Annotated in this window: 42 protein-coding genes, 6 tRNA genes and 1 pseudogene (1 of these 49 running past the window's edge); 43 read left to right on the top strand and 6 right to left on the bottom strand. The window is 41.7% G+C overall.

Annotation, left to right across the window (positions count from 1 at the left end; genetic code table 11):
* From galT to GT508_RS08275, 8 genes are all read left to right on the top strand, one after another.
* Nucleotides 1-1,327: the 3' portion of a UDP-glucose--hexose-1-phosphate uridylyltransferase gene (gene galT / locus GT508_RS08310; protein ID WP_055284885.1), read on the top strand. Its footprint begins 164 nt before the window's first position; only the last 1,327 of its 1,491 coding nucleotides appear in the window; its start codon lies beyond the left edge, outside the window; it ends in the stop codon at nucleotides 1,325-1,327.
* Between the two features lie 215 nt (nucleotides 1,328-1,542).
* Entirely contained in the window at nucleotides 1,543-2,226 is a 684-nt protein-coding gene (locus GT508_RS08305; protein ID WP_055284883.1) for a TIGR00266 family protein, read from the top strand.
* A gap of 18 nt (nucleotides 2,227-2,244) precedes the next feature.
* Nucleotides 2,245-4,797, top strand: a complete 2,553-nt coding sequence (locus GT508_RS08300; RefSeq protein WP_161143999.1) for a glycoside hydrolase family 3 protein — start codon at nucleotides 2,245-2,247, stop codon at nucleotides 4,795-4,797.
* 220 nt (nucleotides 4,798-5,017) lie between these two features.
* Nucleotides 5,018-5,977, top strand: coding sequence for an ABC transporter ATP-binding protein (locus tag GT508_RS08295; RefSeq protein WP_161143998.1), 960 nt, complete (start codon nucleotides 5,018-5,020; stop codon nucleotides 5,975-5,977).
* Nucleotide 5,978: 1 nt separating this feature from the next.
* Nucleotides 5,979-6,845 (top strand): ABC transporter permease subunit, encoded by an 867-nt coding sequence (locus tag GT508_RS08290; protein WP_138376033.1) that lies wholly within the window; start codon nucleotides 5,979-5,981, stop codon nucleotides 6,843-6,845.
* Nucleotides 6,846-6,855: 10 nt separating this feature from the next.
* Complete coding sequence (locus GT508_RS08285; protein WP_161143997.1) at nucleotides 6,856-8,301, top strand: GldG family protein; 1,446 nt, start codon at nucleotides 6,856-6,858, stop codon at nucleotides 8,299-8,301.
* Nucleotides 8,302-8,337: 36 nt separating this feature from the next.
* On the top strand, nucleotides 8,338-9,225 hold the full coding sequence (locus tag GT508_RS08280) for a DUF4340 domain-containing protein (protein WP_161143996.1): 888 nt from the start codon (nucleotides 8,338-8,340) through the stop codon (nucleotides 9,223-9,225).
* Nucleotides 9,226-9,448: 223 nt separating this feature from the next.
* Nucleotides 9,449-11,131, top strand: coding sequence for a phospho-sugar mutase (locus tag GT508_RS08275; RefSeq protein WP_161143995.1), 1,683 nt, complete (start codon nucleotides 9,449-9,451; stop codon nucleotides 11,129-11,131).
* Between the two features lie 218 nt (nucleotides 11,132-11,349).
* Here the strand turns inward: GT508_RS08275 and GT508_RS08270 are convergent, their stop codons facing one another.
* Nucleotides 11,350-12,654: a chloride channel protein gene (locus tag GT508_RS08270; RefSeq protein WP_161143994.1), complete on the bottom strand. Its 1,305-nt coding sequence runs from the start codon at nucleotides 12,652-12,654 to the stop codon at nucleotides 11,350-11,352.
* Between the two features lie 373 nt (nucleotides 12,655-13,027).
* On the opposite strand from GT508_RS08270, the gene GT508_RS08265 reads away from it, so the two are divergent.
* The 10 genes from GT508_RS08265 (at nucleotide 13,028) to GT508_RS08220 (ending at nucleotide 25,517) form a co-directional block, all read left to right on the top strand.
* Complete coding sequence (locus GT508_RS08265; protein ID WP_161143993.1) at nucleotides 13,028-13,594, top strand: chorismate mutase; 567 nt, start codon at nucleotides 13,028-13,030, stop codon at nucleotides 13,592-13,594.
* Between the two features lie 1,104 nt (nucleotides 13,595-14,698).
* Nucleotides 14,699-16,033, top strand: coding sequence for an aspartate--tRNA(Asn) ligase (gene aspS / locus GT508_RS08260; RefSeq protein WP_161143992.1), 1,335 nt, complete (start codon nucleotides 14,699-14,701; stop codon nucleotides 16,031-16,033).
* A 60-nt stretch (nucleotides 16,034-16,093) separates the two neighbouring features.
* Nucleotides 16,094-17,221: a hypothetical protein gene (locus tag GT508_RS08255; protein WP_161143991.1), complete on the top strand. Its 1,128-nt coding sequence runs from the start codon at nucleotides 16,094-16,096 to the stop codon at nucleotides 17,219-17,221.
* Nucleotides 17,222-17,295: 74 nt separating this feature from the next.
* On the top strand, nucleotides 17,296-17,589 hold the full coding sequence (gene gatC, locus GT508_RS08250; protein ID WP_028087248.1) for an Asp-tRNA(Asn)/Glu-tRNA(Gln) amidotransferase subunit GatC: 294 nt from the start codon (nucleotides 17,296-17,298) through the stop codon (nucleotides 17,587-17,589).
* A 13-nt stretch (nucleotides 17,590-17,602) separates the two neighbouring features.
* Complete coding sequence (gene gatA / locus GT508_RS08245) at nucleotides 17,603-19,072, top strand: Asp-tRNA(Asn)/Glu-tRNA(Gln) amidotransferase subunit GatA (protein WP_055284863.1); 1,470 nt, start codon at nucleotides 17,603-17,605, stop codon at nucleotides 19,070-19,072.
* Between the two features lie 2 nt (nucleotides 19,073-19,074).
* Nucleotides 19,075-20,508, top strand: coding sequence for an Asp-tRNA(Asn)/Glu-tRNA(Gln) amidotransferase subunit GatB (gene gatB / locus GT508_RS08240; RefSeq protein ID WP_055284861.1), 1,434 nt, complete (start codon nucleotides 19,075-19,077; stop codon nucleotides 20,506-20,508).
* A gap of 721 nt (nucleotides 20,509-21,229) precedes the next feature.
* Complete coding sequence (locus GT508_RS08235; protein WP_006427889.1) at nucleotides 21,230-21,448, top strand: cation transporter; 219 nt, start codon at nucleotides 21,230-21,232, stop codon at nucleotides 21,446-21,448.
* A gap of 15 nt (nucleotides 21,449-21,463) precedes the next feature.
* Complete coding sequence (locus GT508_RS08230) at nucleotides 21,464-23,332, top strand: heavy metal translocating P-type ATPase (protein WP_161143990.1); 1,869 nt, start codon at nucleotides 21,464-21,466, stop codon at nucleotides 23,330-23,332.
* Between the two features lie 17 nt (nucleotides 23,333-23,349).
* A complete protein-coding gene (locus tag GT508_RS08225) occupies nucleotides 23,350-23,724 on the top strand; it encodes an ArsR/SmtB family transcription factor (RefSeq protein ID WP_161143989.1) in 375 nt (124 codons plus the stop codon).
* Nucleotides 23,725-24,023: 299 nt separating this feature from the next.
* Entirely contained in the window at nucleotides 24,024-25,517 is a 1,494-nt protein-coding gene (locus GT508_RS08220) for a sodium-dependent transporter (RefSeq protein ID WP_161143988.1), read from the top strand.
* 356 nt (nucleotides 25,518-25,873) lie between these two features.
* On the opposite strand, the gene GT508_RS08215 is transcribed toward GT508_RS08220, so the two are convergent.
* Entirely contained in the window at nucleotides 25,874-27,037 is a 1,164-nt protein-coding gene (locus tag GT508_RS08215) for an SAM-dependent methyltransferase (RefSeq protein WP_161143987.1), read from the bottom strand.
* A gap of 214 nt (nucleotides 27,038-27,251) precedes the next feature.
* Between GT508_RS08215 and GT508_RS08210 the strand changes: the two genes are divergently transcribed.
* From GT508_RS08210 to GT508_RS08165, 10 genes are all read left to right on the top strand, one after another.
* Nucleotides 27,252-27,593, top strand: coding sequence for a metal-sensing transcriptional repressor (locus tag GT508_RS08210; protein WP_371278613.1), 342 nt, complete (start codon nucleotides 27,252-27,254; stop codon nucleotides 27,591-27,593).
* Between the two features lie 97 nt (nucleotides 27,594-27,690).
* A complete protein-coding gene (locus GT508_RS08205; RefSeq protein WP_161143986.1) occupies nucleotides 27,691-30,228 on the top strand; it encodes a heavy metal translocating P-type ATPase in 2,538 nt (845 codons plus the stop codon).
* A gap of 102 nt (nucleotides 30,229-30,330) precedes the next feature.
* Entirely contained in the window at nucleotides 30,331-31,818 is a 1,488-nt protein-coding gene (gene malQ, locus GT508_RS08200; RefSeq protein WP_161143985.1) for a 4-alpha-glucanotransferase, read from the top strand.
* A gap of 262 nt (nucleotides 31,819-32,080) precedes the next feature.
* Entirely contained in the window at nucleotides 32,081-33,673 is a 1,593-nt protein-coding gene (locus tag GT508_RS08195; RefSeq protein ID WP_117598442.1) for a response regulator transcription factor, read from the top strand.
* A complete protein-coding gene (locus GT508_RS08190) occupies nucleotides 33,670-35,448 on the top strand; it encodes a sensor histidine kinase (RefSeq protein WP_161143984.1) in 1,779 nt (592 codons plus the stop codon). The genes GT508_RS08195 and GT508_RS08190 overlap by 4 nt, the downstream gene beginning before the upstream one ends.
* Nucleotides 35,438-36,718, top strand: coding sequence for an ABC transporter substrate-binding protein (locus GT508_RS08185; protein ID WP_242998915.1), 1,281 nt, complete (start codon nucleotides 35,438-35,440; stop codon nucleotides 36,716-36,718). The genes GT508_RS08190 and GT508_RS08185 overlap by 11 nt, the downstream gene beginning before the upstream one ends.
* 118 nt (nucleotides 36,719-36,836) lie before the next feature.
* Complete coding sequence (locus tag GT508_RS08180) at nucleotides 36,837-38,135, top strand: ABC transporter substrate-binding protein (RefSeq protein ID WP_055282244.1); 1,299 nt, start codon at nucleotides 36,837-36,839, stop codon at nucleotides 38,133-38,135.
* A gap of 134 nt (nucleotides 38,136-38,269) precedes the next feature.
* Entirely contained in the window at nucleotides 38,270-39,112 is an 843-nt protein-coding gene (locus GT508_RS08175; RefSeq protein WP_044920163.1) for a carbohydrate ABC transporter permease, read from the top strand.
* Nucleotides 39,112-39,951, top strand: a complete 840-nt coding sequence (locus GT508_RS08170; RefSeq protein WP_055282246.1) for a carbohydrate ABC transporter permease — start codon at nucleotides 39,112-39,114, stop codon at nucleotides 39,949-39,951. The genes GT508_RS08175 and GT508_RS08170 overlap by 1 nt, the downstream gene beginning before the upstream one ends.
* A gap of 163 nt (nucleotides 39,952-40,114) precedes the next feature.
* Entirely contained in the window at nucleotides 40,115-41,014 is a 900-nt protein-coding gene (locus GT508_RS08165) for a LysR family transcriptional regulator (RefSeq protein WP_055282248.1), read from the top strand.
* 159 nt (nucleotides 41,015-41,173) lie between these two features.
* Here GT508_RS08165 and GT508_RS08160 read toward each other — a convergent pair whose 3' ends face one another.
* Nucleotides 41,174-43,549 (bottom strand): phosphoketolase family protein, encoded by a 2,376-nt coding sequence (locus GT508_RS08160; protein WP_022415816.1) that lies wholly within the window; start codon nucleotides 43,547-43,549, stop codon nucleotides 41,174-41,176.
* Between the two features lie 132 nt (nucleotides 43,550-43,681).
* On the opposite strand from GT508_RS08160, the pseudogene GT508_RS08155 reads away from it, so the two are divergent.
* The 14 genes and pseudogenes from GT508_RS08155 to GT508_RS08090 form a co-directional block, all read left to right on the top strand.
* Nucleotides 43,682-43,852: pseudogene (locus tag GT508_RS08155) on the top strand (family 1 glycosylhydrolase); the annotation flags it as partial.
* A gap of 325 nt (nucleotides 43,853-44,177) precedes the next feature.
* Nucleotides 44,178-45,341, top strand: a complete 1,164-nt coding sequence (locus GT508_RS08150) for a sugar ABC transporter substrate-binding protein (RefSeq protein ID WP_055282250.1) — start codon at nucleotides 44,178-44,180, stop codon at nucleotides 45,339-45,341.
* A gap of 101 nt (nucleotides 45,342-45,442) precedes the next feature.
* Nucleotides 45,443-46,393 carry an ABC transporter permease gene (locus GT508_RS08145; protein ID WP_022415810.1) on the top strand — a complete coding sequence of 317 codons (951 nt, stop codon included), beginning with the start codon at nucleotides 45,443-45,445 and terminating at the stop codon, nucleotides 46,391-46,393.
* Nucleotides 46,394-46,412: 19 nt separating this feature from the next.
* Nucleotides 46,413-47,912 (top strand): sugar ABC transporter ATP-binding protein, encoded by a 1,500-nt coding sequence (locus tag GT508_RS08140; RefSeq protein WP_055282252.1) that lies wholly within the window; start codon nucleotides 46,413-46,415, stop codon nucleotides 47,910-47,912.
* A gap of 10 nt (nucleotides 47,913-47,922) precedes the next feature.
* A complete protein-coding gene (locus tag GT508_RS08135) occupies nucleotides 47,923-48,894 on the top strand; it encodes an ABC transporter permease (protein WP_081021001.1) in 972 nt (323 codons plus the stop codon).
* A 72-nt stretch (nucleotides 48,895-48,966) separates the two neighbouring features.
* Nucleotides 48,967-50,067, top strand: coding sequence for a GntR family transcriptional regulator (locus tag GT508_RS08130; protein ID WP_055195268.1), 1,101 nt, complete (start codon nucleotides 48,967-48,969; stop codon nucleotides 50,065-50,067).
* A gap of 199 nt (nucleotides 50,068-50,266) precedes the next feature.
* Nucleotides 50,267-52,459 carry a PTS transporter subunit IIABC gene (locus GT508_RS08125; protein WP_055195266.1) on the top strand — a complete coding sequence of 731 codons (2,193 nt, stop codon included), beginning with the start codon at nucleotides 50,267-50,269 and terminating at the stop codon, nucleotides 52,457-52,459.
* Between the two features lie 31 nt (nucleotides 52,460-52,490).
* Nucleotides 52,491-53,336 (top strand): PRD domain-containing protein, encoded by an 846-nt coding sequence (locus tag GT508_RS08120; protein ID WP_161143983.1) that lies wholly within the window; start codon nucleotides 52,491-52,493, stop codon nucleotides 53,334-53,336.
* A 156-nt stretch (nucleotides 53,337-53,492) separates the two neighbouring features.
* Nucleotides 53,493-53,564: transfer RNA gene (locus GT508_RS08115), tRNA-Glu, on the top strand.
* A 23-nt stretch (nucleotides 53,565-53,587) separates the two neighbouring features.
* Nucleotides 53,588-53,660, top strand: a tRNA-Thr gene (locus GT508_RS08110).
* A 26-nt stretch (nucleotides 53,661-53,686) separates the two neighbouring features.
* Nucleotides 53,687-53,760: transfer RNA gene (locus GT508_RS08105), tRNA-Ile, on the top strand.
* A gap of 6 nt (nucleotides 53,761-53,766) precedes the next feature.
* A tRNA-Asp gene (locus GT508_RS08100) sits at nucleotides 53,767-53,840 on the top strand.
* A gap of 44 nt (nucleotides 53,841-53,884) precedes the next feature.
* Nucleotides 53,885-53,957 (top strand) — tRNA-Val (locus tag GT508_RS08095).
* A 67-nt stretch (nucleotides 53,958-54,024) separates the two neighbouring features.
* Nucleotides 54,025-54,110 (top strand) — tRNA-Leu (locus GT508_RS08090).
* An 83-nt stretch (nucleotides 54,111-54,193) separates the two neighbouring features.
* On the opposite strand, the gene GT508_RS08085 is transcribed toward GT508_RS08090, so the two are convergent.
* The 3 genes from GT508_RS08085 to GT508_RS08075 form a co-directional block, all read right to left on the bottom strand.
* Nucleotides 54,194-55,450 carry a tyrosine-type recombinase/integrase gene (locus GT508_RS08085; protein WP_008373044.1) on the bottom strand — a complete coding sequence of 419 codons (1,257 nt, stop codon included), beginning with the start codon at nucleotides 55,448-55,450 and terminating at the stop codon, nucleotides 54,194-54,196.
* Entirely contained in the window at nucleotides 55,443-56,276 is an 834-nt protein-coding gene (locus GT508_RS08080; protein ID WP_181969616.1) for a rolling circle replication-associated protein, read from the bottom strand. Before GT508_RS08080 ends, GT508_RS08085 begins: the two co-directional genes overlap by 8 nt.
* 143 nt (nucleotides 56,277-56,419) lie before the next feature.
* Nucleotides 56,420-56,740 carry a hypothetical protein gene (locus GT508_RS08075; RefSeq protein ID WP_005330993.1) on the bottom strand — a complete coding sequence of 107 codons (321 nt, stop codon included), beginning with the start codon at nucleotides 56,738-56,740 and terminating at the stop codon, nucleotides 56,420-56,422.
* Nucleotides 56,741-56,902: 162 nt separating this feature from the next.
* On the opposite strand from GT508_RS08075, the gene GT508_RS08070 reads away from it, so the two are divergent.
* On the top strand, nucleotides 56,903-57,319 hold the full coding sequence (locus tag GT508_RS08070; protein ID WP_055150624.1) for a helix-turn-helix domain-containing protein: 417 nt from the start codon (nucleotides 56,903-56,905) through the stop codon (nucleotides 57,317-57,319).
* Nucleotides 57,320-57,671 lie beyond the last annotated feature (352 nt).

Here is a 57,671-nt window from a genome sequence, read left to right as displayed (position 1 = left end):
TCTGGAAGGATTACTGGATGAGGCAGTAAAAAGAGGAATCATTGAAGACAGCATCGGATTCCGTGATCTTTTTGATACAAAGATCATGAATTGCCTGGTGCCAAGGCCGGCCCAGGTACAGAAGACATTTGCAGAAAAATACGAAGAATCGCCGGAAACTGCAACAGAATATTTCTATAAATTAAGTCAGGACAGTAATTATATCCGCAGATACCGTGTGAAGAAAGATATGAAGTGGAAAGTAGATTCCCCATATGGAGAGATTGACATTACAATCAATCTTTCTAAGCCGGAAAAGGATCCAAAGGCGATCGCAGCGGCAAGAAATGCAAAGAATACAGCATATCCGAAATGTCAGCTTTGTATGGAAAATGAAGGATATGCAGGACGGCTGGATCATCCGGCAAGAGAAAACCACAGAATCATTCCGATTGAGATTGCGGGAGGAAAATGGGGATTCCAGTATTCACCCTATGTGTACTATAACGAGCATTGTATTGTATTTAACGGACAGCATATTCCGATGAAGATTGATAAGAAAGCGTTTGAGAAATTATTTGATTTCGTAAAGTTATTCCCACACTATTTTCTGGGATCCAATGCAGATCTTCCGATCGTTGGAGGTTCTATCTTAAGTCATGATCACTTCCAGGGGGGACATTATACATTTGCAATGGCAAAAGCACCGATTGAGATTCCAGTAGAGATTCCTGGATATGAGGATGTGGAAGCTGGAATTGTAAAATGGCCATTGTCTGTAATCCGTATCCGTCATAAAGATGAAAAACGTCTGATCGAACTGGCAGATCACATTCTCGGATGCTGGAGAGGCTATACCGATGAAGAGGCCTTCATCTATGCAAATACAGACGGGGAACCACACAATACCATTACACCGATTGCAAGAAAACGTGATGGATTGTTTGAACTGGATCTGACTCTTCGGAATAATATCACAACCGAAGAACATCCACTTGGCGTTTATCATCCACATGCAGAGTATCATCATATTAAAAAGGAAAATATCGGACTGATCGAAGTTATGGGACTTGCGGTGCTTCCATCCAGATTAAAAGAAGAGCTGGAGATTCTTGCGGATTATCTGGTTCAGAAAAAAGATATCAGAAGTAATGAAAAGATTGCAAAGCATGCGGACTGGGCAGATACATTTTGTAAAAAATATGATGGGATTACAGAAGAAAATGTAATGGATATATTGAAAAAAGAAGTCGGTGAAGTATTTGTACATGTACTTGAGGATGCCGGAGTGTATAAATGTACAGAAAAGGGAAGAGAAGCATTTTTAAGATTTGTAAAAACATTATAAGATGTTAGAAAAACGTCAAAAATCAGAAGGGATGAAAAGCCCGGAAGATTTTTGGCGTTTTGTCATGTTTGAGTTGTTATGGTGAAAATGTAATAAAATTTTACGTAAATATAAAGTGCTGATTGTGAATAGAGATAGTAGATGCTATAATATAAATATAGTTTTTCGGGAAAAAGTATATTAAAAGAAAAATAAAATTTCAGGAGGAAACTTATATGAGATATGAAATCAAAGGAGACACATTACCGGTAGTTATCTGCTATCTGGAGGGCGGAGAGAAGATGATCACAGAAGGAGGCGGAATGTCTTGGATGTCACCGAATATGAAGATGGAGACGACCACGAATGGAGGAATCGGCAAGGCATTTGGAAGAATGTTTTCCGGTGAGCATATATTCCAGAATATTTATACCGCACAAGCTGGCAAGGGGATGATTGCATTTGCATCGTGCTTTCCTGGATCCATCAAAGCATTTGAAATCGGACCGGGGCGTGAGATGGTATTCCAGAAAAGTGCATTCCTTGCAAGCGAAGCAGGGGTAGAATTGTCTGTGTTCTTTAATAAGAAGTTCAGCTCTGGATTATTTGGCGGAGAGGGATTTATCATGCAGAAGGTATCTGGTCAGGGAACTGTATTTGCTGAGTTTGACGGACATGTAGTGGAGTATGAATTGAACGCCGGACAGGAAATTGTCGTAGATACTGGACATCTGGCTGCAATGGATGCTTCATGCCAGATAGAGATTAAGAGCGTACCGGGTGTGAAGAATATGTTATTTGGCGGAGAAGGAATCTTTAATACAATAATTCACGGACCTGGAAAAGTGTGGCTTCAGACAATGCCGATCAGTAATGTGGCAGGAGCATTGCGCCCATATATGCCATCATCTGGAAAATAGAAAGGATGCATAATTACAATGAGAACAAGAAACATTCATAAAGCCGCACTAACAGATGCAGTCACACCGTTGGAGGAAGCCGGAAAGGAAATTGCATATCAGGCAGCAGTGGAAGGGATCGTGCTTCTGGAGAATGACGGATGTCTTCCGTTAAATCCGGGAAAAATTGCACTATACGGAGCCGGTGCCAAAATGACGATCAAAGGAGGAACCGGTTCAGGAGAGGTCAATGAGCGGCATACAGTATCGATCCTGGAAGGAATGGAAGATGCGGGATTCAAGATTACAACGATGAACTGGATTGATGATTATGATCAGAGTTTTCAAGAAGGAGAGCATGCATACGCAGAAGAATTCCGAAAGAAACTAAGTCCGAAGAATCTGTCGGATTTTATGAATCTGATGAGCAGTCCATACCGCTATCCATATGGAAGAGCAGTGCTGCAGGAAGATGTAGAAAAATCAGAGACCGATACCTGCATTTACGTCATTTCGAGACAGGCAGGAGAAGGTGCTGACCGTAAACTCAGTGAGAATGAATACGGTCTGGCAGAGATAGAACGAGTAAATCTGACATTTTGTGCGGAACAATATGAGCATATGATCGTAGTGATCAATGTAGGAGGGCAGTTTGACCTGAATTTTCTGCATGAGATTCCGAACATCAATGCGGTGATCTTCATGGGACAGCTTGGAACGATGGGCGGGCAGGCAGTTGCGGATATAGTCTGCGGAAAGCATACACCGTCCGGGAAACTTACAGATACATGGGCAAAGCATTACCGGGACTATCCGGCGTCAGATGATTACAGTTATCTGAATGGGAATCTCGATGAAGAGTATTACCGGGAAGGGATCTATGTCGGATATCGGTATTTTGATACATTTCATGTAGCACCAAGATATCCGTTTGGATATGGACTATCGTATACAGAGTTCGAAATGCATCTTGCAGGTATGAGGCTGGAAAGAACTACCGTCGAGATATCCGTAGATGTAAAGAATAAAGGCGAAGTATACAACGGAAAAGAAGTGGTACAGATCTATGTAAGCTGTCCGGATGGTGAACTGAAAAAAGAAGCACAGCGATTAACTTCATTTGCCAAGACAAAGAACCTGAAACCGGGAGAGGAAGAACGGACTGTATTACAATTTGATCTGCGTGATCTTACAAGTTACAGGGAAAAAGATGCTGCCACTGTTCTGGAACCGGGCGAATATGTCGTGCGAGTCGGTAATTCCAGCAGGAATACAAGAGTATGTGGAATATTAAAACTGGAAACGGAAATAATTACAGAGAAACATTCTCATATCTGTAAGGCACCGTTAAGGGTGACAGAACTGGAATGGCAGGAAGAAAAGGAACTTCTTCATGCAACCGGTGACTGCAGACAGAACTGGGGAAGAACCTGTGAAATAATCATCGACGATGTGGAAAAAATTCAGAGCTTTCAGATCGAACCGGGGATTATTCCGGAAACGGATCATAAGTATGGCCCGGTGGAGATCTATTCTTCGGAAGAGACTGACAGGATCTTAGAGTCATTAACGCTAAGAGATATGGCGGAGCTGGTTGTGGGCGGAGGCATGTCCGGACATCGGTTCTTTGAAGCACCGGGAGCAGCAGGCGTGACGACTGGAAATCTGACTGCAAAGGGAATTCCAAATGTCGTTATGGCGGATGGACCTGCGGGACTCAGGCTTCATAAGATATCGTCTGTATCTATAACGGGTAAAGTAAAAGGAGTAGAACCAAATATCTCTTTTATGAAATATCTTCCCGAACCGGTAAAGAAAGTAATGCTTGGCAATCCGGACAGCAAGAATCTTCTGTATCAGTTTACAACGGCATTTCCGGTGGGAATCTCTCTGGCATCGAGCTGGAATCTGCAGCTTGCAGAAGAGGTCGGGAATGCAGTGGGAAAAGAGATGGAAGCTTATGGTGTAACTTACTGGCTGGCACCGGGCATGAATATACACCGCAACCCTTTATGTGGACGTAACTTTGAATATTTCTCTGAAGATCCATTACTTACGGGTAAATTTGCGGCAGCAATTACAAAAGGAGTTCAGAAGAACCGTGGATGTTATGTTACATTAAAGCATTATTGCTGTAATAATCAGGAAGACAACCGTAATAAGACGAATGCTAACGTAAATGAAAGAGCACTTAGGGAAATCTATCTGAAAGGATTTGAAATTGCGGTGAAAGAATCGCATCCGGGAGCTGTGATGAGCAGCTATAATAAGGTAAACGGCAAATACGTCAACAACAGCTATCGTCTGCTGACACAGGTACTGAGGAATGAATGGGGATTTGATGGTTTCGTTATGACTGACTGGTTCGCAACCGGAAGAAAATACGGTGATCCGGCACATGCGATTGCATCAGGCAACGACCTGATTATGCCAGGCAGTTCCGGAACCGTAGATGACATCGTAAAAGCAGTTTCCAAAGGTATTATTCTGGAAGAAGATGTAAAAAGGAGTGCGGCCAACGTGTTGAAAGGAATCATCAGCAGCCGTATCTACCAGGGGTATTTAAGGAAGCAGAGAGAAAGCGGAGTATAATCAGTAAACAGATACACACTATATTCACAAAAGTTGACTTCGAACGAAGTGAGAGGAGAAACTTGGGAATATAGTGTGTATCTGTTTGCGTCCGGGGAAAAACAATATTTTTGTTCAACAGTTAAACTTTAATTCATCAAATAAACATATTTTTTCCACATACTTTTCAAACATCCCCCTTATATTGTTAACAGATTGAGTTTAACAGGAGGAAGGAAATTTGATAGAAGTAAAGAATCTTACCAAACGTTATGGTAACCATCTGGCGGTAGATCATCTGAACTTCACCGTAGAATCCGGTAAAATCTATGGATTCTTAGGACCAAACGGTGCAGGAAAATCTACGACCATGAACATTATGACCGGTTACCTGGGAGCTACAGAGGGACAGGTGCTGATCGATGGACACGACATTTTAAAGGAGCCGGAAGAAGCTAAGAAGAATATCGGTTATCTACCGGAAATTCCGCCGTTATATATGGAAATGACGGTGCGGGAATATCTGGAATTCGCTGCAGAATTAAAAGGAATTAAAAAAGACAAAAGAGAGCCGCAGATAGAAGAAGTTATAAGACTTGCAAAGCTGAGAGACGTAGAAAACCGGCTGATCCAGAACCTGTCAAAAGGTTATAAGCAGAGAGTCGGACTTGCACAGGCAGTTCTGGGATTCCCGGAGATCATTATCCTGGATGAGCCGACAGTAGGCCTTGACCCGAAGCAGATCATCGAAATCCGTGAACTGATCAGGAAGCTTGCGAAGAAACATACCGTGATCTTAAGTTCTCACATTCTTGCGGAAGTAAGGGAAGTCTGTGATTATATAATGATCATATCCGGAGGGAAGCTGGTCGCCAGTGATACGACCGAGAATCTGGAGAATATGATGAGTGGCAAAGGTCAGATCGAGGTGGAAGCAAAGGCTTCCAGGGATGAGATGGATCATATTATCCGCCGGACAGGAAAGATCAAAGAAGTAAAATACCGCACCAGTGCGAGCGACATTACAACTGCGCAGATTATAGCAAAAGGCGGGGAAGATATCAGGGAAGAGTTATTCCTCGCATTTTCTCATGCAGATGTACCGATGCTTACCCTGAATCAGAGTAAGACAACACTGGAAGAGATATTCCTGGAGTTGACACAAGGGTCAGGCAATAGAATGATAAAGGAGGAGAAGTAAGATGAGAGCCATCTATAAAAGAGAGTTAAGATCCTATTTTCATTCTATGATAGGATATGTATTTATCGCTTTCCTGGTAGCTTATACGGGAATCTATTTCCTGGCGTATAACCTGAACTATGGATATCCGTATTTTTCATATGTATTGTCAGGGATTCTGTTCGTATACCTGGTAGCAATTCCGATCCTGACGATGCGTTGCTTTGCAGAAGATAAGAAGAATAAGACGGATCAGATGTTACTGACAGCACCGGTCAGCCTGTTCGAGATCGTGCTTGGAAAATATCTTGCAATGGTAACGATCACGGCTGTACCGTGTGTGATCTATCTGATCTTTCCACTGATCATTAAAGCGCAGGGGACGGCATACATTAAGGTAGACTATTTGGCAATCCTTGTGTTCTTCTTACTCGGATGCGTATATATTTCCATTGGAATGTTTGTCTCTTCATTGACAGAAAGTGTGATCATTGCGGCAATCGGCGCATTCGGTATCCTGCTTCTGACTTATCTCTGGAGCGGCATCCTGAACTTTATCCCTTCGGCAGCATGGGCAAATGCAGTGGCAGTTGCGGTGTTGTTGACGCTGGTCGTACTTGCAGTCTGGAATATGACGAAAAATGTCGTGATTAGCGGGGTACTGGAGCTGATCGTACTGGCAGGAACACTGATTACTTACTTTGTAAAGAAAACAGTGTTTGAAAGTCTGCTTTCCACAGTACTTGGCAAACTGGAACTGACAGAAGTATTTTCCAATATTGCCGATAACCATCTTCTGGATGTGAGCGGGATTATATTGTACCTGTCACTGATCGTCTTGTTCTTCTTTTTGACGATGCAGATGATTCAGAAGAGACGTTGGAGTTAGGAGGAGCATAATGTTAGAAAAAATCAAGAAGTCATTCCGGAGTGCATCATCGAAAAACGGAAGTTACAGTGTGGGAATGATCGCACTTGTGATCTGCATGGTGATTGTTGTCAATCTGATCGCAGGTCAGCTTCCGGAGAATGTTAAGAGCATAGATATCAGTGATAACAACATTTACGGAGTATCAAAGACCAGTAAAAAGGTATTGAACAAACTGGATAAAAAAGTAACATTTAAAATCTATGCAGAAAAAGATTCGACAGATACAAGGATCAAATCATTCATCAAGAAATATACGGCATTGTCTGATAAGATCAGTGTAACATGGATCGATCCGGTCCTGCATCCGGCAGCACTTACAAAAGCAGGAGTAGAGAAAGATACGATCGTAATCTCCTGCAAAGATACCGGAAAAACGAAATCTGTTTCTTTTGATGATATTTTAGTTTCGGATTCTTATTCCTACTATACGACAGGAAGCAGTTCTGTATCTGAATTCGACGGAGAAGGCCAGTTTACAAGTGCGATCAATTCGGTTACAAGTGAACAGACAGAGAAGATGTATTATACAACAGGACACGGAGAAGCAGCATTTTCAGATTCTGTGACAAAACTGTTCACTAAGAATAATCTGACGACAGATGAAGTGAATCTGATGATGACAGGTGAAATTCCTGATGATTGTGATATGTTATTCATGGATGCTCCATCAAAAGACATTTCCGATGATGAGAAAACATTACTTCTGAATTACATGAAAAAGGGCGGAAAGGTATTTATCATTCTTGGAGATCCTGAGGATGAGACACCGAATCTGGATGAAGTGCTGAAAGAATATGGTATGCAGGAAGCGGACGGTTACATTGCAGATATGCAGAGAAGCTACCAGGGCAACTATTATTATATCTTCCCGGAGATCACAGCAACAGACAATCTGGCCAATAATCTGGAATCAGAGATGGTTCTGATGATCAATGCACATGGTCTGACTACAACAGATCCGGCAAGAGATACGATCACAACAACGGCGTTTATGCAGACATCAGATAATTCCTATGCAGTGACAGAGGATAAGCAGGAAGAAGGAACCTATACACTGGGAGCAGTCGCAACCGAGCAGATCACATCCAACGATTCGTCCGACAGCAGTTCTTCCAAAGACAGCTCGTCTGATGTGACAAAGACCAGCCGTCTGACAGTGATTTCTTCTGAAAGCATGATCGATTCGCAGATTACAGATACGTATACAACACTGGAGAACCTGGACCTGTTCATGAACGCGGTGACAGCGAACTTTGACAAGACAAAGAACGTAGCAATCAAGGCAAAGAGCCTGGAAGTAAGTAACAACACGATGCAGCATGCGGGAATCATCAGCATCCTGACAATCTTCGGAATTCCGCTTGTAATTCTGATCTATGGATTCATGCGCTGGTGGAAGAGAAGAAAAGCGTAAATTAAGAATATTTATGGACAGAAAAGGGGAAATTTGATGAAACAGAAAAAGACAATGCTCATCATGGTGATTGTGCTTGCGGTCTTGCTTGCGCTGTACGGAGGATTAAAAGCCTGGAACAGTCACAGCGAGAAGCAGAAGAAGGCAAAAGAGGACAAAGAAAAAGTCAGCCTGGTAGATGTAAAGAGTCTGAAGTCATTTGCCTATGAAAGCGGCGGAAGCAAGATGAGCTTTACCAAAGATGATGGCGAATGGGTATACGATGAGGATGACGGGGTACGTCTGAATCAGAGTACGATCAGGAGCACGGCAAAAGAGATTACTGGACTGACAGCGGTCCGCAAGCTGAGTGATCCGGATGAGAAAGCAGATTATGGACTGGACAGTTCGGATTACACCGTTACCTACACGGCAAAGGATGGAACCAAAGGAACGATTGAAATCGGCGATGCAGCCGGAGACAATTATTATGCGATGATCCAGGATTCGGATGCAGTATATACCATTTCAAGTACGCTGGTATCGGATCTGGTATTCGATCTGTCATCCCTGACGGAGAACGACACACTGCCATCGATCAGCAGTGGTAATCTGAAGAAGGTCGAAGTTACACAAAATGGTGAGACCACGACTTATAAGAAAAAGAAGCAACGCAGTGAACTTGCCGGTGGCTGGGGAACCATCTCACTTACCCAGTGTGCAGATTATAATGTAAAAGATCTTGCAAAATATGGTCTGGATGAAGCAAACCGGATTACGGTAACGACAACTTATAAGGATAGTACTTCAGGGGATAAGAAGACGTGTACTGTCTATGTTGGAAATGTAAATGGTGATAACCGTTATGTACAGCTTAAAGATTCCAATATGGTATATGAGGTCGGAAGTTCAATCGTAGAAAATATGATGTCGGTAGATAAATAAAACATATCAATAGAAAGAATTTGGAATTTCAGAAAAAAGACGGAAACAGCACAGAAAATGTGCCCTCCGTCTTTTTCTGATTTTTGAGAAAAATGACGAAAAGTTTTCACATAATTTACAGTACATTTATTGCCTGAAAGTATAAAAAATGGTATATTATTAATAGGTTTGTTGTGAAAATATACAAAAAACCCGGAAAAGAAATAAGTAGGAGTGATAAAAAATGTATCAGGAAGAATACAAACGCTGGCTTGCAGCAGATCTTGAAGATGCAGATCTGAAGCCGGAATTGTCAAAAATTGAGGGTAACGATGATGAGATCAAGGAACGTTTTGCGGTAGCACTGAAATTCGGAACAGCCGGACTTCGCGGAGTGCTCGGCGCAGGAACGAACCGTATGAATATTTATGTAGTACGTCAGGCAACACAGGGACTGGCTAACTGGGTAAAGACACAGGGTGGAACACAGACTGTAGCAATCAGTTATGACAGCCGTTTAAAGAGTGATGTATTTGCCAAGACAGCAGCAGGTGTACTTGCAGCAAATGGGATCAAAGTAAGAATCTATGATGCACTGATGCCTGTACCGGCGCTTTCATTTGCAACACGTTATTATAACTGTAATGCAGGTGTTATGGTAACAGCTTCTCATAACCCGGCAAAATACAACGGATATAAAGCATACGGACCGGACGGATGTCAGATGACAGACGATGCGGCTGCAATCGTATACGAAGAGATCCAGAAGACAGACGTTCTGACCGGAGCAAAATATATGTCATTTGCAGAAGGTGTAGAAGAAGGACTGATTAGATTTGTAGGCGATGACTGCAAGAGAGCACTCTATGATGCGATCGAATCCCGTCAGGTTCGTCCGGGACTGTGTAAGACAGCCGGATTAAAACTGGTATACAGCCCATTAAATGGATCAGGTCTTGTTCCTGTAACACAGGTATTAAAAGATATCGGAATCACAGATATCACAATCGTTCCGGAGCAGGAATATCCAAATGGATACTTTACAACATGCAGCTATCCAAACCCAGAGATCTTTGAGGCACTGGAGCTTGGACTGAACCTTGCAAAAGAGTCAGATGCAGACCTTATGCTTGCAACTGACCCAGATGCAGACCGTGTAGGTATCGCTATGAAGTGCCCGGATGGATCTTATGAATTAGTAAGCGGTAACGAAGTCGGAGTACTTCTTCTGGATTACATATGTGCAGGACGTATCGAGAAAGGTACAATGCCTGAAAAAGCAGTAGCAGTCAAATCTCTCGTATCTACACCACTTGCTGATGCAGTAGCAGCTCATTACGGAGTAGAATTAAGAAACGTACTGACAGGATTCAAATGGATCGGAGACCAGATCGCACAGTTAGAGGCAGCAGGCGAAGTAGACAGATTCATCTTTGGATTTGAGGAAAGCTACGGATACCTTGCAGGACCATATGTACGTGACAAAGATGCCGTTATCGCATCTATGCTGATCTGTGAGATGGCAGCTTACTACAGAAGTATCGGCAGCTCTCTGAAACAGAGACTGGAAGAAATCTATGCAGAGTACGGACGTTACCTCAACAAGATCGACAGCTTTGAATTCCCTGGACTCAGTGGAATGGACAAGATGTCTGGAATCATGCAGAACCTGCGTGAGAATGCACCGGCAGAGATTGCTGGATACAAGGTAACAGAAGTAACAGATTATACTAAGACAGAAGAAACAGGACTTCCTGTAGCAAATGTATTAGTTTACAAGCTTGAGAACAATGAGACAGTTATCGTACGTCCTTCAGGAACAGAGCCTAAGATTAAGATTTACTACACAACACTTGGTAAAGATCTTGCTGAGGCACAGGCTGAGAAGGACAAACTTGCTGAGGCACTGAAACCAATCATGGCATAGGAGTCTGAGGCAGGTTCTGGAAGACTTGGAAATTGTGTTATAGGAATTTAAGATTGAAATAAGAGAATAAAAATAAGTGTACAATTCTTCGGTGGAAGAATGTACACTTATTTTTTATTGCCATGCATTCGTAAAGAGCTGCCAGTGTTAAGTCCTGTAGATACAAAGTATGTAAGATACATTGCTGCTTGCAGGACTACTATGTATATGCTAATACGTTAATTTCCCTTTGGTGCAATCTGCTGTTTCAACCGCTGACGCCGTACAGGATGCGTAAATGCAACTCTCTGTGCTGTAAAGATCGAATTATTAAAGTTAAAGATAAACGATACAAAACATACAACCGAAAAGAATGGGAGCATATTATATCCGAAACTTTCCACGCCGACCAGGATAGCTGCGAGCAAAGTATTTGATCCACTGCAGAACACGGAAGCGAATCCAAGAGCTGCACCGAACATCGGATCAAATCCGAATACCGGTCCAAGTACATATCCTAAGCAGGAACCGATGGAAAACAGAGGTGCAACTTCACCGCCGATGAATCCGGAGGAAAGTGTCAGAATCGTAAGAGCCATCTTAAGAATCCAGTCATAAGCATATATATCGTCTGTAATACCGTCAAAGCACAGAGCAACCAGGTTAGAGCCGGTTCCGGAGTATCTTCCCTGATGAAAGATCATCATAAGAACTGCGATAACAGCCCCCATGATCAGAACCTTTTTTACAGGCGAAGAAAAACGGAAGGCGAATTTCAAACGCAGATATCGGAGAATCAGTGCAAATAAAGAACCAACGATACCGAAGCACAGTCCCATAGCTGCCAGTTTTAAAAGAAAAACGGCGTTGTACGTAGAAGGATGATAGTTCAGGGTTTCCAGTATATTAATATGAAATTTCCGAAGTCCGAGCGCCCGTGATGTAAATGCTGCACTGATGGAAGCTACTGTTGCTGGAATCAAAGCATGATATTCCAGCTTTCCGGCAACCAATACCTCCAGTGCAAAAAAGATTGCAGCAAGCGGAGTACAGAAAAGTCCGGAAAATCCGGCAGCCATACCAGTGATCAGGAACATCTTCCGGCTGTTTTCGATATCAATAGTCTTATCGACCAGACGCCCAACGTTGTTGGAAACAGCCGCACCAATCTGAACAGCAACACCTTCTCGTCCGGCACTTCCTCCAAACAGGTGTGTTGTCCAGGTTCCGATGACGGATAGTGGCACCATACGGATTGGAAGTTTGGTGTTTTTACCAAGGCCGACGTGAAAGACCATCTTCATACCATTGGCGACAGATTTGCCAAACTGGTGATAGATGAACCAGATGAAGACGCCGCCAAGAGGCAGGAACCAGATCAGATACCAGAAGTATTTCGTCCGGATAGCGGTACAGGCATTAAGTCCCAGCCCGAATGCTGCATCGATGATTCCGACGAGAACACCGATGACTACTCCGGCAATAGCCAGGATAAAAGTATCTTTATAGTATTTGTAAATGTGTTTGAACAAAGCTTTAATCATAATAACCCCCAAAGATAAATTCTCTCGTATTTATTATAACTTGTATGGCGGAATCTGCAAGCAAATATATTTTTTACTCGACAATTTATATACTATGTGATACAATCGGGTTAAGCATTATAATTCTATATTTTCATTGGCATATACGCCCTATCAAGAACTTATGCATTTCGCATTCTATGAATTTTCAATGCTTGTAACCCAGAGAGATTTTATACAGGCAGAGAGGAATTGTAGATTCATGCTAATGTACAGATAATAAAGGATAGTGCTGAAATGGAGGCAGAGTTTATGAAAGCAGAGGAAAGGAAATCATATTGTCAGCAGCTATTTGAAAAATATAATATAGTATAAATTTTACGAGGAAACTAAGATGACATTAGAAGAAGTAAGAAATGAAATTGATGAAATAGATACAAATATGAAGCCATTGTTTTTAAGAAGAATGAAATGTGGAAAATATGTAGCAGAAGTAAAAGCTCAGACCGGAGGAGATGTATTTGTTCTCGAAAGAGAACTTGAAATCATTGAAAAAAGAGCCACGGATGTGGATCCGGAGATTCAGGAAGAATATAAAACATTCCTGAGACACTTAATGAGCCTTTGCAGAAAATATGAATATGAATTATTACCAGAGATGCAAGAAAAAGTTATGACGGCAGCTCTGGCGGCAGCAGGACTGACAGCTGAGACCGAACATACACAGGTAAAGATTGGATTTACCTGCCCAAAAGAGACAAGTGATCTGAACCTGTTCGTGAACATGACAAAGTTAAATGGAATCCAGATTGATGCTATGAATCTGATGACAGAAAATGAAATTCAGAAAGTAACCATGACACTGGATGGCAAGATCACGGATGCGGGAATGCGGTGCCTGTTGTGCCAGATAGGGAAAGAGGCAGAGGAGTTCCGGATTTTAGAATTGATTTCTATTTAATGCATTATGGCGGCTGTCACCGATCGGAATAAACTTACAAGGTCCTATCCTGTGCTGACTCCAACATGGGGAAATTCTAAAGCAAAAAAGTTGACCTAAAAACGAGCTCACAAAAAATCCAAACTCGACATTCGTCTCAGACAGTGGATTTTTTGTGAGCAAACGGTCAACTTTTTTACTTAAGAATTACCAACCATGAGTCCGTATGCACAGGATAGGACCTTGTAATTTTATTCCTGCGGTTTCGCATGCCATAATAATTAAATGGAGAACTGTAATCTTTTATTACGGTTCGGGAATCTGGCTTAGTGAATTAAATAGAAAAAGAAAACAAAAATAAAAATGTATTTCGCGCAAGTAGGAAAAGAAACAAACTTCCTGTAATAATCAGCGTTCCAACATGATTCAAACACTTGCGGTTAAATATATTCACTGCGATCATACATACATTCACGAGCATAAAAAGCTCCAATATACCAAGTATCGGTAAAGAATACAACTGAAATACCTGAATCAGCACGGTCATACAGATGGATATGGCAAGTGCAAAACAAAAGTAATACTTCTTTTTCTGAGTCATAATATATCCTCCTTGCGTGGAATGATCGGGTTACATTCAAAAATAGAGTTGCATTAATTTAGTAAATAATACCATAACAAGTCATAAATGAAAAGCCAGGAAGACATTTTACATAAAATTCAGAATACCCTCTTGCAATCTGAAAAAACATGTGCTAACATTTAAAACAAATTTTAGTATAGTAAAGCGATGAAAGAGACTCTGGACTCTGGAACCTGACAGGAATGTGGTGTCACCGACTGAGAGCACTGCTTGGGGAATGAGGACAATAGGGAACACTCTGGAGCAGACCAGCTGAACAAGTAAATATGGTAAAGTTGAATGAAAAGTAGGTTGGTACGTAGACTGCACGTTACGCACGAAAAGAGGAATCTTAGAAAGCACTATACAGCTTTGAGATTCAATGCGGGTGGTACCGCGGATAACGATGATGATATCCGTCCCGGGATACAAGTATGTATTCCAGGGCGGATTTTTATGTTTATAACCGTTATTCGTCCCGGGAAGAAAAGGAGGAAAAGAACATGGAGTATTTAACAGGTGTAAAGCCAAAAGAGACAAAAGAAATCAGTGAATTACTGGAACAGACAGAAGCAGGCACAAAGGTAAAAGTCAACGGAGCAGTGCATACGATCCGTGATATGGGAACTGTTGCATTTGTGATCTTAAGAAAAAGAGAAGGTCTGCTTCAGTGTGTCTATGAAGAAGGCAGTGCTGATTTTGAATTGAAAGACATGAAAGAAGCAGCAACAGTCGAAGTTGAAGGCATCTTGGAAGAGAATGAAAAAGCACCGAACGGAATTGAGATCCGTATGGAGAGTGTAAAAATCTTAAGTGAGCCGGAAGACGAGATGATGCCGCTTGCAATTTCCAAATGGAAACTGAACACATCTCTGGAAGCAAAACTGAACTATCGTTCCATTTCCCTTAGAAATATCCGGGAGCGTGCCAAATTCAGAATTCAGGAAGGACTTACAAGAGCATTCAGAGATTTCCTTTACAGCCAGGAATTTACAGAGATCCATACACCGAAGATCGGAGCGAAAGGAGCCGAGGGAGGAGCCAACATTTTCAAACTGGAATATTTCCACAGACCGGCAGTGCTGGCGCAGAGTCCACAGTTCTATAAGCAGATGATGGTCGGCGTATTTGACAGAGTATTCGAGACAGCGCCGGTATTCAGAGCAGAGAAACATAACACAAAGCGTCACCTGAACGAATATACCAGTCTTGATTTTGAAATGGGATATATTGATGGATTTGAAGACATCATGGCAATGGAGACGGGATTCCTCCAGTATGCGATGGAATTGCTGAAAAAAGATTATGCAAGAGAGTTAAAAGTATTGGGTGTTGAACTTCCTGATGTGAGTCAGATTCCGGCAGTGAAATTTGCAGATATCAAAGAAATCGTTGCAGAGAAATACAATCACAAGATGAGAAATCCATTCGACCTTGAGCCGGAAGAAGAAGTACTGATCGGACGTTATGCGAAAGAAGAGTGGGAAAGTGATTTTGTATTTGTCACACATTATCCTTCTAAGAAACGTCCGTTTTATGCAATGGATGATCCGGAAGATCCAAGATATACACTAAGCTTTGACCTTCTGTTCAGAGGATTGGAAATCACGACAGGCGGACAGCGTATTCATGATTACAAGATGCTGACAGATAAGATTACTGCAAGAGGAATGACAGAAGAAGGAATGGAACAGTATCTTGCAACATTTAAGCATGGAATGCCGCCACACGGAGGACTTGGAATCGGACTGGAACGTCTGACGATGCAGTTATTAGGAGAAGATAACGTAAGAGAGACTACATTATTCCCAAGAGATTTAAGCAGACTGGAACCATAGTGGGAAGTAAGGTATAATAGATATGATACTGGTGATAACATGTCATGAGAGGGAAATCATATGTTTGGAAAAAGATGTAGTTTATGCGGAGGAAAGTTAAACAGTAGTGGAATCTGTACGGAATGTGGGCTTGATAACAGCAAGTCGGATAAGAATTACCGGATCAACCGGAGTGACTGTGACGGAATGCCGCTTACACATGTACATGAGGAGAAAGAAAAATACAGACCGGACAGGAAAGCAGATCACAGGGAAATAAATCACAAAGAGATAAATCATAAAAAAAGAGATTACGGAAAACAAGGCTATCGTATGAATGAGTCTGATATGACCGGGAAAAAACGGAGAAAGCATGTGCAGACTCCGGATATTACAAACCGGAGAAGACCATTGAAAATAGTGATTCTGGCAATTATCGTGATTGCAGTTTTGGGTAATCTCTATGAGGAACATAAGTACGATATAGAATATGCAATTGGAGATGCAGTTCAAGGTGTATTTCAGGATACGGGGGATCAAAAGACAAATGATACGGATGAAACAGACTATGATCATTATCAGTATGTGACTCGGGAAATCCCGAAAGAGGGAGAACGTGCAGACTATGAACTTTCTTCCGGCAATTATGTGGCAGGTGTGGAGATCCCGGAGGGAATCTATACAGTGACACCGAAAGATGATTATGACACCGTGCAGATCGATGATTCAGAGAACAGTATCTATCTGTATGAATACACCGAAGGAAAGAAAGACAAGATCGAAGATGTCCGCCTCTATAAAGGCGCAGTACTGACGTTAAGATGTAAGACAACGGAAAAACTGCACACAGACAATGCACAGGATATAGATACACTGGAAACAGCCGGACAAAGCAATCCGCTCGCAGAACCGGTAGAGATCAAAGGACAGAAAGTTTTGACTGCCGGAAAGGATTTTGAACCGGGAATTTATGATCTGGATCGTATATCAGGTGATGGGGACGTGAAGATAACCATTTATTCTGAAGAGCAGGAAGAGATGAATTCCTGGAGCCAGTATCTGTCGGAAGATGGAATAGATGGAGAGACGTTCCATTATTTGGTGATTCCGGAAAATGCGGTAGTGGAAGTGTCAGAAGATTTAAGGATAAAACTTACACCGACAGAAATGATTGCATCAACAGATTATTATAGCTTTTATAACAGATAAGTTTACTGATTGCATAGCGAAGAAAAATCGTATGTAAGAAGATAGAGAAGGATCAGGAAAGAAGGAGCAGGAAGATGGCAAATAAAATATCAGATGAAACCATTGAATATGTTGGTATTCTTGCAAAGCTGGAATTATCTGGTCAGGAAAAAGAAGATGCCAAAGCAGATATGGAAAAAATGTTAGATTATATAGATACATTAAATGAACTGGACACAGACGGAATTGAACCAATGTCACATGTATTTCCGGTAAAGAATGTATTCCGCGAAGATATTGTGACAAATGGAGACGGCAGTAAGGAGACACTGGCGAATGCACCGCTGGAAAAAGACCAGAGCTTCAAAGTACCAAAGACGATCGGATAGGAGGAAAACGGTTATGGATATCACAAGTCTTACAGCAGTAGAGCTTGGAAAGAAGATTAAGGCAAAAGAAATATCTGTTGTGGAAGCCGTGAAAGCCTCCATTGCACAGATTGAAAAAGTAGAAAAAGATGTAAACAGTTTTGTGACGTTGGATAAAGAGGGTGCATTAAAACGTGCAGAAGAAGTACAGAAATTAATTGATGACGGAAAACTGACAGGGCCACTGGCAGGTGTGCCGGTAGCAATTAAAGATAACATGTGTACGCAAGGAATGCTCACAACCTGCAGTTCGAAGATCCTTGGAAACTTCCGGCCAATGTTCACGGCAGAGGCAGTCAAGAATCTGGAAGAAGCAGGAGCTGTGATTCTGGGTAAGACAAACATGGATGAATTTGCCATGGGAAGTACAACCGAGACTTCTTATTACGGACCGACAAAGAATCCATGGAACTTAGAGCATGTTCCGGGAGGATCTTCAGGAGGAAGTTGTGCAGCGGTTGCAGCAGAAGAAGCACCATATGCACTTGGATCTGACACGGGTGGATCCATCCGTCAGCCGAGTTCATTCTGTGGTGTGGTCGGAATCAAACCAACATATGGAACGGTATCCCGTTACGGACTGATCGCTTATGGTTCTTCCCTGGATCAGATCGGACCTGTTGCGAAAGATGTGACAGACTGCGCAACGGTTCTGGAGACCATTGCATCTTATGATCCGAAAGACAGCACATCAATCAGACGTGACAGTTATGATTTTACATCTGCACTGGTAGATGATGTGAAGGGCATGAGAATCGGTATTCCAAAAGATTATTTTGGAGATGGTCTGGATGCTGAGGTGAAAGAAAATATTCTTCGGGCAGTAAAAGTTCTAGAAGAAAAAGGCGCAGTTGTAGAAGAATTCGACTTAAGCCTTGTAAAATATGCGATTCCTGCATATTATGTCATTGCATCAGCTGAGGCAAGCTCCAACCTTGCCAGATTCGATGGTGTAAAATACGGTTATCGTACCGAGGAATACGAAGGACTTCATAATATGTACAAAAAATCCCGTTCCGAAGGTTTCGGACCGGAAGTAAAGAGAAGAATTATGCTTGGTTCATTTGTTTTGAGTTCCGGATATTATGATGCGTATTATCTGAAAGCATTGAAAACAAAAGCGTTAATTAAGAAAGCATTTGATAAAGCGTTTGAAAAATATGATGTGATCGTGGCTCCGGCGGCTCCGACAACGGCACCGGAACTTGGAAAGAGCTTAAGTGATCCGATCAAGATGTATCTGGGAGATATTTACACGATTTCCGTCAACCTGGCAGGACTTCCGGGAATCACAATCCCGGTAGGAAAGGATTCCAAAGGACTTCCGGTAGGTATGCAGCTGATTGGAAATTGTTTCGAAGAAAATAAAATCATTCAGACCGCATATACATTTGAACAGACGAAAGTATATGAAGCACCAGAACTTGCAAAGGAGGACAGATAGTCATGGCAAAACAATATGAGACAGTCATTGGACTTGAGGTCCATGTAGAGCTTGCAACAAAGACGAAGATCTTCTGCGGATGCAGCACTGCATTCGGAGGAGCACCGAATACACATACATGCCCGGTTTGTACCGGTATGCCTGGATCACTTCCGGTATTAAATAAACAAGTTGTAGAATATGCAATGGGAATCGGCCTTGCAACACATTGTGATATTACAAGAGTGTGCAAATTCGACCGTAAGAACTATTTTTATCCGGATAATCCGCAGAACTACCAGATTTCACAGCTTTATCAGCCAATCGCCAGAAATGGCTATGTGGAGATTGCAGTAGGAGATACAAAGAAAAAAGTCCGTATCCATGAAATGCATATGGAGGAAGATGCCGGAAAGCTGGTACATGATGAATGGGATGACACATCTCTGGTAGACTTTAACCGAAGCGGTGTGCCGCTTGTAGAGATCGTATCCGAGCCGGATATGCGTTCATCGGAAGAGGTCATAGCATATCTGGAGAAATTAAGAACGATTATCCAGTATCTGGGAGCATCTGATTGTAAGCTCCAGGAAGGTTCGATGAGAGCGGATGTCAACTTATCCGTAAGAGAAGTGGGAACCCAGGAGTTCGGAACCAGAACAGAGATGAAGAACCTGAACTCATTCAAGGCAATCGCAAGAGCCATTGAAGGAGAGAGAGAACGTCAGATCGAACTCATCGAAGAGGGAAAATCCGTTATCCAGGAGACGAGACGATGGGATGACAATAAAGAATCATCTCATGCCATGCGTTCCAAAGAAGATGCTCAGGATTATCGTTATTTCCCGGAACCGGATCTTGTACCAATCGTGATCGATGATGAGTGGATCGAAAAGATCAAAGAAAAACAGCCGGAATTCCGCGATGAAAAACTGGAACGTTATAAAAAAGAATTCGATATCCCGCAGTATGATGCAGAAATACTCACAGAATCCAAACACATGGCGGATATCTTTGAAGAGACGACGGCAATCTGTGGGAAACCGAAGAAAGTATCCAACTGGCTGATGGTAGAAACCATGCGTCTGTTAAAAGAACACAGCATGGAACCGGAAGATATCAGCTTCTCACCGGCTAATCTTGCAAAACTGATCGGGCTTACAGAGGACGGAACCATTAACAGTTCCGTTGCAAAAGAAGTATTCGAACAGGTATTTGAAAAGAATGTAGATCCGGAAAGTTACGTAGAAGAGCATGGATTAAAGACAGTCAATGATGAAGGTGCACTGGAAGAAGTGTTAAAAGAAGTCATTGCAAAGAATCCAAAAGCAATCGCCGATTACAAAGGCGGTAAAGAAAAAGCCCTCGGAGCACTGGTCGGACAGACGATGAAAGCAATGAAAGGAAAGGCAAATCCCGGAATGGTGAATGAGAAATTGCGGGAGATGCTAAATTAAATTGGGATTTAATTCAGGAAGGCATGACTACCCGGACCTGCATAAAAAGTAGGAAGCCGTTCCTGTTCAGGTTCCGTCGGTAGGAAATACTAAAGCGTCAAAATTATGCTAAAAACGGGCTCCCGAAATTTGCAACTCGCCATTCGGCTCAAACAGGCAAATTTCGAAAACCCAACGCATAATTTTGACGCTTAACTATTTCCAACACCTTCTTCACATTCACTGGAACGGCTTTCTACTTTTTATTCCGTGGGTGTCGAATGCCTTACAAATGAAATGGCAATTGCGTAACCGTAGTGGCTTCCGCTGGGTTACACTTCCGGACATTTCATTTATTAATATCCGCTGCCAGTCACGACTTGAAGGAAACAATAGATAAGGATTATTGTGAATGTGGAATGCCATTAGAAATAGTTAGAGAGTCAGAAGCACCGTTAAAGGAACGAAGCGAACGTGTTTGAGGCGAACGCCGAGTTTGAGCGTAGTTCCTTTGCTTTTAGGTGATTCTGACTCTCTTAGTGTTTCTTATGGTATGGAACCTGAACAAGAAGCCTTATCTATTGTTTCCTTCAAGGACTGAGAGGCCGCTTCTCCGTTAATAAATTAAATCCCAAAAAATGTATTGACATTATGCAGCGCAGTGCTATAATTAAAACAAACATATGAATAACTGTTCATATATTCAAATAATCAAATAAAAACAGGAAAGGAAGTATTTATTATGAAAAAAACTTATAAAATCGACGTAGACTGCGCAAACTGTGCAAATAAGATGGAGCAGGCAGCGAAGAACACCGACGGAGTAAAGGATGCAACTGTGAATTTTATGATGTTAAAGATGATCGTAGAATTTGAAGAAGGCGCAGATCCTAAGAAGGTAATGAAAGATGTACAGAAGAACTGTAAAGTAGTAGAAGATGATTGTGAGATATTTCTGTAAAGGTTGGGAAAAAATATGACAAAAAAGCAGAAGAAATCGCTTACCAGAATTATTATTGCAGCACTACTTATGATTATATTGAAGTTCTTACCTGCGGAAGGATGGCTGCGGTTCGTACTTTATATGATCCCGTATCTTGTTGTGGGATATGACATTTTAAGGAAAGCATTCAAAGGAATCCTGAATAAGCAGGTATTCGATGAGAATTTTCTGATGGCAGTTGCTACCATAGGAGCCATTGCACTTGGAAATTATACAGAAGGTGTGGCGGTTATGCTCTTCTATCAGATCGGAGAACTATTCCAGAGCTATGCGGTTGGAAAGAGCCGCAGGAATATCAGTGAACTGATGGATATCCGCCCGGATTATGCGAATATTGAAAAAGACGGAGAGCTGGAACAGGTGGATCCGGATGAAGTGGAAGTTGGAACTATCATTGTCGTTCAGCCGGGAGAAAAAGTTCCGATCGATGGTGTGATCGAAGAAGGAAGCAGTACATTGAATACCAGTGCACTGACCGGAGAAAGTGTTCCGAGAGAAGCAACAGCCGGTGAGGAAGTCATAAGTGGATGTATTAATCTGACAGGTCTTCTGAAGATTCGTACAACAAAAGAATTCGGAGAATCTACGGTATCAAAAATTCTGGATCTGGTGGAGAATTCAAGCTCTAAGAAGTCAAGATCAGAGAATTTTATTTCAAAATTTGCCAGATATTATACACCGGCAGTCTGCTACAGTGCGCTTGCACTTGCCATCCTGCCGCCACTGGTAAGGATGCTGGCAATGGGACTCGCACCGGAATGGGGTGACTGGGTCTACAGAGCGCTGACCTTCCTGGTTATCAGCTGTCCATGTGCACTGGTGATCAGTATTCCGCTCAGCTTTTTTGCAGGAATTGGCGGGGCGAGTCATGAAGGTGTGCTGGTCAAAGGATCGAATTATCTGGAGACGATGGCACGGACAAAGTATGTGGTATTTGATAAGACCGGAACGATGACACAAGGTGTATTTGAGGTGAGCGGAGTGCATCACAATACGATACCGGAAGAACAGTTATTAGAGTATGCGGCACTTGCGGAGTGTTCCTCATCCCATCCGATCAGTAAGAGTCTTCAGAAAGCATATGGAAAACAGATTTACCGGGATCGTGTGACTGAGATTGAAGAACTGAGCGGAAAAGGTGTGACAGCGAAGGTCGATGGTATTCCGGTGGCAGCCGGTAACGCAAAACTTATGAAATATCTGAATGTGGAATACAGTGAATGTGAAGAAACAGGTACAATTGTTCACGTTGCGGTGGACGGTAAGTATGCGGGACATATCCTGATCTCAGATAAATTAAAACCACATGCGAAAGAAGCTGTCAGAGATCTGAAAAAAGCAGGCATCACCAAGACCGTAATGCTGACCGGTGATATGAAACGAGTGGCAGATAAGGTCGCAGAAGAGTTGGGAATCGGCGAAGTATACAGTGAACTCCTTCCGGCAGATAAGGTTGCGAAAGTAGAGGAACTTCTGGAACAGAAATCAGAGAAAGAAAAGCTGGCATTCGTCGGAGACGGAATCAATGATGCACCGGTATTGTCAAGGGCAGATATCGGAATTGCCATGGGAGCGCTTGGATCAGATGCAGCGATTGAGGCGGCAGATGTTGTCTTGATGGATGATGATCCGAAGAAGATCGCAAAAGCAATCAGGATTTCCAGAAAATGTATGCGTATCGTATATGAAAATATATACTTTGCACTTGGAATCAAGGCAGTCTGTCTGATCCTCGGAGCACTTGGAATTGCAAATATGTGGATGGCAATCTTTGCAGATGTCGGTGTCATGGTTATTGCCGTATTGAATGCAATCCGTGCATTATTCGTAAAACACTTATAGAAAAGGCTGGTGGGCAGATGGTAAAAATAGAAGAAGGAATGGAAGTATGTGAATCATGTGAGGTACATGAAAATCTTCTGAAGATCGTAAATGAAAAGATGCCGGAAGAAACGGAATTATATGATCTTGCGGAGCTGTTCAAGGTATTCGGTGATTCGACCAGAATACGTATCCTGTTCGTGTTATTTGAAGCAGAGGTGTGCGTGTGCGATCTTGCGGAGGCACTGAATATGACACAGTCTGCAATATCACATCAGCTTAGGATTCTGAAGCAGAACAAACTGGTCAAGAGCAGAAGAGAGGGAAAATCCGTGTTCTATTCACTGGCAGACGATCATGTGCGTACAATTGTGGATCAGGGAAGAGAACATATAGAAGAAGATTTATATTGAAAAGAAGAAAACTGTATCAGACGGTCAAAAGCCTGATACGGTTTTTTTATATCTCAAATATGCAAGAGAAACTTTTGAAATTGTAGATGAATTAGACTAAAGTATGAAAAACAGTCTATTTACCGAAGAATTATCAGAAATTAACAAAGAATATAATAAAATGAATTTAATATTACATTTTATTATATTTGTATAAAAAAATATAATATTTTCCATTGACAATTATATAACCATCTTTTACACTATGGTTATAAGGTATTCATTTCTAAAAAAATTGGTGTATGAATGGAGGTTTTGATATGGAACAAAAACAAGAAAAATTTAGTACTATAGGTTACATAGCAGCCGCGTTAGGTATGTGTATTGGTACCGGTAATGTATGGCGGTTTCCGCGAGTGTGTGCGGCGAACGGTGGAGGAGCATTTATTATAGCATGGACGATTGCAATGCTGATCTTTGCTGTACCGCTTCTTTCTACAGAGATGGCATTCGGTAAAAAGACAAGACTTGGATGTATCGGTACATTCCGTGATGCCGGTGGAAAGAAGTATACATGGATGGGATTCTTTGTTGCAGCAGTATGTTTCTTCCTGATGAGTTATTATTGTGTACTTCAGGGATATTGTTTGAAATACGCAGTTAATTCTGTTACTTCAGCATTTAAACCGAATCTGTCAACAGAGACGACATCGGCAATGTGGACAGCATTTACAGATTCACAGGCACAGGTTATTTTATTCCATGCGATCGGATTTGCACTTGCATGTTTCATTGTTTATCAGGGAATTGCAGGTGGAATTGAAAAATTCTGTAAAGTAGCGATACCGGCATTGTTTATCATCCTTGTAGGATTAGCAATTTACGCAGTTACATTAAATGGAGCAAATCAGGGACTTCAGTATCTCTTTACTGTTAAGAAAGAGTATATTTTAAGCCCGAATACATGGATTCAGGCCTTCATCCAGGCAGCATGGAGCACTGGAGCCGGATGGGGATTCATTATTACATATGCGAACTACGTAGGAGAAGAGGAAGATGTTCCGACAAGCTGTCTGATCATGGGACTTGGTGATAACCTTGGAGCAATCCTCTCGGCACTGGTAGTTATCCCGGCAATCTGTGCACTTTCAGCTACACCGGAGGCAGCGAATGAAGCACTCAGTCAGGGCAACTTCGGACTTACATTTATTTACATTTATCAGTTATTTACAACAATCCCGGGCGGAAGATTCATTTCCTTTATCTTCTTTGGATTACTTGCAATTGCAGCAATCACATCACTGTTCTCTATGATCGAAGTTGGAGTAAAATGTGTTGTTGACCTTGGATTGCCGCGGAAGAAAGCAGTTGTCAGTGTCTGCTTCGCAGGATTCTTAGTAGGATGCTTCTCATGCTGGTCACTGGTTAACATTGATAATCAGGACTGGGTATGGGGAATCGGACTTCTGGTAAGTGGTGCCTTTATTGCAATCCTGGCATGGAAATATGGTGTGGAAAAATTACGTACACAGGAAGTAAATGCAAAAGGTGCAGATGTACATCTTCCAAAAGCATATTATACCGGATGTATGTATCTGATTCCGGTTCTGGTAGTGATCATGGTGGTTTACTGGTTATTACAGACAAAAGAGTGGTTCCCGGATACATGGCTGAATCCATTTATTATCCAGGATAATACAGGAACCGTATTACTTCAGTTCGGAGTAGTGATCCTTGCAGGTCTCGCACTTTCCAAGTTCTTTAATACAAAGACTGCAAAGGGAGCTATGAAAGATAACGAAGCTGGAAAATAATAGTAGAAAGAAGGTATGAACTATGACGATGGATGCAATTATTATGATGGTGATTACACTTGTTGGATATATTGGCGGATTTAGTTATTTCATGATACGTGTATTTAAAAAAGAAAGAAGTAAATCCAAAGAGTAGCTATCGAATGAGAAGGAATAAAGGATAGTATGATAGATTAGACGACGTTCTGATTGAAATGAATACATAACCGAACAGACCGGAGCCGGATTCTTGTCAGATGTGACAGGATTCCGGCTCCGGTCCTTTTTATGCATGTGTATTAGATGTCAAGTGCGGCATGGTATCCATCTTTATTAAAGCCGGGAAATATTGTTCATATCCCCGGCTGATTCATTTTTTAATACCATCTCGTCATAGGAAGATCATTATTAATTCCCTTTGTCATTAAAATCTGATGGATATCAATAATTCCGTTATGGAAGGTGGCGGCACATGCAGAGAGGTACATATCCCACATCCTTAAGAAACGTTCATCAAACATTGTATGTGCTTCTTCAATATGATCCTTGAAGTTTTTCTCCCAGCAGAGAAGCGTACGGTTATAGTGAAGACGTAAGTCCTCGATATCCTGGGTATGGAAGTTATCTTCTGCCATGCAGTTCATGACTTCACGAAGACTGGGAACAGATCCGCCCGGGAAGATGTATTTCTTGATCCATGGATCACCAGGATGCTCTTTTAATGCACTGATGAAGTGGAGCAGGAACAGACCGCCGTCTTTCATGACCTTGCTGACACAGTCTAAGTATAACTGATAATTCTCACGGCCGACATGTTCGAGCATACCGACGCTGACAACGCGGTCATACATCTTGCCGTCAGAAGGAAGATCACGATAGTCCATTAGCTTGACTTCCAGATAGTCGGACAATCCTTCCTCTTTGATACGTTTCTGGCATTCTTTGTATTGTTCTTCACTTAAGGTGATGCCGGTACCTTTAATTTTATATTTCTTAGCAGCTTCAATCAGAAGGAATCCCCAGCCGCATCCGATATCAAGAAGAGTCATACCTTCTTTCAGATATAACTTTTCAAGAATGTAATCAACTTTATTCTTCTGCGCCTGATACAGGGTATCATCTTCATGTTTGAAATATCCGCAGGAATAACTCATTGTTTCATCGAGCCAGAGTTTGTAGAAGTCATTTCCGATATCGTAATGACTGCTGACTTCTTTTTTTTGGTTTTTCTTTGATGAAGATGGGAACATGATAGATTTCAAATGATGTTCATCAGTTGAAAATTTACCCATCTGACCAAGAAGGTTATCAAGTGCCTGATAAAGGTTTCCCTCAATATCAAGATCACCATCCATGTAAGCTTCTCCAAGTGCAAGAGAAGTACTGGTGACCAGATCCTTTAATGGGATGACCTTTTTGAAATTTACGGTAAATGTAGGTGCGCCTTCGCCGATCAGATGTTCGTGTCCATTAATTTTGACCAGGAAAGGGTGTTCATCGAATTTTTTTAAGAATGTTATCATGGCCTGTTCTTCCAGCATAATATAACCTCCAGTTCTGCTATCATTATTTCCTTCAGCAAGAATTATATTCCTTATAAATTTTGAAAGTCAAATAAAATAGACATTTTTAAAAAATTGTATTGGAACTACCAATAAATGAAAACATATATCAAGAACGCATATATTCCTTGACTTATGTGATAATAAGAGATAAAATACATATACCCCGTAAGGGTATGAATATGAAAGGAGTATGCTTATGGAAGACAAGAATACAGATAATATGGAAAACAAATCAGAAAAAGAATGCTGTTGTCACTCGTCCAAGCATCGTTCGGATAAAGAATACAAGGATCTGATGAATCGTCTGAGCCGGATTGAGGGTCAGGTACGCGGTATCAAAGGAATGCTGGAAAAGGACGCTTATTGTCCGGAGATTCTGGTACAGGTATCAGCGGTGAATGCGGCACTGAACAGCTTTAATAAAGTATTGCTGGCGAATCACATCCGTACCTGTGTGGCAGATGACATCCGGGACGGAAAAGATGAGACGGTTGATGAACTGGTAAAGGTGTTACAGAAGCTGATGAGGTAAGTAAAGTTTATAGATGTATAGTCTGCTCGGAAAGCATTTTCTGAGTTTACTATAAAGGAATAAGAAAAATAATAATGACAGGAGGGAACAGACAACAATGGAACAATATATAGTAACCGGGATGAGCTGTGCAGCCTGTAGCAGCAGAGTCGAAAAAGCAGTTTCGAAAGTGCCGGGTGTAACATCCTGCTCGGTAAGTCTGCTTACCAACTCTATGGGAGTAGAGGGAACTGCAAGTGAACAGGAGATCATTAAGGCAGTCGCAGATGCCGGATACGGAGCATCGAAAAAAGGAGAAGGAGCGGCAAAGACACAGTCGTCATCAGCATCTGCCGGAGAAGATATGTTAAAAGACAGAACGACACCGGCATTAAAGAAGCGTCTGATTGCATCACTTGGATTCCTGATCGTCCTGATGTATTTCTCCATGGGTCATATGATGTGGGGATGGCCGGTTCCGGGATTTATGAAAGATAATCATGTAATGATGGGGCTGCTGCAGATGCTTCTGACGATTGCAGTCATGGTGATCAACCAGAAGTTTTTCATCAGTGGATTCAAAGGAATGATCCACAGAGCACCGAATATGGATACCCTGGTGGCACTTGGATCCGGAGCGTCTTTTGTATACAGTACGTATGCACTGTTTGCAATGACAGATGCGCAGATGCGTGGGGATATGGATGCAGTAATGTCTTATATGCATGATTTTTATTTTGAATCAGCAGCTATGATCCTTGCACTGATCACAGTCGGAAAGATGCTGGAGGCAAGATCCAAAGGAAAGACGACCGACGCATTAAAAGGACTGATGAAGCTTGCGCCAAAGACAGCGGTTGTGATCCGTGGAGAAAAAGAAGTACAGGTATCGATCGAACAGGTACAAAAGGGAGATTGCTTTGTTGTAAAACCGGGAGAGAATATTCCGGTTGACGGAGAAGTCATAGAAGGAAACAGTGCAGTCAATGAATCTGCTCTTACAGGTGAAAGTATTCCGGTAGATAAGGCTGTCGGTGATAAGGTATCAGCCGCAACCGTAAATCAGTCCGGATATCTGAAGTGCCGTGCGACCAGAGTCGGCGAGGATACGACACTTTCGCAGATCATTCAGATGGTAAGTGACGCGGCTGCAACGAAAGCACCGATTGCAAAGATTGCGGATCGGGTATCGGGAGTATTTGTGCCAACGGTTATCACAATTGCAGTGATCACAATTATTGTATGGCTGATCGCAGGACAGAGTATTGGTTTTGCATTATCCAGAGGGATTGCGGTGCTGGTGATCAGCTGTCCGTGTGCGCTCGGACTTGCAACACCGGTAGCAATTATGGTCGGAAATGGAATGGGAGCCAGAAATGGTATTATGTTCAAGACAGCAGTTTCACTGGAAGAGACTGGAAAGATGCAGATTGTTGCGCTGGATAAGACCGGCACGATTACAAGTGGAGAACCGAAAGTGACAGATATCATTCCGGCAGCGGGAGTGACAGAAGATACCTTATTAAAATATGCGTATGCATTGGAGAATAAGAGTGAACATCCACTGGCAAGAGCAATCCTTGAAAAGGCAAAAGAGGAAAATGCCGGCATCGAAGAAGTTACCGGATTCCAGGCCCTTCCGGGTAACGGCTTGACAGCCATACTGGATGGTCATACATTATATGGAGGGAATCATACATTTATCAGCAGTAAGGTATCCGTTGATGGAGATATCCAGAAGAAGGCAGAGAAACTTGCCGAAGCAGGTAAGACACCATTATTCTTTGGAAATGAAGACCGTTTATTAGGTGTAATTGCAGTGGCGGATGTTATCAAAGAAGACAGCCCGCAGGCGATCAAAGAATTACAGAACATGGGAATCCATGTAGTCATGTTGACCGGAGATAACGAACGTACTGCAAAAGCCATCGGACAGCAGGCCGGAGTTGATGAAGTGATTGCAGGCGTACTTCCGGAAGGAAAAGAGCAGGTGATCCGTAAGCTGAAAGAAAAAGGAAAAGTTGCGATGGTCGGGGATGGTATCAACGATGCACCGGCACTTACAAGAGCCGATATGGGTATTGCGATCGGAGCCGGAACGGATGTTGCGATCGATGCGGCAGATGTTGTTCTGATGAAGAGCCGGTTAAGTGATGTGCCGGCAGCAATCCGCATGAGCCGTGCGACACTCCGTAATATTCATGAGAACCTGTTCTGGGCATTCTTCTATAATATTATCGGAATCCCGCTTGCGGCTGGTGTGTGGTATCCGCTGTTCGGATGGAAATTAAATCCGATGTTCGGTGCGGCAGCCATGAGTTTATCAAGCTTCTGCGTAGTATCGAACGCATTGAGATTGAATCTTTTTAAGATGTATGATGCATCAAAAGATAAAAAATTAAAAGCCAAAAAAGAAAAAAAGAGATCCAAGAAGGAGGACAAGACAATGAAAAAAATAATGCATATTGAGGGAATGATGTGTGGACACTGTGAGGCAGCTGTAAAGAAAGCACTGGAAGCACTTCCACAGGTAGATGAAGCGGTTGTAAGTCATGAGGCAGGAACAGCAGAGCTGACATTAAATGCAGAGATCGCAGATGATGTGCTGAAGAAGACAGTAGAAGACAAGGATTATACGGTGACATCTGTGGAATAATCTATGATTTCTTATATACAGAGGATACTTTTTATTTGAAGCATTCAAAGAACAATGCTATACTTAATTAGAAGTATCATAACGAGGAAGGAACGAAAGTTAATGAGAAAGAGTGGAATGTTAATGCCGGTCTCTGCACTTCCGGGGAGATATGGAATCGGATGTTTTTCAAAAGAAGCGTATGAATTTGTAGATATATTAAAAGAAGCAGGACAGAAATTGTGGCAGATCCTGCCGCTTGGACAGACGGGATACGGCGATTCACCGTATCAGTCTTTTTCAACATTTGCGGGAAACCCGTATTTTATCGATCTGGAGACGCTGATCGAGGATGAACTTCTGACGAAAGAAGAGTGTGACCAGGCAGATTTCGGAGAGAATGAAGAAGAAATCGATTATGAAAAAATATATAATGCAAGATTTAAAGTCTTAAAGTTTGCATATAAAAGAGCCAAAAAGAACGGATTGATGGAAAGTAAGGCATACCGTACTTATCTGGAAGAAGAAAAAGCATGGCTTGCGGATTATGCATTGTATATGGCAGTGAAAGATTCATTTGACGGAAAAAGCTGGGATCAGTGGGAGGAAGACATCAGGCTGCGTAAGCCGGAAGCAATTGCGGCATATCAGGAACAATTAAGTGCAGAGATTGATTTTTATGAATTTCTGCAGTATCTGTTCGCCGGACAGTGGGCCGGACTGAAAGCATATGCCAATGAACAAGGCATTGAGATTATCGGGGATATCCCGATCTATGTAGCATTTGACAGTGCAGATACCTGGGCGAATCCGAAGCTGTTCCAGTTGGATGAAGAAAATCTGCCGGTTGCGGTAGCGGGATGTCCGCCGGATGCATTTTCGGCAACCGGGCAGCTGTGGGGGAATCCATTGTATGCATGGGATTACCATAAGAAGACAGGCTATGACTGGTGGATGAAGCGGGTGGCTTGCTGCTTTAAATTGTATGACATCATCCGTATCGATCATTTCCGTGGGTTTGATGAATATTATGCAATCCCGTATGGAGATGAGACGGCAGAGAATGGTGAATGGATGCCGGGACCGGGCATGGATCTGTTCCTTAAGATGAAGGAAACATTAGGTGACCTTCCGATCATTGCGGAAGATCTGGGATTCCTGACAGATACGGTGAGACAATTGTTAAAAGACAGTGGTTATCCGGGAATGAAAGTACTGGAATTCGCATTTGTGGCAGGAGAGGACAGTGATTATCTTCCACATAATTATGATAAAAACTGTGTAGTTTATACGGGAACCCACGATAACGATACCCTTCAGGGATGGTATCAGACACTTTCCGAAGAAGATAAAGAGATGACAAAGGAATATCTGAATAATCCATACACTCCGGATGAAGAAGTACACTGGGATTTCATAAGTCTGGCGATGAGAAGTGTGGCAGATACGTGCATCATTCCGGTACAGGATTATCTGGGACTTGGTAATAAGGCAAGAATTAATATGCCATCTACACTCGGCGGTAACTGGATGTGGAGAATGAAAAAAGGCGCATTTACAGATGAACTGATTAAGAAGATCAGAAAAACGACAGAAGTCTGCGCAAGATAAACATAACAGGAAACAAAAAGAAAACACAATATTCAAACGAAGGATTCACTGAGAAGGGAATGGAAACGTTTTGGATACTGTGTTTTTCTTTTTGTTTTGTATATGCCCAAACTTCTGATTTTTCATAAAAGTATAATTTTTGACATAAAAAGTATGATTTTTTGCATAATAGATATGATTTTTGGTAAAAAAAAGTATAAAAAATTATAGAATGAGACTGTAATATGTTAAGATGGTATTAATAAAAGGTATGAGGTGTACTATGGGGTTGTTAAAACTGGTGATCGTAGATGATGAGCCGATCCTGCTGGAGGGTCTGGTGAAGACGTATGACTGGAACGGTATGGGATATGAAGTGGTTGGCTTTGCACAGAGCGGAGAGCAGGCGTTAAAGGTAATACGCGAAAAAAAACCACACGTAGTGCTGACAGACATCAGGATGAAACAGATTTCCGGACTTATGGTAATGGAAGAAATCAAGAAAGAGAACCCGGAATGTCAGTTCGTGGTATTAAGTGCATACAGGGATTTTGAATATGCGAAGAAGGCATGTGATTTGGGGGCATTCGCATATCTTCTGAAGCCGATTGAAGATGAAAAATTACAGGCGACGATGACAGATGTCGGTAAAATCTGTGAAGATCAGATCCGAAATGAGGAGAAGTATGACCGCTGGGAGAGACTTCTGAAAAAGGACGGAGATGGATTTTTGCAGGTTGTCGTGCAAAAATATGTCCAGAACCGGCTGCCGGAAGAAAAAGTAGATGAAGTCTTCCATACGCTGCAGGATGTCATGAAGGAAGGAGACCGGTTTATTACAGTATATGCAGATCTTGATCTGGCTTATAAGATTACCAATGAACTGGAATATGAAGCCTCGAGATTTTCCATGGTCAGAATGATTGAAGAAAAGATCGCAGAGAGATTCACATACTGGAAATTCGAAAGTGAAGAAGGACATCGTACATTTATTATAAAGACGCAGGAGAACACAGCGGTACATGAACTGAAAGAACTGCTGGAAGAGGTAAAAAAAGAAGAGAACAGCCCGGTTATTGCAGCAATATCCAAACCGTATAAAGGGATCCGCGGAATCAGAAGAAGTTTCGAAGAAGCGCAGAGATTGTTCGCTGTTACAAATGCATCCGGAGCGGGAGTATTTACAATCCCGGAGACTGTTGAAGAAAAAGAGGAAAGTCCATATCCGGCGGAGGCAGAGATGATGGTGGTCAACAGCGTGCGGAAGAACGACGCCGTACAGTTAAAGCAGGCATTTGTACATTTTATTTACCAACTGCCACACAGAGAAGAACTGCAATGCCAGTATATGCACAAGATCATGGTAAAGACAGAATTCATGTTAAAAGACAGTTACGGGATGGACGAATCACTGAATCAGCAATTTGAAAATTATTATTCGAATATGAGAAACTTAAAGGCGGCAAAAGCGGTGGATGTCTGTTACAAGATTTTGGGAACTGCTATTGAAAAAAGACTGGAAAATGCAGAGAAGAAAGAGAATAAAGGATCAAAAGAATACATTGCAGCGGCTGTGGCATATATAGATGAACATCTGGATAATGAAGATCTTTCGATTGTATCAGTGGCGACACATGTATATCTGAATCCGGTATATTTTGGACGGGTATTCAAGAATACCTTTCATATGACATTCAAACAATATCTGTTGCAGCGTAGAATGGAGCTGGCAAAGAGACTGCTGGAAGACGGAAGAACCAGCATCGGTAATATCTGCGAGCAGGTCGGAATCAGTAATCCATCCTATTTTTCACATTTGTTTAAAGAATATACAGGACAGCTTCCGAGAGATTACAAAAGGGAATATGAAGTATGAAAAAAAGTAAAATGTCAGGAATCCAGAAAAAGTATCTGAAGTATATGTGTACACTTCTGATACTGGCACTGGTTCTTTCCAGCATCTGTGTATGGACTTATGTCAGACGGAATATGACAGATGTGATTGTGGATAAGTATGAATTCATGAATGAGAAGATGGGGATAGCCCTGGATAATCTCTACCGGAAGACGGATGCCGTGACAGCAGAGATCATCCTGGAAAATGATGTGCAGAAGAGTCTGAAGAATAAAGAACTGCAGGAAGTAGAGAAGAATGCACTGAGCAAATATTTTGCATATATAGATCTGAATCATGTCGCTGATTACTGCTACATTGATAATAAAAGAAATGTTTACGAAAAATCCTATTCCCAGATTGGTTATTCGGATTTTCAAAGCAGCGGTCTGCGTGAGAAAATGGGGGATGAGTATGCGAAGACGCAGTGGATATGGACCCGGGATTACCTGTTTGGTACGGGGGACGAAGCTTTGTTTATCGGAAGATATGTGAACAGTATGGATTACGCACATGAACCTGGAATCGTGTATCTGAAGATGAATCAACAGTTTCTGGAAAGTGTTATGGATAAAGACAGGAAGATTGCAAAAGATGTTGCAGTGGGAATCATAAGTCCGGAAGGAAAGACTTGCATCCGGCAGGAACCGGAAGATCTCAGTATCGAAAAAAGGACAATGAAGAAGATTACGGAACTGACCAGAACGAAAAAATCCGGTGTGATCGTGCGGGGAAAAAAGATAGAAGGCGGGATTTTACAGGCATACCGGCAGGAAGAGACAGGGATGGTGATCTTTACACTGGTGCCGGATATGGTGTTGAATCAGGGAATGACGCAGATATTGATCGTATTATTCACTATCTATGCGGTGATCGCAGTGCTGGCGTTTGTATTAAGTCTTTATGCATCACAGACATTTACCCGGCCGATCAGACAGATCAGTGATGCCATGACAAGTTTTGATGGAAATGATTTTACACATACCATTCAGATCCATACGGACACAGAACTGGATAAGATCGGGCATGCCTATAACGAGATGTTAAAGAATATCGAAGAGTTCCAGAACGAGGTCAAGAATCAGCAGAAAGAACTAAGAATCAGTGAGATGAATACGCTGATCAGCCAGATCAATCCGCATTTTCTCTATAATACCCTGGATACCATCTATATGCTGGCGCGGATCAACGGGGAAGAGAAGACGATGAAGATGATACAGGCACTGTCAAAGTATCTGCGTCTGTCACTGAGCAAAGGACGTGAGATTGTGACAGTAGAAGACGAGCTGGAAAATGTAAAAAGTTATATGGAGATCCAGCAGATCCGCAATGAGAATCTGTTCCGTTATGAGATCGAATGTGCAGAAGAACTGAAAACAAGGTGGATATTAAAGCTGATTTTACAGCCAATTGTGGAAAATGCAGTCAAATATGGATTTTGTGATATCTTCGAAGGCGGTCTGATAAGGATCAGTGTCACTGAACAGGCAGGACAGCTTACATTCAGTGTCTATAATAACGGAACTCCGATGGAAGAGCAGATGGCGGAGAAGTTAAACGGACTGTCAGAGATACCGGTATCAAAAATGAAAGACAGTTTTGAAGACAAAAAACATGGTTACGGTGTGATAAATATCATTACGCGACTGCGGTTAAAGTATGGGGAGGATGTGAGATTTTTCTATGAATCGGATACAAATGGAACCGTCTGTGTTATCCAGATCCCGGATGACGGGAAAGAAAACTGTGAACAGTAGACGGATTATGGCAGCAGTGATGGTGATCGCCATGCTGACAGCACTGACCGGCTGTGCGGGAAAAGAGAATACACAGACCAGAAAAAAGAATAAAGTAGTAGAGATCCCAATGATCCTTACCGTAGATTCCAGTACCGGTAATAAGAATGAAGAGGAAGTGGTGGAGCGGTTCAACAGGGCATACAAAGGGAAGTATCATATAGATGTGGACTGGGTGATGGAGACAGAGGAAGAATACCGGAAGAATCTGAAACGTATGAATGTGACAGATGAATTACCGGCTATTATCACTGATCTGCGTATGCTTCCGTCTTTCTATCAGATGATGATCAAGAAAGGCAGGATTGAGGACCTGACACCTTACATAAACGAAGATCAGGAATGGAAAGATATGATCGAACCGTCAGTAATGGAATCGGTCCGGGAAGAGGATGGAAAGATTTATCTGGGTCCGGTCAGCACGGCGGCATTCGCCTGTTCAGGGGTTTTCTGGAACCGGGAGTTATTTGAACAGGCAGGAATCAGCAGATTTCCTGAGACATGGGAAGAATTCTGGAAATGTTGTGAGAAACTGAAAGCAGCAGGGATCACGCCGCTTGCCCTGCATACGGAAGGAACAGCATGGGCCGCAATGCTGCTTGCAACAGCAGAAGTAGCAGGAAGTGAAGAAGGTGCGGCATTCATGAAGCAATTATATCCGGATACCTATCAGAATGAACCGGGGCTGGAGATAGCCGGTACATTAAAAAAATTATTCCAATATACGACCCAAGATGCATTACATAATGATTTTGACGTAGCTCATGATAATTTCGTGGCAGGAAATGCAGCGATGATACCTAATGGTTACTGGATGATTGATCAGATTCCGGAGGAAATGCAGAAAAAAGTATGTTTTTCTACATTTCCTGAAAATAAACTGATAGGCTCACCAGAGACATTCGGCTGGGCAGTTGTATCAACTTATAGTGAAAAGGTGAAAAAAGGAGCAGTTGAGTTCCTCAAATTCAGAACGAAATTGAATAAAGAACAGAAAGAAGAATTGCTGAACAGCAGGACAAGACAGGAAGGAACGCTGTTGGATGATTATCTGAAGGCTTATACGGGAAATCCACAGATTGTACCGAATTATCAGGTGAAGTGGAATTCACTGCTACAGGAGGATGTACTGGGAGAATGTCTGGCGGAACTGGCACAGGGAAAGATAACGGAGCAGGAATTCACGCAGGCAGAAGACGAAAGCATCCGGCAGTTTGAAGAAGAACAATAGATATGTTTTTTTGTATATCAGGTTGTTTTATTGATACAGGGTTTGAGCGCATTTCTGTTAATATAATGACAACAAGAGAAACGAAGGTTTCAAAAAAGAAAGGCGAGGGAAATGAATTATGAAAATGCGTAAAGTTGTATCAGCAATGCTGGTAGCAGCCATGGCAACAGGAATGGTTGCAGGATGTGGAAGCTCTTCTGACAGCAAGTCAGACAAGAAAGACGCAAAAGGAAAAGTATACTACTTAAACTTCAAACCAGAACAGGATGAGCAGTGGCAGGATCTGGCAAAAGAGTATACAAAAGAAACAGGAGTGGATGTAACAGTACTTACAGCAGCATCCGGAGAATACGAAAAGACATTAAAATCTGAGATGGCTAAGAGCAATGCTCCGACACTGTTCCAGGTAAACGGACCGGTTGGACTTGCAAGCTGGAAAGATTACTGCTACGATCTGAAAGATTCTGATGTTGCAAAACAGCTGACAAGTGATGATTTCGCACTGATGGACGGCGACAAGATGTCAGGAATCGCATACGTAATAGAAAGCTACGGAATCATTTACAACAAAGAACTGTTAAAGAAAGCAGGATACTCAGCTGATGATATCACTAACTTTGACAGCTTCAAGAAAGTTGTAGAAGACATCACAAAGAATAAGGACAAACTTGGATTCTCAGCATTTACATCCGCTGGTATGGACGGATCATCTGACTGGAGATTCAAAACTCATCTGGCAAACCTTCCAATCTACTATGAATACAAAGATGAAGGAATCGATAACACAGATGCTATCAAAGGAACATACCTTGATAACTACCGTCAGATCTGGGATCTCTACATCAACAACGCTACTTGCAAACCAACAGAACTTTCTACAAAGACAGCTGACGATGCAACAGCAGATTTCGTAACAGGTGATGCAGTATTCTACCAGAATGGTACATGGGAATATAACAACATCAAAGACGTTGGAGATGACAATCTTGGAATCCTTCCAATCTACATCGGTGTAGAAGGCGAAGAAGATCAGGGAATCTGTACAGGTACAGAGAACTACTGGTGTGTAAACTCCAAAGCATCTGAAGACGACATTCAGGCAACACTTGATTTCATGAACTGGTGTGTAACATCTGATGATGGTGTAAAGGCAATGTGCAAAGACATGGGATTCACAATTCCATTTAAGAAGAACCTGAAATCAGACAACGTACTTGTTAACGAAGCAAACAAATATACAGAAGACGGAAAGACTCCTGTATCTTGGAACTTCTCAACAATGCCATCAGAAGAGTGGAAGAACGGAGTGGGTTCTGCACTGACAAGTTACGCAGCAGATCCGACAGATGCAAACTGGGCAAAAGTTACAACAGCATTCGTTGACGGATGGGCAAAAGAAGCTGCAGCAGCAAAATAAAAATAAAAATGTAACAATCAAAATAGTTATATGAAGTGAGTAGTGGCGGGCGGTTGCAAGAAACACCCGCCGCTTTTATGAAAAAGTGCAGGGAAATGAAGCGGAGATTCTCTGCATGGAAGGAGGAATTTATTATGGAAAAATCCATCAAACGTTATATGCCGATTTTCGTGCTTCCAACGTTTTTTGCATTTATTCTTGGCTTTATCGTTCCTTTTATTATGGGAATCTGGCTTTCATTTTGTAAATTTACAACCGTAACAGACGCGAAATTCGTAGGATTTTCAAATTACATAGAAGCACTGAAAGATACGGCATTCCGTCATTCATTCTGGTATACCGTACTGTTCGCGATTGCCTCTCTTCTGATCATTAACATCATAGCATTTGCACTTGCAATGGCACTGACAAAAGAAATGCATGGAACAAATGTCTTCCGTACGGTCTTCTTCATGCCGAACCTGATCGGTGGTATCGTACTTGGATATATCTGGCAGCTGATCTTTAACGGAGTTCTTTCCAGATATGGTACCGCACTTGCTCTGAATGAGTGGTATGGCTTCTGGGGACTGATCATTCTGGTCAGCTGGCAGCAGATCGGTTATATGATGATCATCTATATTGCGGGTCTTCAGTCCATTCCTGGTGATGTCATTGAAGCAGCAGAGATTGACGGAGCAAATAAGATCCAGACATTATTCAAGGTAACAATCCCGATGATGATGCCATCGATCACGATCTGTATGTTTCTGTCAATTACAAACGGATTCAAGTTATTCGATCAGAACCTGTCCCTGACAGCCGGTGAACCGTCTAAGATGTCTGAGATGATGGCGTTAAACATCTTCAATACGTTCTACGGACGTACCGGATGGGAAGGAGTCGGACAGGCGAAGGCAGTCATCTTCTTTGCGATCGTAGTTGTGATCGGTATGATCCAGTTACGTGCAACACGTTCTAAGGAGGTACAGCAGTAATGAAGAAAAAAACAAGTAAATTAAGCTGGTTTGGAACAGGTGCATTTACGATCATCGGTATTGTATATATCATGCCGATCCTGATCGTGCTGATCAACTCATTTAAAAATAAAGTATTTATCAACAAAGAACCATTCAAACTCCCGACAAAGCAGACATGGGTAGGAATCGATAACTTCCTGTCCGCAATTGACAAATATGAACTGCTGAGTGCAGTCGGCTGGACTGTATTTATCACAGTTGGTTCCGTACTTGTGATCCTTGTATGTACTTCTATGTGTGCATGGTATATTACAAGAGTAAACAGTAAGTTTACAAAACTGTTATATTTATTCTGCGTATTTTCCATGGTTGTTCCGTTCCAGATGGTTATGTTTACCTTATCGCTGGTAGCTGACCGTACAGGGCTTCGTACACCTTGGGGAATCATCATCATTTACCTCGGATTTGGTGCAGGTCTTGCAGTGTTCATGTTCTGCGGATTTGTAAAATCCATTCCACTGGAAATTGAGGAAGCAGCAATGATCGACGGATGTACACCACTTCGAACCTTTTTCTCCGTTGTACTTCCGATCATGAAGCCGACATACATTTCCGTAGGAATCCTGGAGACGATGTGGATCTGGAACGACTTCCTGCTTCCATACCTGGTATTGGATCTGAATAAGTATAAGACAATCTCAATTGCGATCCAGTATATGAAGGGAAGTTATGGACGTGTAGATATGGGTGCTGTTATGGCAGCGCTGATCCTTGCGGTAATTCCGGTAGTTATCTTCTATCTGGCTTGTCAGAAGCATATTATCAAAGGTGTTGCAGCCGGAGCTGTAAAAGGTTAATAAGGACAAAAAAGAGATTTGGCATTTGGATATGTCAGATCTCTTTTGGAATATGTAAAAGTATATAAGAAAAGTTGACAGCGGTGGAGAATGAAGATATCACTTGACATTTTTCACTTATTTTTTAAAATATAGTGAGAGATGAAGAGGAGTAGTTTTTATTATGAATTCAAATTTTGAATATTACAAAATATTTTATTATGTAGCAAAATATGAAAATCTTACCAAGGCAGCAACGGTACTGAAGACCAGCCAGCCGGCAGTCACGCGTACCATACACAAACTGGAAAATGAACTTGGCTGCCGCTTATTTACGAGGAGTAAGACCGGAATGCAGCTAACTCCGGAAGGCCGGACATTTTATGGATATGTAGCGGCAGGATGTGCCCAGTTTTTCAAAGGAGAGAATGATCTGAGCAATCTGATCTCGCTGGAGAACGGAACAATCTATATCAGCGCTACGGAGACGGCACTTCACTGTTATCTTTTTCAGGCAATGGAAGAATTCAACAGCCTGTATCCGAATGTGAGGTTTAAGATTCTGAATAACAGTACGACAGAGTCGGTGAATGCAGTAAAAGAAGGAAAAGTAGACCTTGCATTTGTATCGGCTAACCTTCAGGTGGCAAAGCCGCTTCGGATGAAGATATTGAGAAAATACAGGGATATACTGATCGCCGGAATGCGATTTGAAGAATTGAAAGCGGGGAAAGAGGAGTTATCGCTTAAGGAACTGGTGTCGTATCCATGGATCAGTCTGACTGCAGAGACGATTACCAGACGTTTTCTAAATGAATATTTTGAAAAGAACAGTCTGACATTTACACCGGATATGGAGCTTGCGACGACGGATATGATACTTCCGGCAGTAAGACATAATCTGGGACTGGGATTCATCCCGGCGGAATTTGCGGATGCGGAACTTAAGTCCGGACAGGTATTTGAAATCAAGGTAAAAGAAAAACTGCCGGAACGTAATATCATATTGATTTACGATATGGAATATCCGCAGAGTATCGCAGCAAAGGAGTTCCAGAAATTCCTGAAAGAGAAGGGCAATTAATCTGCCAATCATGAGAAATGAGAAATATAATAAAAACCCGGAAGCTTACACAAATTCGGATGATCATAACGATCTGACAAAGATAAAAGGTATCGAATTGGAGTAAAATATGGTAAGCTTTCGGGCTTTTTATTAAAACAAACTAATTAGTAGGAATTTTTATTTATGCCACTCCCAGTTACGGATCTCTTCAAGATCCTGTCCGTATTCGGCAATGTACTGTTTGTGCTCAACCAGCTTGTCGTTCATCTTCTGGATCAGGAATGATCCCTTGTTGCCAAGCTGTGGCAAGTGCATGATAGCATCTTTTACCAGGTTGAAACGGTCGATCTGGTTCTGTACACGCATATCGAATGGTGTAGTGATCGTTCCTTCTTCCTGATATCCATGAACGGAAATATTGTGGTTGTTACGTTCGTATGTAAGTTCATGGATCAGTGTCGGATATCCGTGGAATGCGAAGATGATCGGTTTATCTTTTGTAAAGATTGCATCATATTCTGCATCACTTAATCCGTGTGGATGTTTGTGATCTGATTCCATCTTGAACAGGTCAACAACGTTAACAACACGAATCTTGAGTTCTGGCATTTCATCACGAAGAATTGTAACAGCAGCCATTGTTTCAAGAGTTGGTGTGTCACCGCAGCAAGCCATAACAACATCTGGTTCTTCACCACAGTCGTTACTTGCCCAATCCCAGATACCGATACCCTGTGTACAGTGCTTAACAGCCTGTTCCATAGATAACCACTGGCAGCTTGGGTGTTTTGAAGCTACGATAGCGTTGACATAGTTCTTGCTCTTGATACAGTGATCGAAGCAAGAGAGTAAGCAGTTAGCATCCGGTGGGAGATACATGCGGACAACATCTGCTTTTTTATTAGCGATGTGATCCAGGAATCCTGGGTCCTGATGTGTAAATCCGTTGTGATCCTGCTGCCATACATTTGATGTCAGGATGAAGTTAAGAGAAGCAATTGGCTGTCTCCATGAAAGCTGGTTACATACTTTTAACCATTTTGCATGCTGAGCTGCCATAGAGTCAACGATACGGATGAATGCTTCGTAACTTGCGAAGAATCCGTGACGTCCTGTTAACAGATAACCTTCCAACCATCCTTCACACATATGCTCACTTAACATACCATCCATGATACGTCCGTTTCTTGCAAGACAATCGTCTGTGTCAAGAAGTCCGGCATTCCAGTCACGGTTCTGTGTTTCAAATACTTTGTATAAACGGTTAGACATACTTTCGTCAGGTCCGAAGATACGGAAGTTCTTGTTCTCTTCGTTTAATTCGAAGATGTCACGGATATATCCGCCAAGTTCGATCATATCCTGAGCCTTTGTCTTACCTGGTTCAACTTCGATTCCATAAGAACGGAAATCAGGAAGTCTTAAGTCTTTTAATAATAATCCACCATTTGCATGTGGGTTAGCTCCGAGACGGGCATCTCCCTTAGGTGCAAGTTCCGCAAGTTCTGGGATCAGGTGTCCGTTTTCATCGAAGAGTTCTTCCGGATGATAGCTTTCCAGCCACTCTTTTAAGAGTTCCAGATGTTCTGGACTTTCCATTGTAAGTGGTACCTGATGTGCACGGAAAGATCCTTCAATCTGCTGTCCATCTACAACCTTTGGTCCAGTCCATCCCTTTGGTGTACGCAGAACGATCATTGGCCATACCGGACGCTCTGGATCGTTGTTCTCACGTGCATTTTTCTGGATTGCTTTGATCTCTTCGATAACAGTATCCATTGTTTCTGCCATCTTCTTGTGCATTGTCATCGGATCATCGCCTTCTACGAAGTAAGGTTTCCATCCACATCCTTTGAAGAAGTTCTCAACTTCCTCGTGGGAAATACGAGAGAAGATAGTAGGATTACTGATTTTATATCCATTTAAATGAAGAATTGGAAGTACAGCACCGTCTGTAACTGGGTTCAGGAACTTGTTAGACTGCCATGAAGTAGCTAACGGTCCGGTCTCAGCTTCACCGTCACCGACAACAACTGTTGCGATCAGATCCGGGTTGTCGAATACAGCACCGAATGCATGAGCGATAGAGTATCCAAGCTCTCCACCTTCGTTGATAGATCCTGGTGTCTCTGGTGCACAGTGACTCGGAACTCCACATGGGAATGAGAACTGCTTGAACATCTTCTTCATACCTTCTTCATCCTGGCTGATGTTCGGATATACTTCGCTGTAAGAACCTTCCAGATATGTATTGGCAATTAAGAAGTTTCCGCCATGTCCAGGACCTGATAATAAGATCATATCCAGATCATAACGTTTGATTTCACGGTTGCAGTGTACATAGATAAAGTTCTGTCCTGGGACAGTTCCCCAGTGACCAACGATTTTTTTCTTGATCTGATCCATTGTAAGTGGCTCTTTTAATAATGGATTGTCAAGAAGGTATAACTGACCGGCTGACAGATAGTTGGCAGCACGCCAGTAAGCATTCATCTTTTCAAGCATTTCCTGAGATAACGGCTGCTTCTCAAGACATGTTTTTGTGTCTTCCATATTCTTACCTCTTTCTTAAAAATAATTTTCGTGTTATTTTTTTAACCATCTGTAGAATAACACAATGAAAAGTATGCGTAAAATAGCAATTATGCATTGTAAATATAAGTTTTTGGTATGGATGGAGGAAAAGACTGGGGCTGGCAGATTGACCCGGTAGGAGTGCGTTATGCGCTGGTTACATTATATGAACATTATGAAGTACCATTATTTATAGTAGAAAATGGTTTAGGAGCAGTTGATATCTTGAAAAAAGATCATACTTGTGATGATGGTTACCGTATTGCATACCTGAAAGAATATTGCTATTTATAAGATTAAATACAACTTAGGTTGCTGTTTTGTAAAAATAATACAAGTGAGTACAAAATAAAAGTTGTATTGTACTATAAAGAAAGTACGAAAGAAATGAAGAAAAATGCACAAAAAATTCATTCTTTGTTCATAATTATTGAAACCAAGACTGTCAAAACGCACAAAAAGCGGTTTTGACAGATGAAAACACCATGAAAAGCGCTATGAGACAGTACAACTTTGTTGAAAAAAATGGTTGTATTTTATTGCAAAACGATACCAGTTAAGTATATAATCTAATCATCAAATAAATACAGAAAACGGAGGAAACATTATGAAGAGAGTTCTCAAAAAAGTAACAGCAGCTCTTTTGGCAGCAACAATGGTAGTTGGACTTGCTGCATGCGGAAACGGTGGAAGTTCTGATGACAAGAGCAGCAAGAGCAGTAAATCAGGAAAGGTTAAAATCGGAGTTTCTATCTGGTCTTCAACAGACGTTCTTGGATCACAGTGTAAGAAGATGCTGGATGCAGCAGCTAAAGCACTGGATGTAGAAGTACAGTATGTTGACCAGGGACATGTATCTGAGAAAGTTACAGCTTCTGTAGAGCAGTTAGCAGCAGCAGGATGCCAGGGAATCATCATCTGTAACTCATCTGATACAGAGATGACATCAGCAATCAAGACATGTAATGATAATAAAGTATATCTTGCACAGTTCTTCCGTGTAATCAGCAAAAAAGACAGTGCAGATATCTACAAAGCAGCAAAAGATTCCGCTTACTACATCGGAGCAGTTCATGAAGATGAACCTGAAAACGGTGCAGAACTTGTTAAGATTCTTCTTGACAAAGGTGATCGTAACATCGGTCTGATCGGCTGGGAGCAGGGAGATGCTACTTGGCTTGGAAGATGGGAAGGTTACAAAGCCGGAGTTGAAAAATGGAACAAAGAAAACCCAGACGACAAAGCAAAAATTTCTGAGCCACAGTACGCTGGTACAACTTCAGAAGGTGGATCAAAAGCTGCTGAAGCTTTAATGGCAGCAGATCCTAAGCTTGATGCATTGATCCCAGCTGGTGGTGGTGGAGATCCACTTCAGGGAGCAATCGCAGCAGTTGAACGAGCAGGAAAGACTCAGGACATCGATATCGTTTCTACAGACTTCCTTCCAGACCTTGGAGAAAGACTTCAGAACGGATCAATGGCCGGTGAATCCGGTGGACATTTCTGTGACCCACTGATCGCATTCATGATGGTTTACAATGCAGTAAAAGGTAACTACAAAGACTTCGCTGGTAAATTCGAAGATGTTCCATTCCCATACTTGTATGTATCATCAGCAGAAGACTATGCAGCATACGAGAAATATTTCGTAGATCAGCTTCCATACACAGACGATGAATTAGTAGCTATGTCTAAAGAAAGTATGAAAGAGCTGAAAGCTACTGCAGCAAGCGTATCTATCGCTGATGCAGAGAGCCGTGCCGCTAAATAAGACGGACACAAGATAACAGAAAATAATTTGGGGAGGGTGACGTCGCAAGAAAGGCGATGCCACCTTCTCTTTTAAAAAGATAATAAGAAGAGGTAGATAATATGGGCACTACTAAAAAACTCTCAGGAAAGACAATGGGGTATGTAATCCTGATCGGTCTTGTGATTGTTTCCTGGGTAATCTTTAAAATATTGACACCACATAACTTCGGCTCATTTTCCAATATGCTCAATTACTTTCAGGCCAGTCTGATTGCCACTGTAGGTGCGGTTGGTTTCTATTTCGTAATGGTAATGGGAATGTTCGATTTCTCTATTGGTGCAAACATCATGCTTTCCGCAATCGTTGGTTGCGTATTGGCAACAAAATTTAATTTAGGATATTTCGGACTGATCGTCGGAGGTATTCTTACAGGTACAATCGTTGGTTTATTAAACGGAATTTTCTATGTGAAATTAAGAATTCCATCTATGATCGTTACAACAGGTTTGGCACTTATCTATGAGTCGCTGGCAAACTACATGGCAGGTGGTGTAGAACAGACACTTCCGGCACACTTAAGAGCATTCGGACGTATGCCATGGGATATCATCCTTGCATTGGTAGCATGCGTTGTTGCTTACATATTCTTAAACTACACTAAAATCGGAACTTATACTTATGCGATCGGAAGTGACGAGTTCGTTGCTAAGAACATGGGTATTAATGTTAATAAATACAAGGTGCTTGCATTCATCTTAAGTGGTGCGTTCCTTGGAGTAATGGCAATTCTGACAATCAGTTATGGTTCTTCAATGGTAGCGGTTACCGGTATGGCATCTATGAGCCGAAACTTCGTACCGACAATGGGATGCTTCTTCGGTCTGGCATTTAAGAAATATGGTATGCCGCTGCAGGCTATTATCATCGGTGAATTCGTAATCAATATTATTTTCTTCGGTTTCATCGCACTTGGTGCTCCTACAGCGATCCAGGACGTTATTACAGGATTTGCACTGCTGATTATCGTTACTCTGACAACAAAGGTTACAAAAGGCGAGATTGTCAAGTAATAGAAGGAGGAAGACAGCAATGAGTGAAGTGAGATTACAGGTAAAACATGTTTCTAAAAACTTCGGTATCACGAAGGCGTTGAAAGATGTGTCATTTAATATCAATAAAGGTGAGGTTCACGCACTGATCGGTGAAAATGGATCCGGTAAATCAACAATGACAAATATGTTGACAGGAATCTATACACTGGAAAGTGGACAGTTCATTCTGGATGGAAAAGAAGTTCATCCGAAGAACCAGGTAGAAGCAAATGAAGAAGGTATTTCTATCATCGTACAGGAACTTGGAACTCTTTCCGGACTGACGGTAGCAGAGAATATCTTCCTTGGACATGAAGATCAGTTCGTTCATCTGGGGATCAAGAATACTGCAGCAATGAACAAAAAAGCAAATGAGCTTTTACAATCCTATGGATTTGATAAGATCAAAGCAGGAGATATGATTGATGATTATAATTTCGAAGACCGTAAACTGGTTGAGATCGTAAAAGCTACATATTTTAATCCTAAGATCGTCGTTGTCGATGAGACGACAACTGCTCTTTCGCAGGAAGGACGTGAAGAACTGTACAAACAGATGAATCGTGTCCGTGACAATGGAAATACGGTTATCTTTATTTCCCATGACCTTCCGGAAATTCTTGACAAATCCGATACAATCACAATCCTCCGGGATGGTGTATATATCGATACGGTTAAGAGTGCAGATGTGAACGAAGATGATCTGAAGAAGCTGATGGTTGGACGTGAAGTAACAGGTGATTACTATCGTTCAGACTATGGTGAAAAAGTATCAGATGAAGTTGTATTATCCGTAAAGAATGTTACAGTTCCAGGACTGATCGAAGATATCAGCTTTGATTTACACAAAGGAGAGATCCTTGGATTCGGTGGTCTGTCAGAATCAGGTATGCATGAGATCGGTAAAGCAATCTTCGGTGCATCTTATGACAGAGAAGGTGAAGTTGTTCTGGCTGACGGAACACACATCAACGATATTCCTACAGCAATTAAGCACAGCGTTGCTTATACATCCAAAGACCGTGACAATGAGTCGGTTGTGCTGAATCAGAGTATCGGTGACAACATCTGCTTACCATCATTAGATGAACTTGCTAATAAAGCACATATATTAAGCGATAAGAAACGTAGAGAGTTTGCCGATAAATATGCAAAACAGATGTCTGTAAAGATGAATGATGTAAACCAGTTCGTTTCAAATCTGTCCGGTGGTAACAAACAGAAAGTTGTTCTTGCAAGATGGATCGGAAAAGATTCTGATATCGTTGTTCTGGACAGTCCTACCCGAGGAATCGATATTAAGGTAAAACAGGACATCTATCAGTTGATGAACCAGATGAGAAAGAACGGTAAATCCATCATCATGATCTCAGAAGAGTTGATGGAACTGATTGGTATGAGTGATCGTATCATTATTATGAAAGATGGAAGTATCAGTGGAGAACTTGAACGTAATCAGAACCTGGATGAAAATGGTCTGATTTCGATGATGGTATAAGGAGGCAACTATGGGAAGTCAAGTAAGTGCAAAAACAAACGATAAGGAGCAGCAGCTTAAGAAAGCGTCTAAGATGGCGATGGTTCGTGCGCTCCTGCCAATCGTAGGATTGGTTGTTATTTTCCTGCTGTTCAATGTCCTGACAGATTTCCGTATGATGGGAAATATGTCACTGGCATTTTCGCAGGTATATGTTACAATGATTGCAGCTATGGGCGTGTTCTTCATTATGACAATGGGCGGCCTGGACTTTTCTCAGGGATCTATCCTTGGAATTGCTTCAATCGTTGTATGTATTCTTTCAAAACATGGAATTGCAATTGCAATTCTTGGTGGTATTGCATCAGGTGCGATCATCGGTGCGATCAACGGATTCTTCTATGTATACCGTAAGATCAAATCATTCATTGTTACAATTTGTACCATGTTCTTATTCCGTGGATTTATCAAATATATGACAACGAATGCACCTGTTTCCGGTTCTGCAACATTGATCAATTATGACAGTACAGGATTCAAAGTGGCTTGTACAGTAGTTGTTCTGGTTATTGGATTTATCGCATTCCGTTATACAAAATTCGGAACATATTTAAAAGCGATCGGAGCCGGTGAAAAAGCAGCAATGTTCTCAGGAATCCGCACAGACAGAATGAAATTCCTCATGTATGTACTGGCAGGTGCACTGACAGGATTTGCAGCATTTATCAACGTTATCAAGGTTGGATCTGTTACATCTTCCGGTGGTAACCAGTTAGAGACACAGATTCTGATCGCTCTGGTATTAGGTGGTATGCCTATTTCCGGTGGAGCCAAGGTAAGATTTGAAAATATCGTTGTTGGATCTCTTCTTTACGTCGTACTGAACAGTGGATTGACAATGATGGGATTCTCAACACAGATGATGCAGCTGATCCAGGGAGTTGTATTCCTGATCTTCGTAGCAGTATTCGCAGACCGTGAATCACTTACAGTTATCAAATAATAAAATTATTTATTCATTACGGGCAAAGACATTCTTTGATGTTTTTGCCCGTAATTGGTATATGGAGCATTTATGAAGAATACGAATCAGGAAGGTCTGAAATATCAAAAATTATATAACTGGGCACATACACTGATCACCAGTGGTGTGATCAGGAACATGGATAAATTCCCATCAGAGCCGAGCCTGCAGAAGAAGTTCGGATATTCCAGGCAGACAGTAAGAACGGCTTTGCAGCAGCTGGAAGAAGAAGGGCTGATCACCCGGGTGAGGGGGAGCGGAACATATGTGTCTTATGAAGGACAGATGATAGATGATGACCGGCCGAGAGTAGGACTGCTGCTTAGCTATTATTCGGAATATCTCTTCCCGGAGGTGTATGACGGCATAGAAGCTTCCCTGAGTGAAAAGGGGTATCGTATCGATGTGGCAGTTACCAAGAACCGTCTGAACGATGAAGCGGTTTATCTAGAGAGTATGCTGAAGAATAACGTCTCGGGTCTGATCATTGAAGGTTCACGTTCTGCATTTCCAAATCCGAATCTGCGTCTGTTTGAAGAAATTAAGAAGCGGAATATACCGACAATCTTTATACACAATCATTATGAAAATATGTCTTTTGACAGTGTAGAGATGTCGGACACCAGATCGGCCTATGAACTGACAAAGACGCTGATCGAACATGGGCACAGAAAAATCGGAGGAATTCTGAAATATGATGATATGCAGGGGATTGCGCGTTATAAGGGGTTGATCCAATGCATGTCGGATTATGGAATTAAATATGACGATGACTGCATCAGATGGTATTCTACCAGAGAGATGGAAGACAAGTTCGGTAAGAAAGGACTTACTCATATTTACCGCCACACCAGAGAGTGTACAGCAATGATGATCTATAATGATGAAGTGGCGAGAGTGTATTTGGAATTTCTGGATGAGAGAGGGGTACACGTTCCGGAAGATCTGTCGGTAGTATCTTTTGATGATGCGGAGCTGATGGATAATACAGATGTTAAAGTACTGTCCGCCATACATCCGAAAAACAAGCTGGGATATATTACAGGGAATCATCTGTTGCGTATGATGGATGATGAAGACTGGCAGACAAAAAATTATGCATACCGTTTTCCAGTGAGAATAAATGATGGTAATTCCGTGAGAAAATTGTAGAAGTTAATCTTGACAGGAAATGGGAAAAAGAGTATTATACAAATATAGTATGTTACTTGTTAGTAAACGATGAACGAGGCATTAACTATGTGTAAATTATTAAATGTATTTATGCAGAGTTAGTGCCTTTTTTGTGTTAATAAGTTGATAAAAAGGAAAGACTATGCATAGATACACGTACAAAGAAAAGGAGAAAAATATGAAAGACAAAATCTTTGGCGTATTGCAAAGAGTAGGGCGTAGCTTCATGCTCCCGATCGCAATTCTTCCGGTAGCAGGATTGCTTCTCGGTCTTGGCAGCTCATTTACCAATGCCACAACCATTGCAACTTATGGACTGCAGGGAATCCTGGGAGAGGGAACAATCCTTCATTCGCTGCTGATTATTATGAACAAGGTTGGAAGTGCGATCTTCGATAACCTTCCACTGATTTTTGCCGTTGGTGTAGCCATCGGAATGGCAAAGAAGGAAAAAGAAGTTGCAGCATTATCAGCATTGATCGCATACTTTGTTATGCATATTTCCATTAACAGTATGCTGGAAATCAGCGGGAAGATCGCAGCTGACGGAACCATTTCCAAGAATGTCCTTGAAGGAACGATCGCTTCTGTGTGTGGAATCAATACACTGCAGATGGGTGTGTTCGGCGGTATTATTGTAGGACTTGGAGTTGCGGCACTTCATAACCGTTTCCACAAGATTGTACTGCCAAATGCATTATCATTCTTTGGCGGTTCAAGATTCGTACCGATCATTTCAACAATTACTTATATGTTCGTCGGAATCGCAATGTATTTCGTATGGCCGGTTGTGCAGAACGGTATCTATGCACTGGGCGGTCTGGTAACAGGAACCGGATATTTCGGAACACTGATCTTCGGTATTGTAAAACGTGCGCTGATCCCGTTCGGACTGCATCATGTGTTCTATCTTCCGTTCTGGCAGACCGCTGTCGGCGGAACGATGGAAGTTGGCGGAAAACTGATTCAGGGTGGTCAGAATATCTTCTTCGCACAGCTTGCCGATTCTGCCAATATTACACACTTCAGCGCGGATGCGACAAGATATTTCTCCGGTGAGTTCATCTTCATGATCTTCGGACTTCCGGGAGCGGCACTTGCTATGTACCGTACGGCAAAACCAGAAAAGAAAAAAGCGGCAGGCGGACTGCTTCTTTCCGCAGCACTGACATGTATGTTAACAGGTATCACAGAGCCTCTGGAGTTCTCGTTCCTGTTTGTGGCACCGGTTCTGTTCGCAGTACAGGTTGTACTTGCAGGTAGTGCATACATGATTGCACATATCCTTAATATTGCAGTAGGATTGACATTCTCCGGCGGATTCTTAGATCTTCTGTTATTCGGTATCCTTCAGGGAAATGCGAAGACAAGCTGGATCAGAATCATTCCGGTAGGAATTATCTATTTCTTCCTGTATTACTTTATCTTCTCATTCCTGATCAAGAAGTTAGATCTTAAGACACCGGGTCGTGAAGATGATGATGCAGAGACAAAACTTTATACAAAAGCAGATGTCAATGCAAAAAAAGCAGGAAATACAGAAGCAGGTACAGAAGGAACTTCCGAAGATTCACTTAGTGCGGAAATTACAAGAGGACTTGGAGGCTCTGCGAATATCGAAGACGTAGACTGCTGTGCGACAAGACTTCGTTGTACGGTAAGCAATGCAGATCTGGTAAATGACGGAATTTTGAAAGCAACAGGTGCATCCGGCGTGGTCCATCGCGGACAGGGTGTACAGATCATTTACGGACCGGGTGTGACGGTTATTAAGGCGAACCTGGAAGACTATCTGGAACATGCGCCAAAAGAGCTGTATGAGCCTCAGAAAGACGCAGAAAGTACTGGTCAGAACATATCAGAAGATGATAAAATAGAAACCAAAGCAGAAGAAAAGAAAATTGTAGATACAATCGTGATCTCAAGTCCGATCACAGGAGTTGCGGCAGACCTTTCCACAACGCCGGACGAAGCATTTGCCGGACGTATGATGGGTGACGGTGCTGTTGTAACACCGGAAGATGCGATCGTAAGAGCACCGGAAGATGGAGAAGTATGCTTCGTATTCGATACCAAGCATGCGATCGGATTCATGACAGAGTCCGGAGTGAGCCTTCTGATCCATGTCGGTATTGATACCGTAAAACTGGACGGAAAAGGATTCGAATGCTTCGTTGAGAACGGACAGACGGTGAAGAAGGGTGATCCGATGCTGAAGCTGGATCTGGATTACCTGAAAGCAAATGCACCATCGGTAGCATCACCGGTTCTCTGTACAGAGCTTGAAGATAACCAGAAGATCCGCCTTCTGAATGAAGGAGAGATCAAGGCAGGAGATGAGCTTTTCGCAATTGATATCTACGAAGCGTAAAAGAATGTAATGTGGAGATACAAGTGGGGATATGATGTACAGGATAGAGAAAGTTTTAAATCATAATACCGTAATAGCCATCCATCAGGACGATCATAAAGAAGTCCTGATCATGGGAAAGGGAGTAGGATTCGGCAGAAAAGTTGCAGAAAGAATCGAAGTAAGACCAGAAGACCGTTTATATTCTCTCCAAAAATATAAAGAGCGGGGCGGGGCAAAAGAAATCGTAAAGTCTATCGCACCGGAATTTCTGGAACTGACGAATGCTGTGCTCGACGAGGCTGAAAAGGTATTTGGAAAGATTGACCGTATGGTACTATTCTCACTTGCAGACCATATTGCATTTGCAGTAAAACGTATTCAGAATCATGAGCAGATCAGTAATCCGCTCACAGAAGACATCCGTGTGTTATTCCATATGGAATTCAAGGTGGCGGAAAGTATCCGGCCTCTTTTGAAAAAGCAGTTTCAGATCGATATAGAAGACGACGAGATCGGATATGTGGCACTTCATATCCATTCGGCAATAGAAGACGAGAAAGTATCACAGGCAATGCAGATGGCAAGATCTGTCAGGGAATGTATCAGTATGGTAGAAGAAGCGATCGGAAAACCAATCGATATTGCATCATTATCTTACAACCGTCTGATGAATCATATCCGTTATATGGTGGCAAGAGCCTTGAACGGTGAGAAGCTGAAGGTGAATATGAACGACTATATGGAAGTGAAATTCCCGGAATCTTTTGGGATGGCACAAGTCATCTGCGACCAGGTAGGTACGAGTCTGGGAGTAAAGCTGGAAGAAGTAGAGACAGGATATCTGGCAATGCATATTGAAAGAGTTGCCAATGACGAACGTGAAATAGAAGAATAGTACACTTTGGAAAAAAGGCGAAAAATACACAAAAATAAGTTTTTTTGAAAAAAATAAAAAAAATTCAAAAAAACACTTGCAAAAGATATTGCGTTATGATATTATAAATCTCGGTCACGCAAGAGAAATAAAAACACGAAGCAGTGACTGAGATATGGCTCCATGGTCAAGCGGTTAAGACATCGCCCTTTCACGGCGGTAACACGGGTTCGATTCCCGTTGGAGTCATTACCTAAGTAATTAGGTGAAATGCCGATGTGGCTCAATTGGCAGAGCAGCTGATTTGTAATCAGCAGGTTATCGGTTCGAGTCCGATCATCGGCTTAGTCCTTACGGGACTTAAAGATTTTGGACCTTTAGCTCAGTTGGTTAGAGCAATCGGCTCATAACCGATCGGTCCTGGGTTCGAGTCCCCGAAGGTCCATGAAATGGCCCAGTGGCTCAGTTGGTTAGAGCGCCGCCCTGTCACGGCGGAGGTCGAGAGTTCGAGTCTCTTCTGGGTCGCTTGCTTGTCACTTTTAGTGAGCAGGCGATAAATAATTAAATATGGGATCATAGCTCAGCTGGGAGAGCATCTGCCTTACAAGCAGAGGGTCATAGGTTCGAGCCCTATTGGTCCCATTTTGCAACAAGAGATTGTTGCAGATTTCAAGATAGTTCAGTTGCAAAATGTGACTGATGCTGGAATGCCGCAGTGGCGGAACTGGCAGACGCACAGGACTTAAAATCCTGCGGGACTAACCTCCCGTACCGGTTCGATTCCGGTCTGCGGCATTAGTGAAAAGTAGGAGAAACGTTGAATTTACAGCGTTTCTCTTATTTTTTTGTTTCTAAAAGTTTGAACACCTTTGAACACTTTATGATGAAATACCAAGATTCTGAAAAGCAAGCCTGTCATTCTTCCTCTTATTGACATTCCGCAAGTAATGCAATGTTGTAGCTGTCTCACTATGTCCCATTAAATAACTAAGGGTTGTAAGATTATTTCCGTCAAAAGCTGTTGAAGCATTGTAAAAGCGGATTTTATGACTGGAATGATAAGGAACACCGGCTTCTTTGCAATATTTCTTCAATCGGCGGTTAAAGCTGTCTGTTGTCATAATCTCACCGTTAGGTTCAAAAACATATATTCCATTTGGATTTAATTCCTTTGCTTTGTGAAGAATTTTAAGTGCTTCGTCTGTAAGGAACTGTTTACGGAATCCATGAGAAGTATTTCCTTTCATTTGATTTACTACTTTTACTTTTCGGCTTGAGAATGTTAAATCATCATTCAATGTACGTTCACAGGTCGCCTGTCTGTGAAGATATACAAGCCTGTTATTGTAGTCAATATCTTCCCAACGGATAGCTTTTGTTTCTCCAACACGGATAAACAGATAGAAAGATAACTGTATTGCAAGAGAATATGGCTCTATGATACACCGAAGATAATTTAATAACTTATGCGTATCATCACGGGAAAATACATTGTCACTTTGTACTTCTACTGGCTTATAGGTAAACTGTTTGAAATTCACATCAGAGACAGGATTATGTGATATAATTTCTTCTTCGATCGCATAACTCATTATTCCATTCAAAACAGAACGGGCATTACTGACTCGCTTGTGCGTGAACTGTCGGTCTTTTGTAGCTTCTCTGAAAAAGCGGATAAGCGTGATTGGTTTGATTTCGCCTATCTTCATTTTAACAAGTTCTGTATCTTTGAAAAATCTATTCCATTCAGATACATATTCTTGAATTGTTTTTGCTTTTACGGAAGTATAGTCTCTTTTATACAAAAGCCATTCAGCGTATAATTCTTCCAGTGTGACATTCTGACGGTTTTCAGCTTTCTGCTTTTCGATATAAAATCTGATGATTTCTTTTTCAAGGTTCTCTTTACTCTTCCTCTTGACAGGACGGCGTTTGTTAGGTTTGGTTTCATCGGGTAAATAAGTACGCCAGCTTTTTTCTGATTCCGAGTAATAAATTTCATATTTGTGATTCTCCAAGATTTTTTTATTTGCCATAATTTTAAAATCTTTGAAGACTTCATCTGTGGTCATGTTAGCACAGGTGGCTAACGTATTCAATAATGTTATATCTGAAAACGTAACGGGATTATCCATAAGATTCCCCCTTTACGCAAGGATTTTCTTTTTTAATTTTGATGTAGATAACACTGCTGTCCTTTAAGCATGAACCAGTAGATAAGAAAGCGTTGGTATCGTAAATTTGCCTTGTGTATTCTTTCTGAAAGACGATATTTTCTTTTTGTAAGTCATGTAAAATGTCTTCGGTCAGCATGACTTTTGTTTCGTGTGGAACTTTCAGATTTTGAGATTTAAAAAAGGCTTTTTTCTTATGTTCTTTCAAATCAAGGTCTTTTCCAAAATACTTGCTAAGATAACGACCTCTGTTTTCTTTGCTGTCTACATCAATGCGATTGATTTTAATAAATCCATGTGACCATAAATTCTGTAATTTTTCTTTTGCTATATACGGAAAATCAAAGAAAATAACATGATAATGGATTGCTCCACGCTTCTGTTTCTCCCACGTTGCAAGGTATTTTAATAACTGGGTTTTGGTATGGTACAAATAATAATTTAATCGCTGGATAAAATACTTAAATTCTCGGTTAGTTATCAGGATTTCCTGAATGTTTTCTTTAAATGTCAGCGTTACAAATTTTGTTCTGTTATCAAAGTTGCAGTCAACAATACGGGCAATATCCCAACGAGCCTGTTCGTAATGCTTCTGCTTGCGTTTTAAACTGTCATATTGCTTATGAGCTGACATTTCATCAAATTTTTTTCGGTTACTTGTGTCTGTTAAATCTGCCTTTTCTTTCGAGTGAATAAAAATAGGGTTTTCGTAAATATATACTTCTTTTGTAGTAGGAGTTTCAATGATTTTCGTATTGTATGCAAAACACTCTTTTGTTTTGCTCACGAATCTCACCTCATATCCCAATTTTTGTAATGAATGTTCCGATTATTTTCGGAAGATGTTGTTTTATATATCAAGTATAGAGGTCAGCCAGTTCAGCACCTATGACGTTGTCCGGCACTGACTGGCTGACATAATGGGAAAAATTATTTCATTCCCACTTTTCTGATATTGGAAGCTTCTGCTTTGACAGAAAGACGTCCATTATAGAGACTAGCCCAAGTATGTAAGCCATCAAATGAGACTGGAATCTGCCCTTTTTGTTCAAGTTCCTCGTTGGTAACAATCGCTGTGTTGGCTTTAATGCCTACTTTGACTTTTTCAAACTTTAATTTTGGAAGAAGAACTGTATAGTAGAATCCTAATTTTTCTTTTGTAGAAAAGTCTACCCAGTCAGAAACTTCTACTAACTGAAATTCCTCTTGCAGTTTGTCTGGATTTAAAATAAAGTCATTTCCTCTAATCATCGTTTCACCTCCTTATAGATATCTGATTATCAGATATTAAGATAATCTTATGATAAAACAAGCATTGAAGAATGTCAATAGAAAATATCTGAATATCCGATAAAAAGATTGACGGACGGAAAATCTTGAAATATAATGTGCTTATGAAGGAGGTGCTTGAACGTGAACAAAATAAAAGAATTGAGAAAAGAAAGCAATATCACGGTTGCGGAACTGGCAAAAGAACTGGGTATTTCGCAGAGTATGCTGACAAACTATGAGAACGGCAATGGAACACCGAGAGATGAATCTATATGGGAAAAGCTGTCGCAGATATTTGGAGTAAGTAAAAGCCATGTCATGGGACTGACTACGGATATTGAAACTACACAGAAAACCAATCGGCTGAAAGTAGTGGTTGATATGTCCCAGCCAGTATCCGTACATCCAAAGAACCAGACAGAACTTGATATACTGGTGAAAATGGATTTACTGGACGATGATGACACGGAGAAACTGCTGTGTTTTATCAATGAACTTCTTGCGAAAGACAAATATGAGGGAAGAAGAGAATCGGCGATAGAATATCTGGCAGAATAGGGAATGTGTAGAGAACCGTCCACTTGCCCAGCCGACCCTCCGCCCTGTTAGGAACCGTCGCTCTGGGCATCCTGCGGAACGTTAGTCTTTGAAAGATACGGACAGCAAATGAATAATGGTGGTAAGTCGAAAAGGATAGCAGACAGCACAGGTGGTGTGTTGTTATGTTATTCTTTTTTATTGAATTGCTTAGAAAATGGAACTATAATGTGGGGGGAGAATTAGACAATCTTGAAGTTATAAAGGAGAAACACTATGGGATTATTTGGTAAAAACAAAAAAGAGCGAGAAAAAGAGTATATGAACAGATTAGATGTTCCATTATGTTTAAAAGAAGACTTTGAATTGATTA

The organism is Dorea sp. BIOML-A1, assembly GCF_009875615.1.
GTDB lineage: Bacteria > Bacillota > Clostridia > Lachnospirales > Lachnospiraceae > Dorea_A > Dorea_A amylophila.
This window is presented reverse-complemented; position numbering and strand designations above follow the sequence as displayed.

Coding starts and splice junctions, on each gene's coding strand:
- GT508_RS08305 (WP_055284883.1), top strand. CDS start 1,543: ATGAGATATGAAATCAAAGGAGACACATTACCGGTAGTTATCTGCTAT.
- GT508_RS08300 (WP_161143999.1), top strand. CDS start 2,245: ATGAGAACAAGAAACATTCATAAAGCCGCACTAACAGATGCAGTCACA.
- GT508_RS08290 (WP_138376033.1), top strand. CDS start 5,979: ATGAGAGCCATCTATAAAAGAGAGTTAAGATCCTATTTTCATTCTATG.
- GT508_RS08285 (WP_161143997.1), top strand. CDS start 6,856: ATGTTAGAAAAAATCAAGAAGTCATTCCGGAGTGCATCATCGAAAAAC.
- GT508_RS08280 (WP_161143996.1), top strand. CDS start 8,338: ATGAAACAGAAAAAGACAATGCTCATCATGGTGATTGTGCTTGCGGTC.
- GT508_RS08275 (WP_161143995.1), top strand. CDS start 9,449: ATGTATCAGGAAGAATACAAACGCTGGCTTGCAGCAGATCTTGAAGAT.
- GT508_RS08270 (WP_161143994.1), bottom strand. CDS start 12,654: ATGATTAAAGCTTTGTTCAAACACATTTACAAATACTATAAAGATACT.
- GT508_RS08265 (WP_161143993.1), top strand. CDS start 13,028: ATGACATTAGAAGAAGTAAGAAATGAAATTGATGAAATAGATACAAAT.
- aspS (WP_161143992.1), top strand. CDS start 14,699: ATGGAGTATTTAACAGGTGTAAAGCCAAAAGAGACAAAAGAAATCAGT.
- GT508_RS08255 (WP_161143991.1), top strand. CDS start 16,094: ATGTTTGGAAAAAGATGTAGTTTATGCGGAGGAAAGTTAAACAGTAGT.
- gatC (WP_028087248.1), top strand. CDS start 17,296: ATGGCAAATAAAATATCAGATGAAACCATTGAATATGTTGGTATTCTT.
- gatA (WP_055284863.1), top strand. CDS start 17,603: ATGGATATCACAAGTCTTACAGCAGTAGAGCTTGGAAAGAAGATTAAG.
- gatB (WP_055284861.1), top strand. CDS start 19,075: ATGGCAAAACAATATGAGACAGTCATTGGACTTGAGGTCCATGTAGAG.
- GT508_RS08235 (WP_006427889.1), top strand. CDS start 21,230: ATGAAAAAAACTTATAAAATCGACGTAGACTGCGCAAACTGTGCAAAT.
- GT508_RS08230 (WP_161143990.1), top strand. CDS start 21,464: ATGACAAAAAAGCAGAAGAAATCGCTTACCAGAATTATTATTGCAGCA.
- GT508_RS08225 (WP_161143989.1), top strand. CDS start 23,350: ATGGTAAAAATAGAAGAAGGAATGGAAGTATGTGAATCATGTGAGGTA.
- GT508_RS08220 (WP_161143988.1), top strand. CDS start 24,024: ATGGAACAAAAACAAGAAAAATTTAGTACTATAGGTTACATAGCAGCC.
- GT508_RS08215 (WP_161143987.1), bottom strand. CDS start 27,037: ATGCTGGAAGAACAGGCCATGATAACATTCTTAAAAAAATTCGATGAA.
- GT508_RS08210 (WP_371278613.1), top strand. CDS start 27,252: ATGCTTATGGAAGACAAGAATACAGATAATATGGAAAACAAATCAGAA.
- GT508_RS08205 (WP_161143986.1), top strand. CDS start 27,691: ATGGAACAATATATAGTAACCGGGATGAGCTGTGCAGCCTGTAGCAGC.
- malQ (WP_161143985.1), top strand. CDS start 30,331: ATGAGAAAGAGTGGAATGTTAATGCCGGTCTCTGCACTTCCGGGGAGA.
- GT508_RS08195 (WP_117598442.1), top strand. CDS start 32,081: ATGGGGTTGTTAAAACTGGTGATCGTAGATGATGAGCCGATCCTGCTG.
- GT508_RS08190 (WP_161143984.1), top strand. CDS start 33,670: ATGAAAAAAAGTAAAATGTCAGGAATCCAGAAAAAGTATCTGAAGTAT.
- GT508_RS08180 (WP_055282244.1), top strand. CDS start 36,837: ATGAAAATGCGTAAAGTTGTATCAGCAATGCTGGTAGCAGCCATGGCA.
- GT508_RS08175 (WP_044920163.1), top strand. CDS start 38,270: ATGGAAAAATCCATCAAACGTTATATGCCGATTTTCGTGCTTCCAACG.
- GT508_RS08170 (WP_055282246.1), top strand. CDS start 39,112: ATGAAGAAAAAAACAAGTAAATTAAGCTGGTTTGGAACAGGTGCATTT.
- GT508_RS08165 (WP_055282248.1), top strand. CDS start 40,115: ATGAATTCAAATTTTGAATATTACAAAATATTTTATTATGTAGCAAAA.
- GT508_RS08160 (WP_022415816.1), bottom strand. CDS start 43,549: ATGGAAGACACAAAAACATGTCTTGAGAAGCAGCCGTTATCTCAGGAA.
- GT508_RS08150 (WP_055282250.1), top strand. CDS start 44,178: ATGAAGAGAGTTCTCAAAAAAGTAACAGCAGCTCTTTTGGCAGCAACA.
- GT508_RS08145 (WP_022415810.1), top strand. CDS start 45,443: ATGGGCACTACTAAAAAACTCTCAGGAAAGACAATGGGGTATGTAATC.
- GT508_RS08140 (WP_055282252.1), top strand. CDS start 46,413: ATGAGTGAAGTGAGATTACAGGTAAAACATGTTTCTAAAAACTTCGGT.
- GT508_RS08135 (WP_081021001.1), top strand. CDS start 47,923: ATGGGAAGTCAAGTAAGTGCAAAAACAAACGATAAGGAGCAGCAGCTT.
- GT508_RS08130 (WP_055195268.1), top strand. CDS start 48,967: ATGAAGAATACGAATCAGGAAGGTCTGAAATATCAAAAATTATATAAC.
- GT508_RS08125 (WP_055195266.1), top strand. CDS start 50,267: ATGAAAGACAAAATCTTTGGCGTATTGCAAAGAGTAGGGCGTAGCTTC.
- GT508_RS08120 (WP_161143983.1), top strand. CDS start 52,491: ATGATGTACAGGATAGAGAAAGTTTTAAATCATAATACCGTAATAGCC.
- GT508_RS08085 (WP_008373044.1), bottom strand. CDS start 55,450: ATGGATAATCCCGTTACGTTTTCAGATATAACATTATTGAATACGTTA.
- GT508_RS08075 (WP_005330993.1), bottom strand. CDS start 56,740: ATGATTAGAGGAAATGACTTTATTTTAAATCCAGACAAACTGCAAGAG.